Below are 56,569 nucleotides of genomic sequence, written 5' to 3'. Positions count from 1 at the left end.
TCGAACGCGTCGAGGACCTTGGATGGGTCGCGGCGGAATCGGCCCCCGTCCAAAAAAATGCCGACTGCGGAGCGATGGACGCGGCGGAACTCGTCCATGAGGGTGTCGTATCCGCTGCGGTCGGTGATGCGCCAGGTGACCGGTCCCATGTGCAGGTCGACCCAGTGCACGGTGCGGCGCTGGTCCGAGATGTAGCGGCTGCTTGGTACGACGGTGTGTTCGGGACTGCGAAGCCATACGATCGAGATCGCGGGTGCACCGAAATCGGCTCCTGGCTGTCGCGGGTACGGGGCGTGTCCGTCCGCGCCGACGAGTGATGAACGGATGGTGGCGAATCCGGCGATGACTCCGCTGACTGCCTCGGCGCTGCGGAAGGTCATCATGAGGTGGCCGAACGCGACGACCATCTGTGCGTCCTCGGTACCGGCTGCGGTGATGGTGATGCTCGCGGTCTGTGGTCCGGTGACAATCACGGTCGTGTGGGTGACGATCGCCGGCGTCTGGGCTCGCCCTGCTGCAGTGCTCTTACGGGTGGTGGTCTTGCCTTCGGACTTTGCCATGTCGGGCTCCCCTCTCGCACGGGACCGGCTCCCCCGGCCCTGTTCTCTGCCAATTTTTTTCGCCGTCATCTGGCGTGAGGAGAGACAGCAGCGACCGGGACGACGGGTCAACGCCTGGGCCGGACAGTTTTCACCGCAGGGCTTTGAAAAGTGTTCGGAGCCGCGGCCGGAGCCTGCGACGCCAGGGGTTGAATCGGCGTCCCCGGGTGATGCAGACTCACCGGCAGCCAGATGCCCGAAAGAAATTCCTCTTTCAGTGCGACGCGCAGCGGAGTTCGATTCGGCGGACACCGAAGGTGGCCCTATCCCCACGCCTGAGCTGACGGGTCTCTGAATTCCTGCCCTCTCGTGTCACGGCGTCGCGGTGCCGGCGACGGGGTAATCGATCCGGCGAACCGGCCCCCTCCTACTCGCCCGAATGCTCACGTGACTGTGCGGGAGCGACGGAAGGTGAGCACGTTCATGCCGCGGTAGCTCCTGTCATTCGACTGCCACCGCATGATCGTCGGATGCAGACTGCACTTGGGATGTCGACTCTTGCCATTTGCGGTACCTGCGCATTGCCGTCGATGCGACCGAACCGTCGGTCTCCTGCCCGATACGCGCCCATGACCACTCCCTATGCGCATGGCGCAGACGCGCGGTCTCCTCCACCTCTGGAGAGAGAGCTCCGTCGTCCGGATTGTCGAGTTCGATCGGCAACTCGAGCTCATCGTGGTTGTGGGCATCGACAACCGAATGGAACGCATCAGCTTTCGATTCGCGATCCACCTCGGCGCGCAACGGCGGGACTGGCGACGGTGCATCGACCTCGGCCGAGACCGGGACGCTCGTGGTGCGCGGTGCCCGCAGGATGACGGCCAGCACTTCGGTCATCGCCAGCAGGGCAATAGGCGCAATGGTGGCAATACCCGCAGAGACGATGGCCGACAACAGTTTCGCGGTCAGTACGGCGTGGTACGCGTTGCCCGCAATCGATGTTGCGGCCGCTACAACCAGTACCGCAACGACGAAACGCCGACCCCGGATCGTGCGTTCGTCGACATGGTTCGACAACGCAATCGCGGTAACGGTGCTCGACACAATGGCACCGTCGAGCACGACGGGAATCACCCAGGCTTCGCTTGCGCCGAGCCCGGCCATTGCGGCGAGGTCACGCAGGACAGCGAAACTGAGCCAGAACGATGCGCCGGCGATTCCGACGGTCAGGACGACTGCGGTGACGAGTGCCCACTGCAGGACACGAGGATGAATGGGGAGCACGTCGGAGTGCGGGCGATGATGGTTGCTCATCGGATTCTCGGTCCTCTCGCGAGTGGGCCGGTGCGTTGCGGAAATGGCTGCCCGTCGTTGTAGGTGTTGCGCAACACCTCGAGGTACTGCTCGACTGCAGCGTTGACGAGGTCGGATGGACCGCGCGGAGCCCCCGGTGTTGCAGAGAGTGCTTCGGCGGCATTGAGGAGCTCTTCAATGGTGGATTGGTAGAGGTAGTAGGAGCGTTTGCGCTTTGCGTCCACGTCCAGTTGCGCGTCGGCCTGTTGCGCAACAACGTTCATTGGCTGTTGCGTGCCGGTGGGTGGGGCGATCGGGCTAGATTCGACCAGTGCGCTCTTGAGTCGTTCCGGCCTCGGCATCAGCGATCTCCGCCGGTCAGGAGGGTGAGAGTGTCGCGGTAGATGGTGGCGAGGCTGCGGGCTTGGGTGGTTCCCCAGTCGGGCAGGCTGGTTTGCGCTTCCATGGAGTCTTTGATGACAACTCGTTTGGGGATGGTGTCGCCCAGGATGGTGATGTTCGCGGCGATTTCGGTAAGTTGTTCGCGGCCGCTGATGGTGCTGATTTCGTGGAGGTTGATGATCGCGCCGAGCAGTTCGAGGTCGGGGTTGTAGCTGCGTTTGACCTCGGTGAGTGTTCGACGGAGCCGCGCGAGCCCGTTGGCGGAGAAGAGCGCGGATTGGCTGACCACGACGGCGATTCGTGCGGCGACGAGTGCATTGATGGTGAGCAGGTCCAGGCTGGGTGGGCAGTCGATGAGGACAAGGTCGTAGGTCTCGCCGAGGCTGTCGATGGCGTCGCGGAGCCGACGTTCGCGTCCGGCGCCGGCTATGACCAGTTGATCCCGTACGTAGGCGAGGGATTCAGTGCCTGGCACGGTCGGCAGCAGGTCGACGCCGGGCCACAGGGTCGAGACGGCGGCGTGAGCGATGGTCGTCGCCGACCCCTCGGACAGGACGTCGGCCACACCGACGTCGTCGCGTGCGAGCGGGTCCTTCGCCAAGACGGTACTGAGGTTGCCTTGCGGGTCGATGTCGACGACCAGAGTGTGTAGGCCAGCGTGTGCTGCGGCGTGGGCGAGGTGAAAGACGGTAGTGGTCTTACCCACTCCGCCCTTCTGGTTGCAGAACGCGATCACTTCAGTGGGCATGGGAGGTCTCACTTCCATGGGAGGCAATGGGCGAAAGGGGCGTATTAGGAGAATTAGAGGCATGGCGTCCTGTGCGGGTACAGGAACCAATGGACGACATGGCTCTGTTGCGGGTGTGGGGTGAATTAGGTGCGTGAGGTGCTTGGGAAGCGCCGCGGGTATTTCTGGTGTTACGCCTGTTGTGCGTATGGGGTGACAGCGAATTGGGTGCCAGGTGCGTTGCTGGTGATTCGTCCATGTCGCTCCTTACGGGTAATTACGACCTCGAACGAACGCTGACGATGCGTGTCACTCGTCTGAGGTCGGTGGCCGGTGTGTATTTCGGTGTGCTTCAGGTCGACGCCCGCGGTGGCACTGTGCGGGTCTGATCCCGGTTGTCGACGGATGCTTATGATCCGGATGAACACCGTGGGTCGTGTGCTCGGTGCGCGTAGGCGATGGGGGGATGGGCGGGGATTCGGGCAGGTCTCATCGGTAGCCTCCAGTGGTGGTATCTGACTGCAAGACAAGGGGCTTCGCCCTGCTACTCTCGGACCCCCCATGGGTGTCACCCCAATTTCCGCACCCGCGTTGTCCGCTCCACGCCCGGTAGCCCCGCGTCATCTCGGACGCGCGGCTAATCGGTATCGCCACCGGATCGATGATCAGTCAAGCCAGTGGTGCCTCGGGGCCGGTCGTCGAGGATTTAGAACAGGGTGCACAGGCCGGCGGCAGGCTGGTTATACGTCGGGCACTGCCAGAAAACGACGCTGCGAGAGCGCACGACGACGACACGCCGGTACCTGTACCGGATGCCTCACAGCTAGTGATCGTCGAAGTGGCACGTACGCAGATGGATTCACCCGTTGTCGCGGCGAATCCAGAGGCAGCCGTCAGCGTAGTCGGCCGGCGTCGAGATGCTGGCCGATCTACGGTGAGTTGCTGCGAAACACCTTGAAAGGCGTATCAGGACCGATTAGTATCCGATGCAGAAACTCCTTCCAGCAGGGTTGAGGTTTCGACGACGCCCCCGGCCTCGGTGCTAGTAACACCGAGAATCGCCGGGGGCGTTTCGATTTCGTATGGGTCGGGAGTCAAGGGCATGTCAGGCGACGACGGAGCTGGTGCGCGCCGCTTCCTCTAGTCCTTCGATGTATTCGTCGATTGCGGTGTCGGGGATCAGGCGTCGCTTGCCCGCTTTGACGCTGCGAATCTCGCCTGATGCCAACTTGTTGAACAGATTCGAGCGTCCGAGTCCCGTGCGCGCCATCGCTTCCGGAACTGAGTACAGCCGTCGTGACATGGGTTTTTCCTCCCTGAGAGCGTTTGTGTTGTTGCTACTCATTTCAGGCCACTCGAACCTCCAGTCCAAGTAACACCACCACAAGCTAGCAACTGCGCCCCATTGCCACAACCCCATCGATATTTCCGCTAGACTGCGTAATCATGACGCAGTCCTGGGCAGAGGATCTTGTCGCGCGCATCGCGGGCGAGGTCCGGCGGTTACGCGGCAAAGAACATGCAGCTCTCTCTGCTGCGAAACTTTCCGATCGCACATACGACATCGGGTTTGGCATCTCGCGGTCCGTCGTCGCCGACCTCGAGAACGGCCGAAAGAAGAGCCTCGACGTCTCTGAACTGCTCGTTCTCGCAGCGGCACTCGGGGTCTCACCGGTTCAGCTCGTGTACCCGAATCTCCCCAAGGGCAACGTCGAGGTCCTCCCTGGTCTAGATCAGGAGTCGCACGACGCACTGCGCTGGTTCAGCGGTGAAGCAGGGCTGATGAAACCCACCGACGACTGGGTCGACGACGAGAACGGCGAGCCACTCGAAGTGTGGGCACGTCAACAATTCGATCCGAAGAACGACCGGGTCAGCATCGTCCGCGATTGGCTCCAGGCCTTGCAGGCCATGCGCAAGGCTCGCGTCCAGCTGCGAAACGGTCTGTCGAAGAGGGAATCCGCTGAACACATCGAAGCCATGCAGTTCATGTACGAGGAAGCTCGCAAACGCTCCGAGGAACTCTTCCGTCAGATGACAGAGCTCGACATGGCCGTTGGCGAGGAGGCATACGATGCCTAGACAGCAGCTTCCTCCACAGATCCGAAAGGTAAGTATTCGGGACCGCAAGTCTGGGCGGTCCGTTCTTCGGTATGAAGTCACCGTCGACACCGGCACACGGATCGATGTGAAGGTCGACGAGGCCGGCCTTTCCAAGTCGGTGACACGGCGAACGCAAAGTCGCCGTCGCTACGCGACCGAGCAAGAAGCCCGGGCCGCCCTGGCCGCTACGTTGAACTCGGTCAACAACGGTCTCTACGTGCACACGTCTCAACTGACAGTCGCAATGGCGATCGAGTACTGGCTCGAATCCAAACACTCACTGAAACCGTCGTCCTTGCACGGCCACCGAACCAATTTGCAGCCGGTCATCGCGGAACTTGGGCAAATCCCGATTCAGAAGCTGACCAAGCCCGACATCGAGTCGCTCGTTCGTAACCTGCGAGAGGGTGGCTTGCCGTCACCCAGCGGGCGGCCACGTAAGCCTTGGTCTGCCCGCACCGTGAACTACATGCTCAGCCTCGTGACTGCGATCCTCGCCGATCAGATGGCACAGGGGAACGTCATCCGCAACGTCGGCGCGATGGTCGAGCGCCTCTCGGTCGAGACGCCCGAGATGCAGACGCTCACTCGGGCGGAGGTCGACAAGCTTCTGCACCACATCGCGCGCGAGCAGCTACCTCAGGCCTGGCAGCTCGCTATGCATGGCATGCGGCGAGGCGAGATCGCTGGGCTGCGGTGGCAGGACGTCGACCTCGACAAAGGCAAGCTCAAGGTGACTAATACCCGCATTGCCGTCGGGAAGGCCATCGTTGAAGGGCCTCCCAAGACCAAAAAGTCGAGACGTACCTTACCGATCTCGAAACCATTAGAGGCGGTACTCCGGACCGCCAAAGCCCAGCAAGCTCGAGACAGGTTACTGCTCGGTGCGGACTACGACGAGACCCCATATGTGGTGCGCCTCCCCTCCGGTCACGCCGTGCACCCGAATCTACTTACCTTCAGATGGGGGAAGATTCTCGAGAACGCCAAGCTCCGGCACGTGCGACTGCACGATGCGCGCCATACCTGCGCGACACTGATGCATCTCCAGGGTATTCCGATCGCAGTGATCGCAGCCTGGCTCGGACACGCATCTGCTGCCTTCACGCTCAGCGTGTACGCACACTCCCAGGAAGACGCTCTAGCTGAAGCCGCAGGCAGCTTCAGTTGACCTCCGCATCTCGACTCTTCATCCATGCCTAACCCGCGAGCCTCATCGGACGCACAACCGCCTCATCGCTATGCTCCTAGCAACAACAAGGAAGGGGAGTCCAATTCTTACCCAGGCAGCGGTTGGCCACAAAGCCAAGACAGTTGTCTCCCCTGCCACTCTCAGGCGAGTGATGCGAGGCGATCGTCCTCCCACGGTTGATCGTGCGCTGCACTCACTATCTACCGTCGGACTAGTGCAGCCGGGTTCGACACGAGCCGACGCGATCGATTCGGTTCATAGGTATCTGGCGACCACACACAAAGTCGAGCACGTGTACAAGTCTGCGCTCGCGCAAAAGCGCTTCCTAGGTCCACATAGTCCGGCATCTGCATCCATACTGACTGAGTTCTCGATAGGTTCGTCGTGTATAGACACTATTATCGTCAACGGACGAGCGACCGGATACGAGATCAAGACAGAGCTGGACTCGCCAGCCAAGCTAAACAAACAGATAATCGACTATTACAAGGCATTTCGCTATCTTTATGTCGTAGTGGACCACTCAGAAAATCAACGTTACCTGGACATCCTTGGGGACACCAGTGTTGGAATACTGGCACTGACAAAACGCGGCCACCTATCCGAAACCAAGCTCGCAACAGAGAACTGTTATCATCTAGACACTGAGGCTATGATGAAATCTCTGAGAAAAGCAGAATATTCAACCATAGTGTCCAAGTGGCTGGGATACAAGTTGAAGGCCTATCCGGTTGACTACTTTCGAACTCATATGCACATCGCAAGCCAAATGGGCGAGCAAGTATTCCAAAAACTGTATGAAGACACTCTTAGGCAACGAACCTTAAAGCATCCAGCGATTTTTGATAAGATGCCCTGCACTGCACTACGCCACGTATATTTACAATTGAACCCGACTCGAATCGAGTACAAACGAATCGATTCCTGGCTCATGGAGCGGATTGACTAATGTACTTCCCATATCTTCGCGGAAAACAGTTCGAACTACTTGCTATCAAAGAGCTCGCGGAACGTGGCGATCTTGCCGGCGATATCCAGCCTGTGATTGAGCCAGTTAGACCCCTTGACAACGGCGCCCTCGACAGGACCCTGGCGGCTCTGAACAAAGAAGGGGTTCGAACAACCCTGATCATTAACCCCCTTGTCGGTGAATACTCATCTTCGGACGGTGTAGAGAAGATCCTCAAGTTCCTCGAAGATTCCGAGACTGGGGTGAGCATTGCCGCTACCGGTGTACTCGTCGACGCAACTGTCGACTTGAAGAAGATTTTCGCGTTATTGTCAAATCGGCGCGGACCAAAGCTTCCAATTTATCTCTTTCACAAGAGCTACAATCCACAGATTCCTCAATTAGTGGCCACCGGTCTTATTTCGCAAATCTCAGCAAACTTCGCCGAAAACCGCGAACTTCAGCGCTTGTACGATGTGGATTTGTTAAGTCTGCCCGAAATCTACGAAAAATGGAGAGACGTACCATTCATTCGATGGAAAGATCATTTCGTTAAATTGCCCAAAAATCTTGACTATATCAGTCGGCCAGAGCAACTTTTCTCCGCTGATGCAATATATCAGGCCGAAGAAAATTGGCTAGGGCTGTGCGATTATCAAACGGTGGGCCACGATTACAGCGACGGGGGACGACTTCCCTGGGCAGTCGCCATACACCTCACTTACCAGAAATCGGCTGCTGGACCCATCTTTATCTCGCATTTCTGCTCAGACTCTAATGACGACGCTTCGGATACGGCCGGCAAGTTTGGAGAGGCTCTCGCAAAACTTGTTCGATTTGCTAAATCCCAAAATCTTGACAACCCTGCAATCGCTGCTTTCAAGGCGCACCTCGAGAATCGATCATTCCCAGGGCTTGGCAGTGTCAAAAAGATCTCGATTCAAAACCACGTATACGTAATGAAAGATGCGATGAAGCTGCCATGAAAGGATGCCGAAGCTGTTTCAAACCCCACGGGGGACCTATAGCTCTTACGACCGCACGACCCGAGCGTGGAAGTTGTGATTTCTGCAAGCCGGAAGAATGCGACGGATTTGTGTGGGACCTATCCGAATGGGAAGACTCGTTCGCTCAGTTGTTGGATAATTACCAGGTTGACCCAAGAGGCGTTTCAATCGAGGATTGCCTCGTTTCCGACTGGGATTTCTTTCGATTCGAAGACAGAACTACGGTCGCACGCTTTCTTCGAGGTGTAATTCGCGATGGGCACCCACTTTTGGACGGCAGTGTCAAGGTAGGTCACCGACTCGGGTCCAACGCACACACCCTAATCGAAGACTGGGACCGAATAGTGAACCATTTGAGAATGGTAAATAGGTTCTTCCCACCAAACGATACTCCGTACTCCAAACTCAAACCGCTTGGTGAGATTATCGGCCAGAACTGGCGTAAGATCTCAGCTGGCACGACACTTTACCGAGGCAGACCCGTCAAAGAACCACAACCTCTACAGCCCGAAGAAATGGGAATGCCTCCTCACTCGCTAGCAAGGGGCGGCCGCGGAAACCCCGCGGGAATTCCTCACTTGTACCTAGCATTCGACAAAGAGACCTGCGTTGCAGAATGCCGTGCTGGGATGAACGAATACATCTCTATGGCTGGCTTCACCGCCCGTCGTGATTTTCGGACACTCGATCTTGAGACGCTCGAATCGATTAACCCGTTTGTATCAGGAAGTGACGACAGCGTGTCCGGATACCTACACGCGCGTGCAGTATTGCATAGATTGCGCACGGAAATCTCGATACCTGCGCGTTCATCTGATTCAAATTTGGACTATATTTCGACCCAATTTTTGTGCGAGTTTGTCAAAAGCTTGGGGCTGAGCGGTGTCATTTATCCAAGTACATTGCAACCCACTGGCATTAACTTGGTATTGTTTGACGATGAGTTGGTTAACTGCGGCAGCGCCGTCGAGTGTTTCACAGTTACAAGAAATTCAATCCAGATCGAACCGGTGGCTACGCACTCCGTGAAGTAGCAACGGTACCGAATCTAGAGCACACATCGCGTGTGTGCATGAAATTCAGCCGGTAGTTGCTTTGGCGAGGCTCCGAGCGTGTCGACTAATCACGACGCCAGTGCCTTCACTCCGGCGAAGATCAACGGCCGCAGCAAGCACAAGTAGCACCAGTCGGACCTAACGAAATTTTGCTAGCATCGAAGCTTTTTCGAAACGCCAATCGTTCATTGTCGCTACCCGCAATGTACCTATTTGCGAACGCAATAAACTCTTGTTGCTCATGAGCTGTGAGGTTCGAAAACCCGTTCAAAACTGTACCCACTCGTTTACCTGGCCCAGCGTTTGGGGTAGTCACCACACACTCCACAGTCAGTCGGCTTAAGCGATCTGGGTACTATGGTACATCCTGCACACGCTTTTTGACGCCCGAGTAGCGCCGAATGCATCCCGAAGCGCTTCTCTTGTTGAGATATCTGCTGAGAGAGATCACTGTTGCGTTGAGCAGAGTCCTGAACCTCAATCAACCCGTATGCTGCCTCGAACGCCCCCAAGCTTACTGGAGGCGCAGTTGCAAGCCGAGAGTAGCCCTCTGCTAGTTGCCGATTAGTCATCATCGACTGAACGGCATGAGATGATTTTTCGCTCCACCTGGAGATCAGCGACCACAAACTCCACACAAGCTGAAGCAGTCCGAGCGCCGAAGACACGATCAACACAATTGAGAGCGCAGACACTGTGGCACCTATGGCCACTACTCCCCCCACAACAATTGGGATTGCGAACCCCGCGAAGGAAAGTGCCGTCAGGCGACTATTGAGACGGCGTGCCCTCAGTTCGAAGAGCTTGGCAGTGCCGTCCGCCGCGAGCGCACGGTCCCAACACTCTCGTCGTAGGTGGTCGAATCTCTCAGCTGGCGAGTTGGACGTCGTCACTCCCCCATCGTGCCCCATGTGCTCGTCTGTTGGTCTCGTCCGCTTGCTCATTCTCCGGTTCGCGGCGTTGAAGGTTCAACCATGAGGCCTGCGTTCGACACCGCTGTTCGCCGGAATGCACTTGGCGCCGAACCCAGTTATTTTGACTTGTGACAATCTGTGACATCGGAGGACTAGTTCGGACGTCCACCTCGCACACTCACAGCCTCTGACCTGCACCTTCGTTGTGCCCCCAGTCGGACTCGAACCGACACTGTGCGGATTTTAAGTCCGCTGCCTCTGCCAATTGGGCTATAGGGGCGACTGCTGGGACCGCTGGTTCCAGCGGTGACGATCATATCGGTCCACTATTGGGCGGGGATGACCGGTGGCACGAAGTCGAAGGTCATGCCCAGGAGCCACACCAGCAGCAGGACGACTGGGAAGTGGAAGATGAACTGTAGGAACGTGAATCCGATGAGATCGCGTGCCCGCAGGCCCAGTACTGCGAGCAGCGGAAGCATGAAGAACGGGTTGATGAGGTTCGGCAGGGCCTCGGCAACGTTGTAGATCTGGACGGTCCAGCCCAGGTTCATCTGAACGTCGGTAGCCGATTGCATCACGTAGGGGGCTTCGACCAGCCATTTACCTCCACCGGAGGGCACGAACAGCCCGAGGATCACGGTGTAGATCGCGATGACCACAGCAAAGCCGCCGCCGCTGCCGATGTCGGTGAAGAAGTTCGCGAGGTGCTCGGAGATCGTGACGCCTCCCCGTCCCTCGGCCTCGACCAGAATGGCAGCCATCGCCGCGTACAGCGGGAATTGAACGAGTATGCCTGCGGTGGCCGGCACTGCTTTGGACACTGCGTCGAGAAACCTTCTGGGCGTTCCGTGCAGGACGAGACCGAGGATCAGAAAAACCAGAAGATAACCGTTCAGGCTCGACACAACCGACAGCACGGGCAACGTCAGTAGCTGCGACACAAGCCATCCCAGCGTCATTGCACCGATCAGCAACGGAAGGACCCGACTGTACTCGAGCCACTCGCCGGGACGCGACCGCGGAGCAGGCTCGTCGATCGTGTCGTCGAGATCGACGCCCATGCTCTCCGCAGTCTTGATCGCCGCGCCCTTCGGAGCGGACAGATGCGCGATCACGACGGTGATCACCGTGATGATCAAACAGGTCACCAACGACTGCCACGTGAAGATGGTCTTGCCGAAATCGAGAACACCGGTGATCTGCAGCAGCGGTCCGGGCAGGGAACTCGCAGTTGCCTGCAATTGTGCCGCGGACGAGGACATTCCGAGCGCCCACACCGCACCGAGCCCCATGAATGCCGCGGCGCCGAGAGCCCGATAGTCGGCGTGCATGTCCGACCGTCGTGCTATCGCGCGAGCGAGCAGACCGCTGAAGACCAAACTCAATCCCCAGTTCAGAAACGACACCGTACAGGAGAGCAGGGCCACGAAACTCACTGCGCTACTGGGTGAACGAGGCAGTAGCGCCAGCCGGGTGATCAACCGCGCTACCGGAGGCGACGTCGCAACGACGTACCCGGTGAGCACCACCATCGCCATCTGCAGAGTGAACGCCGTCAGATCCCAGAAACCACCGCCGAAGGCGTCGACGACGTTCTGCGGTGACGATCCGTTCGCGAACGCCGCCACCGCGACGACGACAACGCCCACCAAAGCGAAGATGTAGGCGTCGGGGAACCATTTCTCGGTTGCTCGGGCCAATCCTTGCGCGAGCCGTGCCAAGCCCTTCTCGGCGGGTGCCTGCGTCGTCGTCATCGATGATCCTCGTTTCGGCGTAGTCCCCTGCGCGTGCGTGTCGCACGTCACAGAGTTCACCGAATCGGACACCGATGCAAGGAGCATCGCCGCAGGTACTACCTGCGAATCTGCAGAACTACGCCTTCACGGACAGGGCGATGCCGTCGAGAATGTCGTGCTCACTGACCACCAGGGTGCTGACGGCACCGCGACGCTCGAACTCCTCGGCCAAGACGCTGGTCACGATGGCACCGCCACCGATGACGTCGACCCGTCCAGGATGCATGGGCCCCAACGCCGCTCGGTCTGCGCGGGTCATCCCGATCAGACGGTCGCACACGTCGAACAGGTCCCCGAAGGACACCCGCGTCAGATGGACCTTGTCGGCGTCGTACTCCTGCAGACCTGCAGCGATAGCTGCGATGGTGGTCATGGTGCCCGCGACGCCGACCCAACTCGAGGCCTCGCCGATGTTGACGTCCTCGAACGCTTCCTCCAACTTCTCGCGGGCGTATGCGCGTGCCCCGGCGATCTCGTCGGCGGTGGGCGGATCGGAGTGCAGAAAACGCTCGGTCAGACGGACGCACCCGATGTTGGCGGAAAATGCCGCACGCACACCCTTGCGATCACCCAGAACGAGTTCGGTGGACCCCCCACCGAGGTCGACGACCACGAAAGGTGCACCCTTGGCATCGAGTTCGCCGACGGCGCCGGCGAAGGACAGCCGTGCTTCCTCGTCACCGGTGATGACCTCGGCGACCGAACCGGGCACGATGGGATCCAGGATCTCTCGTGTCATCGCGAAGAAGTCGTCGCGGTTCGCTGCGTCGCGGGTGGCGGACGTCGCGACCATGCGCAGCGCCGACGCACCGGCTTCGCGAATGATGCCGGCGTACTCCTCGAGCGCGACGCGGGTGCGTTCGATCGCCTCGGGCGCAAAGGAACCCGTCGCGTCGACTCCCTGGCCGAGGCGCACGACGCGCATCTCGCGGGCAACATCCGTCAGGACACCGTCTTTGATGTCCGCAACGAGCAGGCGGATGGAATTGGTGCCGCAATCGATGGCTGCTACCCGAGTCATGAAGTCTCTCCGCGAAGTTCGGCGATGGTCGGCCAGTCGGCCGGAATTGCGGTGCCGCGCAACGACGTCTCGGCGGCCAACGCCACCGATTCGTCACCGAGCGGGTTGACGCCCGGCCCCTTGGCGAGGGAGTGAGCGATCAACACGTGCAGGCACTTGACTCGGTCCGGCATACCTCCGCCGGTGAAATCGGTTCCGAGAGATTCGATGTCGTTACGCTCGGCCAGATAGGACTCGTGCGCGCGACGGTAGCCGGCGGCAAGCTCCTCGTCCTCGGACAACCGGAGAGTCATCTCGCGCATCACACCCGCGGATTCCTGACGGCTGGCCTCGGCCGTCAACCGTGGATCCGTCAGATAGAACAGCGTGGGGAACGGAGTGCCGTCGGGTAGCTTGGGGGCAGTTTTCACCACACCGGGCCTACCGTCCGGGGATCGATACGCGATGGCGAGAACACCGCGGGGTTCGCGTCCGAGTTGAGCCGCTACGGCGTCGAGATCTTCCTTCGAGACTGCCGAGCTCACCCGACCGGTCCTCCTTCGATGTCCGGGGCAGGCTCGGGCAGAACAGCCCGATCCGGCACCACTTCTTGTTCCTCCACAGGCCCCTGCGGTTGCACCGCGGACTCCCACAGGTCCCGGTACCACGGGCCCTCGGATTGCTTGGTCGTTTCCACGTCGTCCACCGGCGGCCCGACGTCCCCCGGCAACTGCACCGTGTACGGCGTCTCCCCCGGCATGACCCAGCGCAGACGAGTACGAGCCTCCGATGCGATGCGCGTCGGGTCGTTCAATTGCGTTTTCTCGAGCTCCAGGTCCTTGACGTCCTGCTCGAGTCCGGTGCGATCAGCGAGAACTTGCTCGAGCTCGGCGCGCTGCGAGAAGTAGGTCCGCAGCGGCATCGCGAGCGTCAACGCCAACGCACACACGACGACGGCCAAGACCACGGCCTTGGCCGTCGACAGGCCGAGAAACGTGCGCTCACCGCCGGACGAAGCCCGCGCGCCCACGCGTCGGGGAGCTGCTTTGCCGCCGACCACGGCGTCACGCGCCTGATCGGACGGCTCCGGCGCCGGCTGACCGGAGCTGCGTTCGTCTCCCGACGCAGCCCCGGACGTCCGGCCCCGGGATGCAGAGCGACCACGAGGCCGGGGATCACGCCCACCTGGGCTGGTCCCGGATCTTCCCCGTCGTGCCGCCATGCAACCACCCTCGTCGAATCGAACCGAAAACTATCCCTCGTAATTGAACCGGGGGAAAGCCAGCTCACCCGAGTAACGCGCCGCGTCACCCAAGGCTTCTTCGATTCTCAGCAACTGGTTGTACTTGGCGACGCGCTCGGAACGAGCGGGCGCACCCGTCTTGATCTGACCACTGCCGACGGCAACCGCCAGGTCGGCGATGGTGGTGTCCTCGGTCTCGCCGGACCGGTGGCTCATCATCGTCTTGTAACCGTTGCGGTGCGCGAGTTCGACGGCGTCGAGGGTCTCGGTGAGCGTGCCGATCTGGTTGACCTTCACCAGCAGCGCGTTGGCCGCACCCTTGACGATGCCGTCCTCGAGACGCTCGGGGTTGGTGACGAAGAGATCGTCGCCGACGAGCTGCACCTTGTCACCGATGCTCTCGGTGAGGGCAACCCAGCCGTCCCAGTCGTTCTCGTCCAGCGGATCCTCGATGGAGACGAGCGGGTATGCGTCGACGAGTTCGCCGTAGAACGCCGACATTTCCTCAGCGGACTTGGTGGCGCGCTCGAAGGCGTAGCCGGTGCCCGCGGTGTAGAACTCGGTCGCCGCGACATCGAGCGCGAGCGCGACATCCTGGCCGGGCTTGAGGCCGGTCTTGGCGATGGCGTCGAGGATGAGGTCCAGCGCTTCCTTGGTTCCGGCCAGGTCGGGCGCGAAGCCGCCCTCGTCGCCGAGCCCCGTCGACAGGCCCTTGGCCTTCAGAACCGACTTGAGGGAGTGGTAGACCTCGGCGCCCCAGCGGAGGGATTCCTTGAAGGTCGGCGCACCGATGGGCGCAATCATGAACTCCTGCACGTCGACGCCGCTGTCCGCGTGCGCGCCACCGTTGATGATGTTCATCATCGGCACGGGAAGGATGTGGGCGTTCGGGCCGCCGAGGTACCGGAAGAGCTCGAGACCAGCGGACTCCGCAGCTGCCTTCGCCACCGCGAGCGAAACGCCGAGCAGGGAGTTCGCGCCGAGTCGGGCCTTGCTCGGAGTGCCGTCGAGATCGAGAAGAGCCTGGTCGACGGCCCGCTGCTCGATGGCGTCGAGGCCGATGACAGCCGGTGCGATCTCGTCGAGAACAGCGTTGACGGCCTTCTCGACGCCCTTGCCGCCGTAACGCTCGCCGCCGTCACGAAGCTCGACTGCCTCGTGCTCACCGGTGGACGCTCCGGAAGGAACCGCTGCGCGGGTCAGTGTTCCGTCGTCCAGTGCGACCTCGACCTCGACCGTGGGGTTGCCACGGGAGTCGAGAATCTCGCGAGCTCCGACCTGCTCAATGATGGCCACGAATGCTTCTCCTTGTAACGGGGGCGGGCGGGTAAGTGCCGGGTGTCAGACTAGCCGCTCGCCTGTCGTCCCCGCGACGCACAGGAGCGGAGCCTGCGGAGTGACCAGGGAAAGTCAGGAGCGGAGCCTGCGGAGTGACCAGGGAAATTCAGGAGCGGAGCCTGCGGAGTGACCAGGGAAATTCAGGAGCGGAGCCTGCGGAGTGACCAGGGAAAGTCAGGAACGGAGCCTGCGGAGCCTGGGGAGTCACGCAGTGGTGCCGACTGAGTAGGCGGCTGCAGCGTCGCGGACGTCTCGGAGGTAGACCCCGGACTGGTTGTACGCCATGAGTGCCCGCTCCCACCCTTCCGCCGTGCGCAGATCACCTCCGCGCGCGCAGAGATAGCGAGCTGCGGTGAGAGCGGCGTCGTCGAGGTTGTCGGGGTCGGCGATACCGTCGCCGTTGGCGTCGACACCCCACTTCTTCCAGGTCTCGGGAATGAACTGCATCGGGCCCATCGCCCTGTCGTGCACTGGGTCGCCGTCGAGCTGGCCACCGTCGGTGTCGGGAATCTCGGCGACGCCCGGTCCGCCGTCCAATGGGATGCCGCGAATCGCGGGCGACACCAGACCGTCGGGCGCGACGGACGAGCCCTGGTACGTGCCGTGCCGACTCTCGATGTAGCCGATTCCGGCAAGCGTCGTCCAGGCGATACCGCAGCCAGGAGCCGTGTCCGACATGATCGCGGCTGCATGCCCGTATGCCGCCAACGCCGGTACCGAGATGTTCATGGCGTCGGCCTGTGGTTCCGCCCAGTCGAGCAGGAGGTCCGCCGTTCTCCCTTGTGCGTTGAAGTCGATCTCCGGCACCGGCGTTCCCGCTCCGGGAGGAATGCCTTCGGGAATCGCACGCGGCGGCTCCGACGAGCCGCACGCCGCAGCCAGTAGACCCACTGCGACCGCTGCAACGGTGTAGGCCACTCGGTTCATCACAGGTCCATCCTGCACACCAAAAGTAATAGAAACCTAAAGCGCCGAGTATGCGCAGGTCAAAGAGGTTTTGCCGTCTGCTCGAGGGTGTATGTTGCTCTCAACCACATGAGGGTTCCCTACCCTTTCTCGCAAACGCTTCAGGAGCATCGAACGTGTCCGTCATTGCCGCTCCGCCCATCGCCACCCAAATGTTCGGGAGCGGGCTGATAGGCCTCCGCGAAGGCTTGGAGACGGGCATCGTCGTGATGATCCTGGTCGCGTTCCTCGTGAAAGCCGATCGGCGCGACGCGTTGAAGTGGGTCTGGTTGGGAGTCGGACTGGCGGTTGCGATGGTGGCAGCGATCTTCTTCGTCATCCACTACGGAACGTCGACGGTCACGGGCTTGACGGCGGAAATCATCGCCGGAGCCGCCTCGCTGGTCGCCGTCGGCATCGTCACCGCGATGGTGCTCTGGATGCGCACCGCCGCCAAGGACATCTCCGGCGAGCTCCGCTCAGGCATGGAGCGAGCGTTGACCGTCGGACCACTCGCCGTCCTGGCGCTGTCGTTCTTCGCCGTCGGGCGCGAAGGCGTCGAAACTGCGTTGCTGATGGTCGGATACGCGGAGAACACGGGCGGCAGTTCGTGGCCGCTGCTGGGACTTCTGCTGGGGATCGTCGCCGCGGCCGGACTGACGGTTCTGCTGTACTTCGGCGCTATCCGTATCAATTTCGCGGTGTTCTTCAAATACACCGGCATCTTCCTGATCGTCGTCGCGGCAGGCATTCTCGCGTACGGAATCCGTGCACTGCAGATCGGCGGGGTTCTGCCCGGCGGTGGTTCGACGGCCTTCGACATCACCGCGCAGTTCGACGCCTCCAGTTGGTACGGCACCGTCCTCGCCGGCATCTTCAACTTCCGACCCGAACCCACCGTCCTGCAGGTCACCGGATGGGTGCTCTACCTCGCTGTCGTTCTCTACCTCTTCCTTCGGCCGGTTCGTGTACCCGAACCTGCAGTCACCTCATGAAAGGCACTCCCTTGCGCCGTACCACCTACGCGCTGGCCGCACTTGCGGTTCTGCCGCTCGCCCTCGCAGGCTGCACCGAGAAATCGACGTCCGACGGCGGATCCGAGTCCGGTTCCGGCGACATCGCCGTCGCCGCCACCGACACCACGTGCGATGTCGCGACGTCCGAAGGAACGACCGGCAACTCCACGTTCCAGATCACGAACAACGGAACCAAGGTCACCGAGTTCTACGTCTACGGCGAAGGCGACCGTGTGATGGGCGAGGTCGAGAACATCGGGCCGGGCCTGACGCGTCAGCTCATCGTCGCCCTTCCCGACCCAGGCACGTACCAAACTGCCTGCAAGGCAGGCATGGTCGGCGACGGAATCCGCGCGGACTTCGTCGTCTCCGGCGACGCCGTCCGTCAGGCCGACGAGAACGGGCTGCTCGACGAGGCCGCAACCGGCTACAAGCGATACGTCGTCAGCCAGGTCGACGCCCTCCAGGAGACCACGGCATCGTTCGTCGCCGCCGTGAAGTCCGGCGACATCGAGTCCGCGAAGGCCCAGTTCCCCATCACCCGCAGCTACTACGAGCGAATCGAACCGGTTGCCGAAGCGTTCCCCGACGACCTCGACCCGCGCATCGATCTGCGTGAACCGGACGTCGAGCCCGGTGACACCTGGACCGGCTTCCACCGCATCGAAAAGGACCTCTGGGAGCAGGGCCTGCAGCCCGACACGAACCAGATGGCCGATCAGCTTCAGGCCGACATCACAGAACTCGCCGAGAAGGTCAAGGCCGAGGACTTCACCATCGACCCCATTCAGGTCGCAGGCGGCGCCCAGGGATTGCTCGACGAGGTCGCCAAGACCAAGATCAGCGGTGAGGAAGACTTCTTCTCGCACACCGACCTGTGGGACTTCCAGGCGAACGTCGACGGGTCCCAGGCAGCAGTCGCCGCAGTGCGTCCGATCATCGATCAGAACGACGCAGAACTGGGATCGGCCATCGATGCACGCTTCGCCGAGCTCGACGCCGAACTGGCCGAATACCGCCAGGGCGACGGCTTCGTCTTCTACGACACCGTCACCGAACCCCAGCGTCAGGAACTCTCCAACAAGATCGATGCACTGTCCGCCGAGGTAAGTCAGGTACAGGGTGTCGTTGCCGGACAGTAATACCTCTCGCTTCTCTCGGCGGCGCCTGTTCGGCGCCGTCGGGGTGGGCGCGGCCCTCGTCGGGACGGGAGCCGTGGCGGCATGCGCGGAGTCGGACGAGGACCAGCCGTCGGACATCGTGGAATTTCGCGGAGCGCACCAGGCCGGCATCGTCACCCCGGCACAGGACCGCATGCACTTCGTCGCATTCGACATCACCACCGAGTCACGCGACGAATTCGTTGCGCTGCTGCAGAAGTGGACGCTCATGGCGGAGCGGCTCACCCGGGGTGAAGAAACGTTCGATGGTGGCGCCGTCGGCGCGGGAGAGTACCGACCGCCGTCGGACACCGGTGAGGCATTGGGGTTGTCCGCATCGTCGTTGACGCTGACCATCGGGTTCGGGCCCGGACTGTTCACCCGTTTCGGGCTTGCGGATCTTCGGCCTTCGTCCCTGGCCGACTTGCAGCACTTTCCAGCCGACAATCTCGACGAACGACGCTCCGGCGGCGACCTCTGCATCCAGGCCTGCGCCAACGACCCGCAGGTCGCAGTCCACGCCATCCGCAACCTCGCCCGCGTCGGATTCGGCACCGTGTCCGTCAAGTGGTCCCAACTCGGATTCGGGCGCACATCGTCGACGTCGACCAGCCAGGCGACACCACGAAATCTGTTCGGATTCAAAGACGGAACGGCCAATCTCAAAGCCGAGGATCCCGAGTTGCTCGACGATTTCATCTGGGTCGGGAAAGACGACGATCAACCATGGATGGCCGGAGGCTCGTACCTGGTTGCGCGTCGAATCCGCATGCTGATCGAATCCTGGGATCGGACCACGCTGAAGGAGCAGGAACGAGTCATCGGACGCAGCAAGGGAACCGGGGCACCCTTGGGTCTGACAGACGAATTCGACGCTCTCGACCTCGACTCCAAAGGCCCCGAAGGACTGCTGATCGACTCCGACGCCCACGTGCGTCTCGCCTCGAAGGAGAACCTCGACGGCATCCAAATCCTCAGGCGCGGTTACAACTTCACCGACGGCTCCGACGGATTCGGCCACCTGGACGCTGGACTGTTCTTCATCGCTTACTGCCGAGACCCGCTCACTCAATTCGTGCCCATGCAGCTCGCCCTGGCACGCAAAGACCTACTGAACGAATACATCCAACACGTCGGCTCCGCCGTCTTCGCCTGCCCGCCCGGTTTGGGTGAATCGGAGTTCTGGGGGTCTACCCTCTTCGCTTGAATGGTTCATTCATGCGAGCAGACAGCGTGCGTGGCGCATCCAAGCCGCTCGACGAGAACGTCTCCTACCGAAGTGGAACCGATCCGACCTCGGGTGCGTCTAACCTGACGACGTGATTCTGCGAGGGGGAAACGATGCGTAAGGCCTGTCTGACGGCGATCAGCGTCGCACTGCTGGTCGGCTGCTCCACCGACATCACCGGCGACGCCATCGCCGACTCCCCCACCGACCAGACCTTCGACCCCTGCACCATCCCCGACACCACCATCACCGCCGCAGGCCTCGACCCAGCATCAAAAGACTCCATGGCAGACAAGGGCTACACCACCCCAGGTTGGTCCATCTGCGGCTGGGAAGGACCAGCAGGAGATCCGTGGTACTCGATCTCGGTGTATGCGTCTCCAGCCCACACGATCGAAGAAGTTCGTGGAGACAGTCGGTACCTGAACATGCACGATGTCGAAGTCGCTGATCGATCAGCTGTTCGTTACGAGTCAACGGTCGCTCCGCGCGGCGAGATCTGCGACATAGCGTTCGCCACAAATAGCGGATTGATCAAAGTTTCCGCGCTCAAGAACGGCTCCAGCGATACAACCGGCGATCTCTGCGCCATCGTCGTAGACCACACCGAACGATTGTCCTCGGCTATCCCATCCTGAATGCTTCTGAGAGACAAGGAAATTATTACCGCGCGTACCTACTGGCAGAGCCTTGCTGCGGCCGCTGAGTCAGGACAACTGTATCTCGACCAGGACATCGCGAGACAGTGCAACGATACTTGCACCACGTACCTCGAAAAGTTGGACGAACGACGTAAGGAGGCCGTTCGTCTTGCCGACGTGCAGGGCTACGGCGACTTCGAGATGGGCAAGCAGTTCGCGCAAATTCTGTCCGAGAAAGCCGTAGGCGGACAGAACAGCATGGTCGGCGTCATCGACAGCCACATTCAGGTGGTGAAGGAAATGCAGGCGGTATTCCAGAAGTTCTTCAACCACTACACGGACATCGATGCGGATACCGCATCCGACGTCGCGCAGAGGTTCCCCAACTAATCCAACGGACAGTCCGCGCCGCCGTCGGCGATGAAGATTGCGCCGATGCCGGGTCTACACTCCGGAACGGCACCTTCGAAGCGGGGAGACACATGGCACAGCTACTGCGGGTACAGAATTTCACCATCTCAGCCGACGGGGTCGCCGCAGGCGTCGACCAGAGCCTCGAGAACCCGTTCGGTCTCGACCATCTGACGCTGATGAAGTGGTTCTTTGCCACGGCAAGTTTTCCGGGCAACGCCGGTTCCAGTGGTTCCCGAGGCTTGGACGACTACTTCGCCCGCGATTTCTCGAACAACATCGGCGCCGAGATCATGGGTCGAAACAAGTTCGGACCTCAACGCGGGCCTTGGGAGGATCACGAGTGGGAAGGATGGTGGGGTGACGAGCCGCCGTTCCATACTCCGGTGTTCGTGCTCACTCACCACGAGCGCCCCTCGATCGAACTCTCCGACACAACGTTTCACTTCGTCGACAGCTCGCCGGCAGATGTGTTGGACAAAGCGAAGCAGGCAGCCGGCGGCAAGGACGTACGACTCGGCGGCGGAGTCACGACAATCCGCGAGTTCCTCGACGCCGACCTGGTGGACACTCTGCACATCACTGTCGCACCGATCGAGTTCGGGTCGGGGCTGAAACTCTGGGATTCACCGAACGAACTCGACGACCGATTCGAACACGAAGCGGTACCCAGCTCCAGCGGCGTCACCCATCACCTGTTCTGGCGTAAGTAGCCTCATCGCAGACGCACGCCCACGTGCCAAACGCTCACCCTGGTGCTAGCACTGAGCGGTGCGTCCAGCACATAGGTGAGCGTCTGAGCACTCCAGGCGCTCAACATTGACCGAACGTCACATTCGCTCCGGAACCGGCCGACCAGCCGCATCACTTGGAAGTCACATTCATGCGTACCGATAGCTAGCAGGGCCCATTCATGCGACAAGGGGGTGAACCTACCGCCTACCCCAGTTCTCTATCCATTCGATGGCGGTGAGTTTGCCAGGGACTGCGCCGTGGACCTTGGCGGATTTTTCGGCGTCGCGGATACGGTCGGCGAAACGCAAGACGTTGCGCCGCAACAGGTCCTCGGCGCTTTCGCCGCCGTGACTGTGGTCGAGGCCGATGTGTACGACGCGGAGTTCGTCGGGGATCAGCTCGTCGGGCAGTCCGGCTTTGCTCGCGCGTGCCACGACTTTCTGAGCCAGTGCCAGCGCGGGTTGGGAGAGTGCGACGCCGTCCAGGCAGGAACCGCGGGCTTTTTCGGCGGCTTTCTTCTCCTCCCACGCTTTCTCCTGCACGGCGATGTCGATCGGTCCGGTCGATCCGTCGTCGAGATGCGGGGTTCGATGGGTCAGCTTTCGGACGAGGCCCGCTGCTACGTCGTCGACGTCGAACGCATTCTCCGACGCGTCCTGCGCGATCCGAGAATGGAACAGCACCTGCAGCAGGATGTCCCCGAGTTCCTCTTTCAGATCGTCGAGGTTGCCGCTGTGGATGGCGTCGAGGAGCTCGTACGTCTCTTCCAGCAGGTAACCGCTCAGCGACGCGTGTGTCTGCTGAGCTTCCCACCCACCTCGGCCCCGAAGGCGGTCCATCAGAAGTACGGCGGCGATCAGGTCGTCGCCAGGCAGCTTCGGCGACGAGATCACGCGGTCACCGCGCCGAATGCGCTGCTGCACATCCGGGTTCGACGGGTCGGTGCTGACGAGTACCTCGGCGGAGCCGTCGGCGTGCGCGGTACCCGAGAACAGCCACCGGGTGCGCACCGGAACCTCCTCGGTGAACTCGACGACTCCGTTGAGGAACTCCACGGCCTCGGCCGGGACCATCGTCGGGCGAACGGGATCCAGCAGCACTACCGTCATCACACCCCCACAGTCTGCTCCAGCAACACCGACCTGGACGGTTTACCGTCGAGTGACAGTATGAGGTCGGCGATGTACTGGACCAACTCGACGTCCCGCACTCGCGCAGCACCGACGCCGCCTCCCTCCACGCGAGGCAGAGGCGTCTGCACCACACCGGTGGTGGCCCGGTACGCAGCGTTGGGGTAGAGCCGCTTGAGTCGGATCTGCTTGGAATCGGGCAGATCCATGGGTGCGAGCTTGACCTGCGTACCGGCGACATTGACGTCCGTCAGCCCGTATTCCTTCGCGATCAGGCGAAGCTTGGCGACGGACACCAGGCGTCCCACTTCCTCGGGAAGCGGGCCGTAGCGGTCGACGAGCTCGTCCAACACCGCCGTGATCGAGTCGGAGTCCGTTGCTGCGGCCAGCTTTCGGTACGCTTCGAGACGCAAGCGGTCGCTGGTGACGTAGTCCGGCGGAATGTGTGCGTCGACGGGCAAGTCGATGCGCACTTCTTTCGGCGCTTCGTCCGTGGAGATCGGTTTGCCGTCGGCGGCCGCTCGGTACGCCTCCACGGCTTCGCCGACCAACCGCACGTACAGATCGAATCCGACGCCGGCGACGTGGCCGGACTGTTCGGCGCCCAGAACGTTTCCGGCGCCGCGGATTTCGAGGTCCTTCATGGCGACGGCCATACCGGCACCGAGATCGGAGTTCTGCGAGATGGTGGACAGCCTGTCGTAGGCAGTTTCGGTGAGCGGTTTCTCCGCCGGGTACAGGAAGTACGCGTACCCACGCTCGCGGCTACGCCCGACACGGCCTCGAAGTTGGTGCAGCTGCGACAGGCCGAGGGAATCACTGCGCTCGACGATCAACGTGTTGGCGTTGGAGATGTCGAGGCCCGTCTCGATGATGGTGGTGCACACGAGCACGTCGGTCTCGCGTTCCCAGAAGCCCTGCACCGTGCGTTCGAGAGTTTCCTCGTTCATCTGACCGTGCGCGGTGGTCACCCGAGCTTCCGGCACCAGATCTCGAATGCGCTTGGCTGCCTTGTCGATCGAGCTCACGCGGTTGTGCACGAAGAACACCTGACCGTCGCGCAGCAGTTCACGACGAATCGCGGCCGCGACCTGCTTGTCGTTGTACGCGCCGACGTAGGTCAGGACCGGATGGCGCTCCTCGGGAGGCGTGAGGATGGTCGACATCTCACGAATCCCCGCGAGGCTCATCTCAAGCGTACGAGGGATAGGCGTCGCGGACATCGTCAGCACGTCCACGTGGGTGCGGAGCGACTTGATGTGCTCCTTGTGCTCGACGCCGAATCGCTGCTCCTCGTCGACGACGATGAGGCCGAGGTCCTTCCACACGACACCCGTCTGCAACAGGCGGTGCGTGCCGACGACGACGTCGACGGTTCCGTCGGCCAGACCTGCCATGACTTCTTTCGACTCGGCGCCGTGGGTGAAGCGAGAGAGGCCCCTGACTGTCACCGGGAATGCGGCCATTCGAGCGGTGAACGTCTGCAGATGCTGCTGAGCGAGCAGCGTTGTCGGCACGAGCACCGCCACCTGCTTGCCGTCCTGAACTGCTTTGAACGCGGCGCGGACGGCGATTTCCGTCTTGCCGTAGCCGACGTCGCCGAGGATGACGCGGTCCATCGGAACCGCCTTCTCCATGTCGGCCTTGACGTCGGTGATCGCGGTCATCTGGTCCATGGTCTCGGTGAACCCGAACGCGTCTTCCATCTCACGCTGCCACGGGGTGTCCGGACCGAATGCGTGGCCGGGCGCCGCCTGACGCGCCGCGTACAACTGCACGAGCTCGCCGGCGATCTCACGAACCGCCTTGCGTGCCTTGCGTTTGGTGTTGGCCCAATCCGATCCGCCGAGCTTGCTGAGCGACGGCAACTCGCCGCCGACATAGCGCGAGAGCTGATCCAGCGAATCCATCGGCACGAACAATCGGTCGCCGGGCTGACCGCGTTTGCTGGGTGCGTACTCGATGACGAGGTACTCGCGTCGTGCGCCGCCGACGGTGCGCTCGATCATCTCCACGAATCGACCGATGCCGTGCTGATCGTGCACGACGCTGTCGCCGGCAACCAGAGCGAGCGGATCGACCTGATTTCGCCTCTTGGCCGGTAGCTTTCGCCCTTCGGTGGCCGCGACGCGGTTTCCGGTGAGGTCGCTCTCGGTGACGACCACGAGCCGGGCGTCGGGCAGAATCAGTCCTTCGTTCAACGTGCCACACAGCACGCTGACGACGTCCGGCAATGGTTCGGAGCCTGACTCGATATGCGCCGCAGGTACTTCCGCCTCGCCGAGCCTCTCGATGATGCGGTTGGCGGTGCCTGCTCCGGCGACGGCGATGACCGCGCGCCCACCCGTCGAGACGTGTGCGCGGAGCATCGCGAACACGCCGGCGAGCAACTCCTCGGAGCCACGGACCTCGGGGACCGACTCGACGACGAGTGCGACCTCGTCCTCGCTTCCGGACGCGAGAGGGCTGATGGTCCACCAGGGTCGACCCAGAGCCTGCGCGGATTCGCGAATCTGCCTGAGCGAGCGGTACGCCGACGCCCCGAGATCCAGGCTCACTCCGCCGAGACTGTCGGTGTTGACCGTCGACGCATCGAGAGGGGCTGCGCCTCCGACCGACGCGGCCGTCCACGACGCTTCCAGGAACTCCTGGCCGGTCCGCACCAGATCGGTTGCACGCGTGCGGATTCGCTCCGGATCGCACAGAAGGACGTGCGCGCCGTCGGGCAGCACGTCGGCGAGCAACTGGAGCTCACCGGGCTGCAGCAGCGGCAGCAGTGCCTCCATGCCTTCCACGGGAACACCCGCGGACAGCTTGTCCAGCATCTCGACCAGCGCTGCATCCGCCTGGTTGTCCGCAGCGAGGGCGGCCGCGCGATCGCGGACCGTCTCGGTGAGGATCAGCTCACGACACGGCGGCGCGATGACCGACTGAATGTCGACGTCCGGGAGAGACCGCTGGTCCGCAACAGAGAAGGCGCGCAGTTCGGTGACCTCGTCGCCCCAGAACTCGACACGAACGGGGTGATCGGCCGTCGGCGAGAAGATATCGAGAATGCCGCCCCGAACGGCGAATTCACCGCGCTTTCCGACCATGTCGACGCGCGTGTAGGCCAATTCCACGAGGCGGTGGATGAGCCCGTCGAAGTCGATCTCGACGCCGACGCGCAAGCCGATGGGTTCGATCTCCCCCAGCCCCGGCGCCATCGGCTGCACGAGCGAGCGGACGGTGGTGACGATGACCTGAAGCGTCGGGCCGTAGTCCTTGTCGTCCGGCCGGGCCAGACGTCGCAAAACTTCGAGGCGTCGGCCGACGGTGTCCGCGCTCGGCGACAACCGCTCGTGCGGCAGTGTCTCCCACGACGGGAATTGTGCGACGGCGTCGCCGAGAATCTGCTGCAGTTCGGTCGTCAGATCATCGGCCTCGCGGCCGGTAGCGGTGACGACGAGTACCTGCGCTCGTTCGGCGATGGCGGACGCGACGAACGGCCGCGACGAGTTGGGTCCGACGAGGGTGCGTTCAGCGGCTCCGACGGCGTCGCGCACGGCGGCGAGCGTGGAGTCCGACAGTGCGACGCGCGCGAGGCCCGACAGTGCAAGCGAAGAATCGGAAGACAACTGCGGGGCTCCTGAGCGAGATCGGCGCAATGGATATCGCGATCGATCCTACCGCCGACGTCGTGCGTCCTTTACATACGTCCAGCTACGGGCAACTAGTGCCGGATGACGCGCCGGGCCGCGAACTCACGGAAGTACTCGACCTTGCCCGCCGTCACGAGTGACGGAAGGAGGTAGTACCAGAGACGTTCCATCCGTGACGGAAGTTCCTCCGTGTTGCCCGTGGCGACGGCGACCATGTGCACGCCGGTGAGGATCTCGAGGACGAGGGCACCGATGGTCGCGGGATCCGCATCGGCCGCAAGGTCGCCCTGCTTGATCGCCTTGGCCGCCAAAGCGTTGAACGACTCGCTCCAGCCGGACATCACGTTGCCCTGGGTGCCCCGGTAATCACCGATCTGGTGGCTGAGCCGCAGCATCGCCGACACCATCGGGTCACTGACCGACATGTCGACGACGATGTAGGAGATGCCGATGGCCGCTTCCAACGCCGGGATACGTCCGTCGTTGAACTGCTGGCACGCCGCCGTCAGCCGGGCATTGCCCTCGTCGATGACCGCACGCGCCAACTCTTCCTTCGACCCGAAGTGGAAGTAGAGGGCACCCTTGGTGACCTGGGACTGAGAGATGATCTCGCTGAGGCTCGCGTTCGCGTAGCCCAGGCGCAAGAACACATTCGCGGCACCCGACAGCACGGTGTCGCGCGTGATCTCAGCGCGTGCCTGTCTGACCATTGGATCCGCCTTCGCAATACTCGACTGCCACTGCGCAAATTACGAGCGAACGGTACCACTCGGTGGCATTCTTACCTTGGTCAACGTACAGATGGTCCGAACAACATACATGCGTCGCTGTGAAGTAGGTCTCATGGACGCAAACCAAACCCTACCCGCTCTTTCACCGACACGTGGGGAAATACTCGCCTCATTCACCGGCCAATAGGGGCGCGGCCTCCAGATTGGTGAGACCGTTCCAACACAGATTGACGACGTGCGCCGCGACGACCTCTTTCGACGGCTCCCTCACGTCGAGCCACCATTGAGCCGTCATGGACACCATCCCGACCAGCGCCTGCGCGTACAAGGGAGCGAATCCGGCATCGAATCCGCGACGAGTGAAGTCTCCCGCAAGGATGTGCCCGACCTGGCTCACTGCATCGTTCAACAGCGACGAGTACTTGCCGTCGGCCGCAGCGACCGGAGAATCACGGACCAGGATGCGGAACCCGTCGGTTCGCTCCTCCACGTACGTCAGCAATGCAAGAGCAACCCGCTCGACCCTCACCCTCGATCGGTTCTGCGACAACGACGAAGTCACCATGTGCAGCAACGTCGACATCTCACGGTCGACGATGACGGCATAGAGGCCTTCCTTGCCCCCGAAGTGTTCGTAGACGACGGGCTTCGACACAGTCGCCCGGACCGCGATTTCCTCCACCGACGTCGCCTCGTACCCCCGCTCGGCGAACAAGGAGCGACCGATCTCGATCAACTGCTCGCGACGCTGCGTTCCTGTCATCCGGACACGCGGCGCCTTCTCGGGCTCGGACAAGACGTACCTCCCTGCGATCTGTTCTCCTGCCGGTTTCCCCGGCGTCGAAACCGGGCCTCCGGTCTCCCAGCGTCGAAACCCGAGCTTATGGGACGAATGACACCGATCGACGGGAGCGGTTCGACCTCGGGCCACCCCGCATGCGAGACTCGTTGCGCTCGGCGGGAGCTTCGAGGCCAGTAGTCTGTCTTGTGCAGACACCGGCGACCGGAGAAACCGCTGGTGAAATGATCCGCCGTGGTGTAATGGCAGCACCTCTGATTTTGGTTCAGATAGTTCAGGTTCGAGTCCTGGCGGCGGAGCGAGAAACATTGCCCTGAAGATCCAGTTCAGCGATCGTCGCCCGAGGAGCCCCGTTGCCGTTGCATACCGCCGTGGTCGTTCTCGCAGCAGGTGCAGGCACCCGAATGCGATCCAAGACCCCGAAGGTGCTGCATCCGCTGGGTGGGCGAACGATGCTCGCCCACGCGTTGCACGCCGCCGCTGATCTGGGCCCCGATCACCTCGTCACCGTCGTCGGACACGACCGCGAACGTGTCACCGAATCCGTCGTCGAACTGAGCGAGGAACTCGGACGCACCATCGTCACCACGGTGCAGGAACAGCAGTTGGGCACCGGCCACGCCGTGCAGTGCGGGCTCAGCGCGCTACCCGACGATTTCGAGGGAACGATCCTCGTCACCGCGGCCGACGTTCCCCTCCTCGACGGACACACCTTGAAGGCTCTGCTCGACGAGCACCTGAGCGCGCCGCTGCCTGCAGCGGCAACGGTTCTTACGTTCGTGCCCGACGACGCGAACGGGTACGGCCGCATCGTCCGCGCCGACGACGACCAAGTCGCCGAGATCGTCGAACACGCCGACGCCACCCCCGCGCAGGTCCTGATCGACGAGGTCAACTCCGGCGTCTACGCGTTCGACGCGACCGCGTTGCGCGTTGCGCTGGGCAAGCTCAGTACCGCCAACGCGCAGCACGAGCTGTATCTCACCGATGTCGTAAAGATCAGCAAGAGCAGCGGACTCCCCGTCTACGGAACCCAGCTCGCCGACCCCGACCTGGTGATGGGCGTCAACGATCGAGTACAGCTCGCCCACGTCACGGCCGTCCTGAATCGCCACATCGTCGAAAAGCACATGCGCGCGGGAGTCACCGTCGTCGACCCCGCAACCACCTGGATCGACATCGATGTCACCGTCGGCGCCGACGTCCGTCTCGAGCCGGGTGTCCAGCTGCTCGGCAACACCCACGTCGGTGAGGACGCCGTCATCGGACCCGACACGACTCTGCGCGACGTCGTCGTCGGCGAACGCGCGTCCGTCGTACGTACGCAGGCAGACAAATCCACCATCGGGCCCGGCGCAACCGTCGGGCCCTTCGCGTACCTGCGCCCCGGATCCGACATCGGGGACAGCGCCAAGATCGGAACCTTCGTCGAGACCAAGAACTCGACTGTCGGCAACCACTCGAAAGTGCCGCACCTGACGTACGTCGGAGATGCGACCATCGGCGAACACTCCAACATCGGAGCATCGAGCGTGTTCGTCAACTACGACGGCGTCAACAAGAGTCGCACCGTAGTCGGATCCCACGTCCGCACCGGCTCGGACAACATGTTCGTCGCCCCCGTGCGAGTGGGCGACGGCGCGTACACCGGAGCAGGCACCGTGCTCCGCAACGATGTACCACCGGGGACGCTCGCCGTCTCCGCTGGTTCCCAGCGCAACATCGAAGGCTGGGTCGAGAAGAAGCGTCCAGGCACTGCCGCAGCGGACGCTGCAGCACGCGCTCTGGCGGCCGAATCGGCAAACGCGCAAAAATCAAAGGACGGCGAACAGCAGTGACCACCCCGAACTGGATCGACAACCAGAAGAACCTCATGCTCTTCTCGGGTCGAGCACACCCCGAACTCGCACAGCAGGTTGCGAAGGAACTGGGGATCGAGGTAACCCCGCAGACCGCACGCGACTTCGCAAACGGCGAGATCTTCGTTCGCTTCGAGGAGTCGGTCCGAGGATCGGACGCCTTCGTCCTGCAGAGCCACCCCTTCCCTCTCAACACCTGGTTGATGGAACAGCTCATCATGATCGACGCGCTCAAGCGTGGGTCGGCGAAGCGCATCACCGCGATCCTGCCGTTCTACCCGTACGCCCGCCAGGACAAGAAGCACCGCGGACGCGAGCCGATCTCCGCGCGTCTCGTCGCCGACCTGCTCAAGACCGCAGGCGCCGACCGGATCATCACCGTCGACCTCCACACCGACCAGATCCAAGGCTTCTTCGACGGCCCCGTCGACCACATGCACGCACACAGCCAGCTCGCCGAGCACATCCGCGACAAGTACAGCCTCGAACACATCACCGTCGTCTCCCCCGACTCCGGCCGAGTGCGCGTCGCAGAGAAGTGGGCCGACAGCTTCGACGGCGCACCCCTCGCGTTCATCCACAAGACCCGTGATCCATTGGTGCCCAACCAGGTCAAGTCCAACCGCGTCGTCGGTGACGTCGAAGGCCGCACCTGCATCCTGATCGACGACATGATCGACACCGGCGGCACCATCGCCGGCGCCGTCAAGGTCCTCAAGGAAGCCGGAGCAGGCGACGTCGTCATCGCCGCCACCCACGGCGTCCTCTCCGACCCGGCCGCCGAACGCCTCGCCAACTGCGGAGCCAAGGAAGTCGTCGTCACCAACACCCTCCCCATCACCGACGAGAAGCGCTTCGACACCCTCACCGAGCTGTCCATCGCACCTCTCCTCGCCCGCACCATCCGCGAAGTCTTCGAAAACGGATCCGTCACAAGCCTGTTCAACGGCTCTGCCTAGGTCATTCCGCAGGCTCCGGTGGTGCAGGTCCGCCCTTTCGGGAGCGAACGTGGCGTTCAGTCCGTCTAAGGGACCGAACGCCACTTTCGCTCCAGACGGACGATCCACCCAACTGACCGAACACCACGTTCAGTCCGTCTAACGGACCGAACGCCACTTTCGCTCCAAACGGACAGTCCACCCAAGTGACCGAACATCACGTTCGGTTTCTTTACACCCGCTCCGCAGACCCCGGCCCCTTGAAATGAGCTTCGTCACTTCGGTGATGGAAAGCGCAGTTCGGGAGGGAGGGGGTGTGCGGGGCGGGTTGCGTTGTACCCTAAGATGACTCGTCGTGATCGACGCGCAAACCATGGACAGCCCTGCAGCAACTTCTACCGTCCGTATCGCCCGGTGGACTCCGGGCGGGTGCGTGTGGTGCGGAAGCACCGACTCGATCGAAACTTATCGCAACGAACCGCGTTGCGGCCTGTGCCGTGAAAAAGAAGCCGTCATCGACGAGGCGAAGCACTTCATCGGCATGTACGGTCTGCGCCCCCTCGGCGGCACTCTTGCGTCCGATGACGAGGAGGAGCGCGAGTACCGCGTCACTGCTCGTGATGCTCGTGCCGTGCTGAACAGCATTCGTCTCGAGAAGCTGCCGGATCCGGCTGCGGTCCGCAAAGCGTTGCGCCCCAGGGCTGCTGCTGCAGTTGCTGCTCCTCGCCAGGCGCCGAGCAGTGCAAGCTCGTCGTCTGCCTCCTCTGCTGCAGCGAGCAAGCCGGCCGCTCCCAAGAAGCAGCAGGCGGGTGTCAGTGGCATCGACATGATCGAGCTCGAGTCGCGGGTGCAGAAGTTGCTCGCTCAGCTCACCGACGTCGACTCGCAGATCAGCGCGCTCGAGGGACAGGAGAGCCTGCCGGCACGCGCTCGCCGAAAGGATCTCGAGAAGCAGCGCACCACGGTCCTCACCACCCTCGGTGCGCTCGAGAAGGCGCGTCGCCGCATCTGACCCTCGGCGGTACGTACCCTGGACGGGTGTTCAGGACGCTAGCGCGCTATCAGGTCGCCATCGACGTCGGCTTCGCCGTCGTCTTCACGGCCGTGCTGTTTCCGTCCGCCGCCGCAGACAACGGTGTGCTCGCCGTTGTCGTCCTGCTCGGCTACGGCGTCGCGCTGGCACTGCGTCGTCTCTCGCCTCCCCTTGCGCTGGCGATCTCCTGGGTTTTCGCCATCGGTCAGATGGCCGGTGGGCTCGGCACCCAAGGCGCCAACACTGCAATCCTGTTCGTGCTGTTCGCCACTGCTGCATACGGTTCGGACCGCGTTCGCAAGATCGGTCTCGTGTCCACCGTCGTCGGCGGCATCGTCGCCGCTACCTTCCTCACCCTTGTCGGTGACCCGAACGTCTCACCGGACGGCAGCCGCTCCGTCGGCGACTACGCGCAGCAACTGATCATCCTGCTGGTTGCCTCGTGGGCTGTCCTTGGGTTGTCGTGGGCTCTGGGGCGTATCGCGTTGGCGAACCGGATGTCCATCGAGGAGAAGCACCAACGCGCGTTGGCCGAGATCGAGCAGGAACGGGCACTGCAGGATATTGCCGTCGAACACGAGCGCAATCGAATCGCCCGCGACATGCACGACATAGTCGCGCACTCACTCGCCGTCGTCATCGCGCAGGCAGACGGTGCCCGGTACGCACGCAAAGCGGATCCCGAGGCTGTCGACGAGGCTCTCGGCACCATCGCAGGCACCGCTCGCGATGCACTACGAGACGTCCGCGGCGTGCTGGCCCAGCTACGCCACAACACCGACGACGTTCCGGCCACGGAATCGCAGGACCTGTCCACGTTGGTGGACCGGATGCGCGCGGCCGGTCTGCGAATCGACTTCGATTCCGCCGGCGACGCCACCGACCTGGGTGCCGGCGGCCACCTCACCCTGTACCGGATAGCGCAGGAAGCGCTGACCAACGCTCTGCGACACGGGGACTCGTCGCGCCCGGTATCGGTAACCGTCGAGTCCGTACCCACCGGCACGACGCTTACCGTGCGCAACTCCGTGCGAGCAGCATCCGAATCCACAGGCGGGCACGGCCTCATCGGTATGCGCGAACGTGCGTTCCTGTCCGGCGGCACCCTGACGACCAGCCACGATCATGGTGTGTGGACACTCGTCGCGCACATTCCCGGAGCACTCACAGGAATGGAGCCTGCGGAATGAGCCATATAAAAGTGGCGCTGGTCGACGATCAGCAGCTTTTTCGTGCCGGGATCAGGATGCTGATCTCGTCGCAACCCGATCTCGAGTTCGTCGGCGAGGCCGGCGACGGCAAGGCCGGGGTCGAGTTGGCGGCCGAGGTCTCCCCCGACGTCGTGTTGATGGACATTCGGATGCCGGTTCTCGACGGCATTGCGGCGACAGCGGAGATCGTCGCGGCATCGAGCGAACCCCCGAGGATCCTTGTGCTGACGACCTTCGATCTCGACGAGAGTGCGGCGAAGGCGATCAAGGCCGGCGCGAGCGGATTCGTACTCAAGGACGCCGACCCTGAATTCTTGCTCGCGGCGATCCGCACCGTCCACGCAGGCAACTCGGTGATCGCGGCGTCGGCCACGACCGCGTTGCTCGGTCACTTCACCGACACCCCGGCAACTCCGCAGGCGCCCAAGGAGTTCGACCTTCTCACCGCACGCGAACGCGAGCTGTTTCACCTGGCGGCGAGGGGTGCGAGCAACTCCGAGATCGCGGCACAGGAGTTCCTGAGCGAAGCAACCGTCAAGACTCACATCAGCAGAATCTTCACGAAGCTCGGTCTGCGGGATCGGGTCCAGTTGGTCGTGTACGCCTTCGAACACGGTCTGGTGCGCTGAACTCCCCGATGCACCGACCCCAGATCATCCTCTGGATGTACGAAGCAGAGACTGCAGCCTGATTCTTTTCACCCCTGTGGTTCGTAGTTTCTACAGACATGACCACAACACCAGCACCGGTAGCCCGGGTTCACCGGGTCCACAAGAGCTACGGCGACGCAACCAACCAGGTGAACGCGCTCGACGACGTGTCGCTCGACATCCGCTCCGGCGAGTTCACGGCCATCATGGGCCCGTCGGGCTCCGGCAAATCGACCCTCATGCATGTGATGGCGGGCCTCGATTCGGTGACGTCCGGACAAGTCGTACTCGCGAACACCGACATCACCGATCTCGGCGACGATGCCCTCACCGAGCTTCGCCGACGCCAGATCGGCTTCATCTTCCAGGCGTTCAATCTGGTCCCGACGCTGGACGTCAGATCCAATATCCTGCTTCCGTTCGAGCTCGACGGTCATGCGCCGACCGAGATGGAAGCCGCGTGGGTGGAACAACTCATCGCCACCCTGGGCCTGAGCGAACGGACGTCTCATCGCCCCCATCAGCTGTCCGGCGGACAGCAGCAGCGGGTCGCCATCGCACGAGCGCTCGGCTCGCGGCCACACCTGATCTTCGCGGACGAGCCGACGGGAAACCTCGATTCCCGCACCGGCCGTGAGGTTCTCGCGCTCCTCGCGGCCGCAGTTCGCGAGTACGGCCAGTCGATCGTCATGGTCACTCACGACCCGGTGGCCGCCAGCTATGCGGATCGCATCGTGTTCCTGGCGGACGGACGAATCGTCGACGAGCGGGCGCGTTCGACGCCCGAGCAGATCTCCGGTTACATGCTGGCGATGGAGAAGGTCGCGTGAGGGCCGCAACCGCGTCGACACCGCGTCGTGAACACGGTGCGAGCATCCTCGTCACAGCGCTCGCATCGTTCTTCGGTGTAGTGCTGATCCAGGCAACGTCATTCCTGCTCGACATCTTCGGCACCGACGGACAAGGCGCTGTCGCCGTCGCGCTCTACAGCGTCGCAATGGTGTTCGTCCTTCTCGCGCTGTACGTCGCGTCGGTCGTCACCGCGAACACGTTCGGCACGATCGTCGCCGGACGTACGAAGACCATTGCGCTGCTACGACTCCTCGGTGCCTCCGGCCGAGAACTGCGTCGCTCCGTGTCCCGTGAAGGACTGTCCGTCGGACTGTTCGGTTCGGCGGTGGGCTTGGTGGTGGGCGTCGCCGGCAGTCACCTGGCCCGAGCGATCGCCGTCGGTGCAGGCAAGCTACCCGACGTCGCATACACGACGGTGCAGCCACTCGTCGGGCTGCCGGTCGTCATCGTCGTGGGAACCACGTGGGCGGCGTCGTACATCGGTAGCAAACGCGTCCTCGACGTGACGCCTGTTCAGGCGACGGGCGTCGTCGTGACCGCTGCATCCGAGGATTCTCGGCGCCGAGCCGCACGCACCACGTTGTCGATCGTTCTCATCGCCGGTGGTGCAGTGTTGTTGGGACTCGGGGTGCTCGTCGGCGCGGTGACGCCTGCCGGTGTGCTCATTGCCTTCTTCGGCGGCGCAGCGTCGTTCACCGGCATCATGGTCGGCGCACACCGGATCGTGCCGTGGGTGCTGCGCGTAGTCGGCAGGCTCTTCGGCAACACGCCGTCGGCACGCTTGGCCGCAGCGAACGCAACCCGGTACCCGGAGCGTGCCACTCGAACAGCACTGGGTCTGCTGATCGGCGTCACGTTGGTGGTGACGTTCGCCGTCGCGATGTACAGCTACCGAACGATGCTGCGACACGAGTTCAGCGAGGAATCGCTCGATCAGGTGCTGACGGTGACCGTCGGGATCATGACCGGATTGATCGGCTTCTCGGGTGTCATCGCGGCCGTCGGTATGGTCAACAACCTCTCGCTCAGTGTCATGCAGCGCACCCGCGAACTGGGCCTGCTGCGCGCTCTCGGCTTCACCCGCAAGCAGGTCCGCGGAATGATCGTGTCCGAGAGCGCGCAGATGGTGATCGCGTCGATGGGTTTCGGGCTTCTCCTCGGCATCGTCTACGGATGGGCGGCCGCGCAATCGCTGCTCGGTTCCATCGCGCAATCCGGCATCGGCCTGCCGACGCTGCCGTGGGCGATCATCGCCGGAACCGTTCTGTCGGCTGCAGTGCTGGCGCTGGTGGCCTCTCTCATGCCGTCGCGTCGAGCGAACTCCATCTCACCGGTCGTCGCGCTGTCCGAGTGATGTCCGACTGGCGAGGATGAGAGCGAACCTGCTCTCCGGATCGGTCCAGAACTCGTCGACGCGGAACCCCGCGTCGACGAGTTCTGCTTCTATCCCCTTTTCCCTGAACTTGGCCGAGATCTCCGTCCGTAACTCTTCGCCCTCGTCGAAGTGGACGTCGAGATCGAGATCCTCGATTCGAATGTCCTGCGCCGTGCGAGCCCGCAAACGCATCTCGATCCACTCGGCCTCCGCATTCCACAGCGCTACATGCTCGAACTGCTGTGGATCGAAGTTCGCGTTCAGGCGTTCGTTCAGCACCGACAGTACGTTCGCGTTGAACTGCGCCGTCACACCGTCCGCGTCGTCGTACGCCGGGACGACCACACTCTCCTCGACTACCAATCCCACTCCCAGCAGCAGGAATTCACCGGCGATCAGAGCCTGGGCGATGTCGGCGAGAAAGAGCGCACGCTCCTCGGGAATGAGATTGCCCAGAGTGCCGCCCAGGAACGCGATGGTTCGGCTGCCGTCGGCAGGAAGGTTCTGCAGAGTATCGGTGAAATCGCTGACGATCCCCTGGATCTCGAGCCCGGGATGCTCGCGGGCGATCACCTCGATCGCCCCCTCGAGTGCCGTCGGAGACACGTCCTGGGGTACGTACTTGCGCAGCGATCCGTGCTTGATGCCTGCATTCAGCAACAGTCGTGTCTTCTCCGAGGACCCCGAACCCAACTCCACCAGGATCGCGGCGTTCGTCCGCTCGGCGACGTCGTAGGCGTGTGCCTCGATCAGTCCACGCTCGGTGCGAGTCGGGTAGTACTCCGGCAGTTCGGTGATCTGCTCGAACAGTTCGCTGCCACGCGCATCGTAGAACCATTTGGGAGAGATCCATTTGGGCGTCGCCGTCATACCCAACCGCACGTCGGAACGAAGATCGTCGAGCAGCCTTTCGGGTGAGATGTGCACGTCCAGAGCAATGTCAGCCATATGTTTTCCCCTCAATCGAGATCTGTGACGTCGACATGCCCCGGTCGGGCGACGACGAACGTTCGGTCCGCGAGCGACACCCACCGGGGGTCCTCGTCGGTGGGCTCGGATGCCACGGTGACGGAGTCCCCCGTGTCCAGCACGGACAGCGAGTGGTAGACCGCGCTCGCGTACAGCGTGTGGCCGTCGCTCAGCAGGAGATTCAGGCGCGGACCGGGTGACGACAGCTCTACGCGAGCGATCAACACCCGCAACGCCTTCTCCGGATCGTGCTGCCGCAGCAGGTTCCGGAGGATCACCCACAGCGCAGCAGAATCCGTCGGTGCCGGCAGTGCCAGGAGCTCTGTCGGCGGCACCTCGGACGCAAGGTCGGCCAACGCGTCGGGCCACCCGAACACGACCCCGTTGTGACTGAACGCCCACGTCCCGTCCGTGAACGGGGCACATGCACTGCGCTCCACCGGCATCCCGACGGTTGCAGACCGAACGGCTCCGAGCACGGCCGTCGACGACGTCGCACCGAGTACGTCGTCGACCGCCGGGTCCGACCAGATCGGCATCGGGTTGCGATAGCTGCGTGCGCCGTCGGCGTCCCACCACGCCGCGCCGAATCCGTCGGCGTTGATCGTGCCGCCGCCCCGCATGTCCTTCGGCGCCCAGGACTGAACGAACAACGAGTTCTCACCGGCGGTCATGACGTCGGCGACCGACCGTGTCGGCCCCAGATAGCCCAGATGTCTACACATCTCGTGCGCACCGGAAGCCGGCGAAGATCTGCCTCCGGATCGGGTGGTCCCAGTTGCGGAACGTGCCACGGCACGCGACCTGGTCGGTCCCGAAGGATCCGCCGCGCAAGACCTTGTAATCACCGCGCAGAAATACTTCGGAGTACTCGGCGTACGGGAACGGCTCGAAGCCCGGGTAGGGCTCGAAATCCGACGACGTCCACTCCCACACGTCGCCGATCAACTGCTGCACTCCGAGCGGTGACGCTCCGGCCGGATACGCACCGACGTCGGCCGGTTCGAGGTGCCGCTGACCGAGATTGGCGTGCACCTCGGTCGGTTCGGCATCTCCCCACGGGTACTTGCGTACCGTCGCGGTCGCCGGATCGAAGCGGGCCGCCTTCTCCCACTCCGCTTCGGTCGGGAGCCTTTTGCCTGCCCACCGCGCGTACGCCTCGGCTTCGAAGAAACTGACATGTACGACGGGCTGGTCGGGCTTGATCGGTGCCGTCACTCCGAATGCCCGACGCCACCAGCTGCCGTCGGCGTCGCGTTCCCAGAACTGTGGGGCGACGAGCCCCTCGGTGGTTCTGTGTGCCCAGCCGCGTTCGCTCCACAGTTCCGGACGGGAGTATCCGCCGTCGGCGACGAACTCCTCGTACTGACGGTTGGTCACGGGTGCGACATCGAGGGCGAACGTGGCGACGTACGTCGAATGTGCGGGTCGCTCGTTGTCGAGCGCCCAGGGATCGAGCGTGGTGCCCATGGTGAAGACACCACCGTCGACGATCACTTCCCCGGCCGCGGGGGTCTGCGCTGCGGGAGGAGGCGGTGCGTGGAGAACCGCTGGACCGGTACGTAGTTGGTGTGTCGCGAGCATCGTCTCGTCGTGCTGTTGCTCGTGCTGGGCCACCATGCCGAACGCGAAGCCGTCGCGTTCGAGCCTGCGCCCGTCCAGCGGACTGGCAGCGAGGACGTCCCACACCTTGTCGCGGACGGACCCGACGTAGGCCCGTGCCTCGTCCGGCGTCAGCAACGGCAGCGACGGACGGCTGGACCGGGAGTGCTTGAACGCGTCGTACAGTTCGTCGATGTCGGACCGCACCGGTTCGCGCCCGCCGACGTCGCGCACCAGCCAGAGTTCTTCCTGGTTGCCGATGTGCGCGAGGTCCCACACGAGCGGGCTCATCAGAGGCGAATGCTGGGCGGTGAGGTCTGCGTCGTCCACGGCGTCGGTGAGGGCCGAGCTGCGCGCCCGACTTCGGGCGAGTACCCGCTCGACGGTGCTGCGCAGTTCTTCGGTGCTCGTCATGCCGATTCCTTTCCGGTGGAGTGCCGATCGGTCGGTGCCGTTGCACGACGACATCGCTCGGCAAGGTCCAGTAACAGTGCGCGGTGATCGGGCGAGTTCTCGGCGGCCAAGTGCGCCAACGATTCCGCTGCCCTACGGAGACCGGGATCGGCGAGCCCGTCGCGGGCAGCATCGACCCAGCGCCCGGCAGTCTCCGCCGCGATCTGCCCTGCACGCTCGATCACATCGGGGCCGGACAACAAGGCGTCGAACAGCGCGGCGGGAACCACCCACTGGCCGTCCGGCTGCGCGTCGAGGTAGCGGATCTCGAAATGCCCACACGCGCGAACGTGCGGAAACAACGTGGTGAGGTGGTAATCCAGATCCTCGGTAGTCGGTGGTCGACCGACGCGAGCGGCGTCGGCAATCCAGTCCGCGAAGGTCGTCCCCGGTGGGGCCTCCCAGTTCTCGCCCTCGCCCCTGATGCACAACAGCGGGACGTCCAGCGCCCAGGCGGAGTAGTCCGCAATCGGATCGCCTGAACTGGGCACTTCCGTTCTACTGCTGTCCAATTCGAGCCACGTCCGCATACGTTGCGACGCCCAGCTCCCCGCCGGTGCGCCTCGTAGCGTCGGCGAGCACGCGAACGCCGCGACGAGAGCCGGCCCGACAGCTTCGAGCATCGTCCACCGGCGCGCCACATCCTCGCGGTCCCGCCCGGCGTCGACGCTCACCTGGACGGCTGCGGTATTGCACATCATCAACTTGCCGAAAGGGCCGATTGTCGTGAACCTGTCCTCCATCGCGCAGTATCGAGGGAGAACGAGCAGACGTTGGGGTTCGCGATCACGATCGGCAGGAACAGAGACCATACCGATCCGTGCGGCATTCAGCATCGACTCGAGACGACGCGTGTCCGCGTCGACCGATCGCGCGAGCTCCTGCACCGATGGGTACGGCGAACTCGACAGTTCCACCTGGCCACCGGGCTCGACGGTGACGACGCTCCCGCCGGGGAGCGGACGGCCGGGCGAGGTGGACGAGATGTTTCGCGGGGCGTACTCCCCGAGGGCAGCAGCCAGAGAGTCCAATGCGGGCCTCGCCCCATCCGGCGTGTGTGTCAAGAACTCCAACTCGGCACCGATCAGCCGAGGTGGGCCGAGTTTGAAGCACACACGTTCGACGTACGCCGCCGCTGCGGGCCGTGTGCTCAGCTCGCGGGACTTGACCGTGGACGTCATTGCCATCTCCTTGTGTTCGTCCCGACTACCCGAGTTGCACACGCCTACCCGAGGCAATTCGGCCCGAAACCGAGCCTATGTGAAAGCCTTGCGGGAGTGGAGCCTGCGGAACGACTCGGCCGGCTCCGCTTACGACAGTAACCACGACTCCCCAGCAGTGCACCAGGAAGGCGTCGACATGTTCGATCTCGATCGGATCCGCCGGGACACACCGGCTGCGGTGTCCTCGATATTCCTCGACAGCGCAGGGTCGTCACTGCCGCCCGACCCCGTCGTCGACGCCACCGTCGCGCACATCCGCCGCGAGGCAGTCGTCGGTGGCTACCGCGCCGCGAACGAGCGCATGGCCGACCTCGCGGCAGTCAAGACCTCCATTGCCCGGTTGATCGGCGCGACGCCGTCGGGCATTGCTCTGAGCGACAGCGCAACTCGATCGTGGAGCGACTTCTTCTACTCCGTCCCGCTGACACGCGGTGATCGGATACTGCTGTGCCAGGTCGAGTACGCCTCCAACGCGATAGCTGCGTTGCAGCGTGCGACCGCGACGGGCGCCAGTGTCGAGTTCGTACCGAGCGACCCCTCGGGGCAGATCGACCTGGCCGCGCTCGAGAACATGCTCGACGAACGCGTCCGAATTGTCTCACTTGTCCACGCGCCCACCAACGGTGGACTCGTCAACCCCGCACGAGAGGTGTCCGAACTCGCGCACCGAGTCGGCGCGCTCGTCCTGCTCGATGCATGCCAATCCATCGGACAGGTGCGAGTGGACGTCGGCGAACTCGGAGTGGACGCTCTCAGCGCGACGGGCCGAAAGTGGTTGCGGGGGCCCCGCGGAACCGGATTTCTCTATGTCCGACCTGGCCTCGCCGAAACACTGGAACCACCGGCACTGGACCTGCACAGCGCACAGTGGACCGGCGAACGGGAGTACCAACTCGCACCCGACGCCTCGCGGTTCGAGTTCTGGGAGTGCTCCGTCGCAGCCCGACTCGGACTCGGCGTGGCCGTCGACTACCTACTGGACATCGGAATCGACGCAGTCCAGGACGCCGTCAGCGCACGTGCAGAACACCTGCGAGCCGGCCTTCGCACCGTCGCAGGGGTCACCGTGCACGACCTCGGCGACCGCCGCAGCGGCATCGTGTCCTTCACCGTCGACGGCAGGAACCCCACCGACGTGCGCGACGAATTGGCCGCGAAGGGCATCACCGTGACGGTCAGCCATCGACGTTCGACGCTCGTGGACATGAACCTGCGGGGGTTGGACTCGGTGATTCGTGCATCCCCGCACTACTTCGTGACGTTCGATCAGCTGGACGAGTTGGTCGCCTCCATGCACACAGGGCGAGGGCACTGATCGCCGTCCCGGCCACGGCCGTCCAGGTGATGGGGTCGCCGAACATCAGTAGCGCCCACACCATCGTCGTCGCAGGTGTGAGGTAGAGCAGGGCGCTGACACGCGTGGCACCGCTGCGGCGCAGGACGAACATGTAGGTGCCGTATGCGCCGAACGTCGACAGCACGACCAACCACGCGACCGCGCCCCAGAAGCCGATCGTGACGGGCGGCGCTGCGTCGCCCAGGGCCGCGCTCCACGTCATGAACAGTCCTGCCGCGACGCACGCCTGGATCAGCATTGCGAGCGGAATCGGTTCCGTCGTCTGCAGTTTGCGTTCGAGAACGGTGCCGACCGCCAGCGACACCATGCCCGCCAGAGGCAGCAAGTACACGAACCAGGGCGCACCCTCACCGCCGAGGTCACCGGCGACCACGACGACGACTCCACCGAACCCAACGGCCAGAGACGCGAACTTGCCGACGCCGAAGCCCTCACCCAACACACGTACGGCCAGGCCCGCCACGACCAAGGGCTGCATGGCTGCGATGAGTGCGGCCGTGCCGGCCGGAACTCCGAGGCCGACACCCCCGAACACACACGCCAGGTAGAGGAACTGGCTGAAGAAGCCGAGCACGCTCTGTCGGCGAACCCCTGCCCAGGTCGTGCGGAGTCCGCGATACCAGCACCAGGCACCGAGGATGGCGACCGCAACGAGGTATCGCCATCCGAGCAGCGTGTGCGCGGGTGCGTGGGCGGTTCCGTTTTCCGCGCCGATGAATCCGGAACTCCACAGAATCACCAGAGCGATGGCGGCTAGTTTGTCCATACCGACGAGGTAACCATACAGGTCTGTATACTTGCAGTGCACCTGTGATCGGAGGCACACATGACCAAAGCTTTGACGCCTGCGGGCGAGCGGATCCTCACCGTCGCCAGCGCACTGTTCTACGAGCGCGGCATCCGCGCGGTCGGCGTCGACCTCATCGCCGACGAAGCCGGGACGACGAAGAAGACGCTCTACGACCGGTTCGGCTCCAAGGACGGGCTGGTGATGCGCTATCTCGAGCGACGTTTCGAAAGATGGTGCGAGTTCGTCCTCGCCTATCTCGAACCGATCCCCACCGGACCCGATCGCGTTCTGAGCATCTACGACGCACTGGCCGCCTGGATGCGCGACAACCACCGCGGCTGCGGGTTCGTCAACGCCTTCGCCGAGTACGGCGGGACAGACCACCCGGCTCTCGAGGTCATCCGGTCCGAGAAGGACTGGACGCGAGCACTGTTCGTACAGCTCGCGGAGGACGCAGGCCTGCCGGCGCCGGACGAGCTCGGCCTGAAACTGTCCCTGATCCACGAAGGCGCCGTCGTGATGAGCACCGCAGGAGCTCGCGCCGACGCCGTCGACGTCGCCCGATCCATCGCCTCCACCCTTGTGAGTGGAGCCTTGCAGTCCGGTCGCTCCGCAGGCTCCGCTCCTTCCCCCAGGTCTACGTTTCCCCTCACAGGAGAGGGTCGTGTAGAGTCTCCCGGGTTGTCTCGGCGAGGGTAGCTCCGCACAGGAACTACCGTGATCGACGCGGCTCGGCTCCTCGGCCGTGCTCGTTCGTGTCTGCCCCGACGAAGCACTTGCCCACACCGTGATCTCAAGGAGCTGTTCTCTGATGTCGAACGATGTAAACAACCTCAAGGCTGCTGTACGCACCGAGTTCGGCAAGGGCGCTGCACGCCGCGCACGCCGCGACGGCCTGGTCCCCGCCGTTCTGTACGGACACGGCACCGACCCGCAGCACCTCGCACTCGACACCCGCGCATTCGCCGCAGTCCTGCGTAAGGACGGCACCAACGCCGTTCTGACCCTCGACATCGACGGCAAGGAGCAGGTCGCACTGACCAAGTCCGTCGTCGTTCACCCGATCAAGCGCAGCATCGAGCACGCCGACCTCCTCGTCCTGCGCAAGGGCGAGCGCGTCACCGTCGAGATCAACGTCGTCGTCGAGGGTGACGCAGCCCCCGGCACCCTGGTCACCACCGACTCGACCGTCGTCGAGATCGAGGCCGACGCACTGTCCATCCCCGAGTCCGTCGAGGTCTCGGTCGAGGGCGTCGAGGCAGGCACCCAGATCCTCGCAGGCGGCCTGACCCTTCCGGCCGGCGTCACCCTGATCTCCGACCCCGAGCTCCTGCTCGTCAACGTCGTCGAGGCACCGACCGAGGAAGACCTCGAAGCCGAGGGCGAAGAGGCTCCGACCGGCGACGTCGTCGACGAAGAAGAGGCATCCGAGGAAAGCTCCGACGAGAGCTGATCTCAGCCCCGCATCACGACACGCGCCGCTCCCCTCGTCGGGAGCGGCGCGTTCTCGTTTCACCCTTCTCGATGGGAGCATGGTCAACCGTGACTGCAGATACGGCCCTGATCGTCGGCCTGGGTAACCCCGGGGCACAGTACGAAACGACCCGCCACAATGTCGGATTCATGGTCGCCGACGTGCTCGCAGCCCGGATCGGTGCGAAGTTCTCCTCACACAAGAAGTCGAACTCCGACATCGTCCAAGCACGCCTCGCGGACCGTTCGGTGATCGTCGCCAAACCCCGCACCTTCATGAACCTCTCCGGCCAACCCGTCGCAGGCTTGGCACGGTTCTTCTCCACCTCGCCGTCGAACATCGTTGTCGTCCACGACGAACTCGACATCGACTTCGGTGCCATCCGGCTCAAGCTCGGCGGCGGCGAAGGCGGCCACAACGGGCTTCGCTCCATCTCCCAGCACCTGAGCACCAAGGACTACCTGCGTGTGCGCGTCGGCGTCGGGCGTCCGCCCGGCCGCATGGACCCGGCGTCGTACGTCCTCAAACCCTTCTCCTCGGCCGAACGCAAGGACCTCGGCGTCATCGTGGAAGAAGCCGCCGACGCCGCCGAGCTACTCCTGCGCGTCGGCCTCGAAGCAGCGCAGAACCAGGTTCATCCGAGGTAGCTAGCACCGTTTTTGCCGAGCTGGCACGCGTGCTCTCGCACTGGAAGGCGTGCGAAGTCTGCACAAAGGGTGCTGACTCGGTCCCACTCAGCCCAGCAGCCCCGCCGAGTTGGATCGACGGAGTTTGCCGGAGGACGTCTTGGGAATCGATCCTGGACCGAGGACGGCAACGGTTCTGGGCCGCACTCCTACTTCCGAGTGCACGGCGTGGACGACGTCGTGTTCTATCCGCTTCACCTCGTCGGGATTCTGGAAGTCGTTGGTCTCCACGGCAACCGCGAAGCTCTCCCTCTTGTCCCCCGCATCGAGCCTGATCGCGACGGCGTTGCCCGGCCGCACGCCGCGTACCGAGCCCGCTGCCCGTTCGATGTCGGTCGGGTAGATGTTGCGCCCGCCCATGATGATGACGTCCTTGACGCGGCCGCACACGACGACCAGTCCTTCTTCGGTGAAGTAGCCGACGTCACCGGTGTCGAGCCACCCGTCCTCGTCCTGTGTGGCAACAGGTCCGTCGACGGTGATGTATCCCGGTGTGACGGCTTTACCTCGGACCTCGATGATGCCGACGCCGCGTGGAGTGAGGACCTGGCCTTCTTTGTCCACGACGCGGCCTTCGAGGTTCGGCACCATCGTGCCGAGTGTCGCGAGGCGTCGCAGATTGCCCTTGGTCGACGGGACGGCTCGACCCATCGCCTCGAGCAGATCGGCGTCGACGACGTCGAGGACCTGCCCCTGACCCGGGTCGGGGATGGACACGGCCAGTGTGGTTTCGGCCATGCCGTACACGGGCGCGAGCGCGAGCGGATCCAGCTTGTACGGCGCCCCTGCCTCGGCCAGCGCCGCCATCGTGTCCGGGTCGACGGGCTCGGCGCCGTTCCAGGCGTAGCGCAGCGAGCTGAGGTCGAGATCGAGATCGTCCTCGGCTTGCGACAGCCTCCTCGCCAGCAGCGAGTACGCGAAATTGGGTGCTGCGGTGACGGTTCCGCCGTACTTGTGGATCAGCTTGGCCCACAGGAGCGGTGACCGGAGGAAATCCAGCGGCGTGATGCTGACGACCTCGGCACCTACCTGCATCGGCACCGTCAGAAAGCCGACCATGCCCATGTCGTGGAACAGTGGCAGCCAGCTGACCATGACGTCCGAGTCGACGTCGAACTTGATGCGGTCGATCATCGCGTACGCGTTGACGTAGAAGTTCTCGTGTGTGATCCGCACGGCCTTCGGTGATCCGGTGGATCCGGACGTCAACTGCTGCAGTGCGATGTCCGACTCGTCGGTATCGACGGGATCGCAGTCCCGGCCCGCACGCATGTCGTCGATCTTCAGCACGGTGATGCCGCGTTCTTCGAGGATGGGCGCCGCGACGTCGAACGGCGCGCCCAGAATGACAGCCTTCGCATCGATCATCTTCACGACCGTCTCGGTGTCGGTGCCCCACACCCCGAGGTCGGTGCGCGGTGTCGGCTGGTGCAGCATCGTCACCGATCCGCCCCGCATCCACGTCGCCTGACACGCAGGCGCTATGTCGACCGGTTGGCCGGCGAGGACGCCTACCGCATCGCCACGTTCGATGCCTGCGTCGGCGAGTGCGCCCGCCATCGACCGCGCCACCTGGTGAATCTCGCCCCAGGACTGCCTCAGCGCCTGATCCGGCTCACCGGTGACGAGCCCTCGCTTGCTCGTGCGCGCCGTCGAGAACATCTCCTCGGTGAATCTGCTCAAAACTCATCTCCTGTGCCGACGGTCCGACCTGTACCCACGCTATTGAAATTCGCATGCCCGCGGAGCCGTTACCCGAGAAAACGTACGAACGACCACGAGTACCCTGGTACCGGCAACACCGCCCCCGTGAATAGAAGAGGTTCGCTTGAGTACGCCGGATTCGGTCGAGACCAACACTGCGCCCGCCGAGTCGGCCCCCAAGAACGCACACAAGGAACTTCCCGCCGAGGTCTCCAGGCGCCGGACGTTCGCCGTCATCTCCCACCCCGACGCCGGTAAGTCGACGCTCACCGAGGCCCTGGCGCTGCACGCTCGTGTCATTTCCGAGGCAGGCGCGATCCACGGCAAGGCGGGCAGGCGCTCCACCGTCTCCGACTGGATGGAGATGGAGAAGGCGCGCGGTATCTCGGTCAGTTCGACGGCCTTGCAGTTCAACTACCAGGTCGACGCCGCCGTCGACGACACCAACGTCATCAACCTCGTGGACACCCCTGGTCACGCCGACTTCTCCGAGGACACCTACCGCGTCCTGACGGCCGTCGACGCCGCGGTCATGCTCATCGACGCCGCCAAAGGCCTCGAACCGCAGACCCTCAAGCTCTTCCAGGTGTGCCGGCAGTTCGGCATCCCGGTCATCACCGTCATCAACAAGTGGGACCGGCCCGGCCAGTCGCCACTGGAACTTCTCGACGAGATCGAGCAGCGCATCGGTCTGACGCCGACGCCCCTGTACTGGCCCGTCGGTATCGCGGGCGACTTCCGCGGTCTGCTCGACGTCCGCGCAGGCAACTACATTCGGTTCACCCGAACCGCGGGCGGCGCGACCATCGCCCCCGAGGAATTGCTCGACGCCGACGCCGCGGCCGCCCGCGAGGGTGACGAATGGGAGACGGCTCTCGAGGAGAGCGAACTGCTCGTCTCGAGCGGGCAAGCTCACGACCAGGAACTGTTCCTGGCAGGTCAGACCTCGCCGGTGATCTTCGGTTCCGCGATGCTGAACTTCGGAGTCCGCCAGATTCTCGACACGCTCGTCGCTCTCGCGCCCGCACCCGGCCCGCGTGACGACGTCAAGGGCGGTGTCCGAGACGTCACCGATCCCTTCAGCGCCGTCGTCTTCAAGGTCCAGGCGGGAATGGACACCGCGCACCGCGACCGGTTGGCGTTCATGCGCGTCGTGTCCGGCGTGTTCGAACGCGGCATGGTGGTCACCCACGCGCAGACCGGTAAACCGTTCACGACGAAGTACGCGCTGACGGTGTTCGGCCGCGAACGCACCACCGTGGAGAACGCCTACCCCGGTGACGTCGTCGGCTTGGTCAACGCGACCGCGTTGGCACCCGGCCACACCCTCTTCACCGACAAGAAGGTGGAGTTTCCGCCGATCCCGTCCTTCGCGCCCGAGCACTTCGCTGCCCTGCGCGTCGACAGCGCGGACAAGTACAAGAAGTTCCGTCGCGCCGTGGAACAGATGGACTCCGAAGGCGTGGTTCAGGTGTTGCGCAACGACATTCGCGGCGACGCCTCCCCTGTCCTCGCCGCCGTCGGGCCGATGCAGTTCGAGGTGGTCACCGCGCGCATGAAGTCCGAGTTCGGCGTCGACGCGCGGCTCGAACCACTCGGGTACTCCGTCGCACGCCGCACCGACACCGAATCCGCCGTCGAACTCGGTCGCCAGCGCGGCGTCGAGGTCTTCACTCGTACCGACGGCGCGTTGCTGGCTCTGGTCAGCGACAAGTGGCGCCTGCAGTACCTCGAGAAGGAAATGCCCGAATTGACGCTGGAGCCTCTCGTCGCCGCAGGCGAATAGTGCTCCTCGGGCTGCTCGACGCGCAGGTCTCCATCGCGGGACACCCCATCCTGTGGCGCGAGATCGTCGGTAACGGTTTCGGTCTGGCGTCGGCGATCGGGGGGATGCGACGAGTGGTGTGGGCGTGGCCGGTGGGGATCATCGGGAACGCTTTGCTGTTCACCGTGTTCCTCGGCGGCGCCTTCCACACCCCGCAGGCGTTGGATCTCTACGGCCAGGCCGGGCGGCAGTTGCTGTTCATCGCGGTCAGTGTCTACGGCTGGTCGCAGTGGCTGCGCACCTCGCGGGCTCGCAAGACGGCGGTGTTGCCGCGGTGGGCGTCGGCGAAGGAACGCATCGCGATGATCGCGGTGATGGTCGTCGGCACCGCGGCGTTCGCCCAACTGTTCGGCTATCTCGGGTCCTACGGCAAATGGGCCGACGCGTGGATCTTCACCGGATCCTTGCTCGCGACGTTCGGCATGGCACGGGGAATCACCGAATTCTGGCTGATCTGGATAGGCGTCGATGTGGTGGGTGTGCCGCTGTTGTTCCGTGCCGGTTTCTACCCGTCCGCATTTCTGTATCTTGTGTATGCAGCCTTTGTAGCCTGGGGTTTCGTGGTGTGGCTGCGCATTCAGAAGGCGAACGGTACTTCGAAAATCTCCGCCTAAACGGGTGAAGTGTTATTCTTCGGTGGTCCGAACGGACTTCGAGTAGGTTTTCCTCGGAAATCGTAGAGTTTGACGCTTCTGATGTGGGGTTGGATATGACGCAGGGCTCGCTATGACGCAGGGATCCAGCTATCCGCTGGCGGGAATCAAGATCGGCCAGGCGCCGGCTCATCGTTTGAGCACGCCTACTCCCAAGCTGGCCAGTGGCGTCTCGGCGTCCAAGTCGAACTCTCCCTCGGACGCGGCGACAGACAGTGCCGCTGCGGACCCAGCAGCAGCGAAGTCGACCGAGAACTCCGCATCGAAGGCCGAGACGAAGCAAGAACCCGAAAGCACGACGCCGAAGCAGCCCTCCAAGGATTCGAACGAGGTTGAAGTGACTACTAGCGATCAGATCTCCGAGCACGGCCTGCCTACCAATGGCCGTTCCACCCACTCGTCGGGCTCGACGTCCACGGCCGCCGGCCGCGGCGGAGCCCCTGACCGCCGTACCGCCATGGGCGTCGCGTCCGTGCGCATCGCGGGCCGCCTCACCCAGAACGAGCTCGGTAGCCGCACCGGCGACATTCGCACCCCTGACACGTCCGTCGGCCCGGACGAGCTGCTGCAGCTCCTCGGTGAGTACCTGGTGTCCGGCGGTCTGCAGAACCCCGAGATTCACGTCCGGTCCAACGGCCAGACCATCGTTCTCGACCTGCTGAACCCGGCCAAGGGTTACCGCTGACCCGCTAGGTCACTCCCGTTCCACCAGCTTGGACGGGTGTGCTCCGGCCGGAATGTCGGCTGGAGCGCACTCGCGTTCTTCTGCGGTGAACCAGCCGTGATAGTGGAACAGAGTGCCCAGCACCGGGCTCTTGACGTCGATCTGCACCCGGTGTTTCTGTTCGTCCTCGTCCCACCACTCCCGCGCGGAGGTCAGGGCAGACGCCAACTGCGGAATGCTGATTCCCAGTACCCGCGGTGCACCGCTCTCCAGGACGAGGCCACCGGCGGAGTCGACCGAGCACGTCGTCCGGACAATCATGTCCGAGGAGAAGCCGAGGTAGTCCAGTGCGAAGTCCGCGCCGGGCGTACGAGCGGGCGTCACCATCACAGAGTTCATCCCCTGAGGTGATCCGACGAACGCAAACCGTCGTATGAAAGCCATGGTCTCGCGGCCGACGGCGTCGACATACGCATAGTTTTCGATCGTGAACGGTACGTCCACCCCCCGCCCACCGGGAAACAGCCCACGCTTTCCACCGAGCCACAACACCGGCGGCGGGATCAACTTGGAGTGCCGCATCTCCTCCATGACACCGACGCCGAGTTGGCAGCGGTGGTCTCCGGATGCGAGACCGAACCTCCACTGCACCTTAGGATGGAGCTTCTCGAACTCGCTTCCGAGAGCGGTACGCACAACGGATGTCATAGGTCTTTCCTCATCTGAATCGACGTTTCTCGATAGTCCAACGAGGTGTACAACTGCCGAGCGACGGCGTTGCCACCGAAGACGTTGAGCCCCAACGACACAGCACCCTCTGCCCGTGCGGCATCCTCCGCCAGTTTCATCGTCGCCCGACCGAGCCCCCTGCCGCGGAACACCTCGTCGATCTCGATGTCCCACACCCACCAGTGCAGCGGTTCCGCGTCGTTTCGGGGAGCGATCCACAGGTAACCGACGCGCACGTCGTCGTCGAACACGTCGAAGATGCGTTGGGTCGGCGTGGGCACTCCGCCGGGGAAAGTGAGCCGGTAGGAGATCTCCGCATTGGCTTCCGCCTCGGCCTGCGTCTCTCCTGTCGCGACGCGCTCGGCGACGTACCGTTCCCTGGTACCGCCGAGCCATTGCCGGACTCGCTCGGGGTCCATGAGCACCAGCGTCGGGTTCATGCACCCCACCCTATGTGAGTGGGAATGTAGGGCACGGGCAGGAGCGGAGCCCGCGGATTGACCACAGGCACCTCGAAGCCGCTCACGTAGGTCAGTCGAGCTCGGCAGCCAGTTCCATCCAGCGTTCCTCGGCGACGTCCTTGTCCGCCAGGACCTTCTTCAACTCGGTGTCGAGTTCCACGAGCTTGCTCGGATCCGTGGCCGCTTCCGCGAGTTCCGCGTGCAGCGCTATCTCGCGATCCGACAACCGGACCACCAGCTTCTCGAGCTTGCTCAACTCCTTACGCGCTGCCCGCTCCGAGGCTGCGTCGCGGACGGCCTTCTTCGCCGTCCCCCCGGTCGTCAAGGAATCTGGCGTTGCCTCGGCCGCGAGCACCGCACGCCGTCGCAGGTACTCCTCGATTCCACCAGGCAGGTTGGTGAGCTTGCCGTCACCGAACAGCGCCCACGTCGAATCACAGATACGTTCGATCAGGTAGCGGTCGTGACTGATCACCACGAGTGTTCCGGCCCAGCCGTCGAGCAGATCCTCCAGCTGCTGGAGCGTGTCGATGTCCAGGTCGTTGGTCGGCTCGTCGAGCAACAGCACGTTCGGCTCGGCCATGAGCACACGCGTCAGCTGGAGCCTGCGACGCTCACCGCCGGACAGATCACCGACGGGCGTGCGCTGACGGGCGGGGGTGAAGCCCAACCGTTCAGCCAGCTGACCGGCGGAGATCTCCTTGTCGCCGAGGGTGATTCGCTCGGCTACTTCCTTCACGGCGTCGAGCACGCGGAGGTTCTTCGGCAGATCGTCCAATTCCTGCCTCAGCCAACCGATCTCCACGGTCTGACCTTGAATCCTCTTGCCGGTCGCCGGTTCCAGCTCGCCGGCGAGGGTACGCAGCAGCGTGGTCTTGCCGGAACCGTTGACGCCGACGAGCCCGACGCGCTCACCCGGCGCCAGGCGCCACGTGAAATCCTTCACCAGCTCACGGCCGTCGGGAGTTTCGAGGCGAGCGTCCTCGAGTTCGATGACGACACGTCCGAGCCTGCGCTTGGCGAAGGACGCCAACGCCACGGAGTCTCGAGGAGCAGGCACGTCGGCGATGAGGGCTTCGGCGGCTTCGATTCTGTACTTGGGCTTGGACGTTCGAGCCGGAGCACCGCGTCGCAACCAGGCAAGTTCTTTACGTGCGAGGTTTCGACGACGCTCTTCCGACGCATCGGCCTGGCGTGCACGTTCGGCGCGTGCGAAGATCCAGTCGTTGTACCCACCCTCGTACGTCTCGACCTTGCCGCCCACGACCTCCCACGTCTGGTTGGCCACGGTGTCGAGGAACCACCGATCGTGCGTCACGACGACGAGCGCACTGCGTCGCGACACCAGATGCGCCGCAAGCCATTGCACGCCCTCGACGTCGAGGTGGTTGGTCGGCTCGTCCAGCACCAGCAGATCCAGATCCTGGACCAGTGCCGCCGCCAACGCGACTCGGCGACGCTCGCCGCCGGACAGGTTGTCGATGGTGGCGTCGAGACCCGAGCTGCCCGCCGGACCGAGATCCGCGATACCGATGCCGGTCAGGATGTTGCGGACCCGCGAATCACCGGCCCACTCGTGCTCGGCCATGCCGAGCGGATCCAGAACGACCTGTCCGACGGTCGATCCCGGCGGCAGAACCCCACGCTGCGTCACGACGGCCATCCGCAGCCCGCCGACACGGCTGACGCGCCCGGAATCCGGCGGTTCGAGACCTGCGAGCACTTCGAGAGTGGTTGTCTTGCCGCCTCCGTTGAGGCCGACCATACCGATGCGCTCGCCCTCCTGAACACCGAGCGAGACGCCGTCGAGCAGCGGTTTGACGCCGAAGGACTTGGAGACGTTTTCGAGATTGACAAGATTGACCATCAGGGGAAACCAATCGATTCACTAGTGACAACACGAGCGCCGGGAACGGGTCCGCTCGCGACACGCACGGTACGGCAGACGCCTGCACCGGAGAGTTCAGCACCGACCGACACCGCGGTATCGGAGTCGGCGCAGAGAAATGCGCAGGTGGGACCGGACCCGGACACTATCCCGGCCAGGGCACCTGCGGTCAGACCTGCACGCAACGTGCGGCGCAACTGAGGAAGGAGCGACACCGCCGCGGCCTGGAGATCGTTGCCCAGAAGCGGAGCGAGAGCGTGCGCGTCGCCGCTCACCAATGCCTGCATCAACGCATCCGGATCACCCAACCGGGGCGGATCGCCTTTCGCCCTCAGCTCGTCCAGTTCCGCGAAGACGGCGGGAGTCTGCAAGCCGCCTTTGGCCAGCGCCAGCACCCAGTGGAAACTGTTGCGAGACAGCACCGGAAGCAGCTTCTCGCCGCGACCGGTCCCCACCGCTGTTCCGCCGTGCAGAACGAACGGGACATCGCTGCCGAGTTGCGCGGCGAGATCGCTGAGTTCGCTGCGCGAGAGGTCCAACTTCCACAGGGAATCGAGTGCGACGAGGGTCGCTGCAGCATCGGAACTACCACCGGCCATTCCACCCGCGACGGGAATGCCCTTGTCGATGGTGATCTCGACCAGCGGCTCACGCCCCACCTTGTCCGCCAGAAGCACAGCGGCCTTCCACACGAGGTTCCGCTCGTCCGTCGGCACACTCTTCGCGTCGGCGCCCTTGACGATCACCTTCAGCCCCTGCGACGGCACCACCGAGACCTCGTCGGACAGCGAGAGTGCCTGAAAGACGGTCGTCAGTTCGTGGTAACCGTCCTCGCGGAGGTCACCCACGGACAGATGCAGGTTGACCTTGGACGGAGCCCGAACGACAACGGGACTGTGGACAACGGAGAGCACGGTGTTCAAGACTAATCGAGCATCGGTTCGAGGACAGCATCCGTCCGCAATACCTGTCATCATCGGACCCATGCGGGAAACATCTGCGCGGCTGCTCAAGCTGCTGTCACTGCTCCAGACACGTCGTGACTGGGCCGGCGCCGACCTGGCCGACAGGTTGAACGTCACACCGCGCACCGTCCGCCGCGACGTCGACAAACTCCGGGAGATCGGATACCCCGTGAACGCGACGGCCGGGGTGGGCGGCGGTTATCAACTCGGCGCCGGAGCCGAGATGCCTCCACTCCTCCTCGACGACGACGAAGCCCTCGCCGTCGCCTTCGGCCTCCAGTCCGCAGCAGGTGGGTCCGTAGCGGGCATCGGGGAGGCGTCGCTGCGCGCGCTGACCAAGTTGCGCCAGGTGATGCCATCGCGCATACAGCACCGGCTCGATGCACTGAGGATCGACGTCGTCGAACGCCCGGCGATATCCGCGGTGGACGCCACGGTGCTGTCGACCGTCGCCGGGGTCTGCCACAACCACGAACGCCTCAGGTTCGACTACCGACGCCACGACGGCACCGAAGCCCGTCGCGAAGTCGAGCCCTACAGCCTCGTGCGTTCGGGGGCACGCTGGTACCTGCTCGGGTGGGACCTGATGCGCGAAGACTGGCGTTCCTTCCGCGTGGACAGGCTCGAACCCAAGATCCCCACCGGCCCACGATTCACCCCGCGACCACTTCCCGACGGCGGGGCCGCGGCATTCGTCGCCGCCGGAATCGACCGCACCTTCAGCCGAGTGCAGGCACGCATCGAGCTGGCGGCATCCATCGAAACGATCGCACCGATGGTCGACGAGCAGTGGGGCACTCTCGAATCCGGCTCGGAGGACACGTGCACACTCATTCTGTCCGGTGACTCACTCGCCTCCATCGCACGATGGCTCTCGGCCTTCGACACCCCGTTCACCGTCCTCGACCCGCCCGAACTGCGCGACGAATGCCTGAAAGTGGCTCAGCGGCACAGCCTTCTCAGTGAGCGGTATCTGGCGAGTGTGCGCCTGAATGTCGCCCACTAGCTGACAGATCGTATGAATGGGCCAGTCGAGCGATGGAGGGGTGAACCCTCAGGCTCGAGTGCCCGCCAACCTCACGAATGCTGCGGCGTCGATGGTTTCCCCGCGAGCACTGGGGTCGATGTCGGCTTCACGCAGACGCCGCTCCGCCTCGGCCGGCGAACCCGCCCATCCGGCGAGCGCTGCTCTCAACGTCTTTCGGCGCTGCGCGAAGGCTGCGTCGACGACGGCGAAGACACGACGGCGGTGCTCGTCGTCCATCGGCCACGGAGGCTCGGCATACCGATCGATACGAACCAGTCCTGATTCGACCTTGGGCACCGGCCAGAACACCGAACGTCCGACGGAGCCTGCACGTTTGACGGTGCCGAAGAAGTTGGCCTTGACGCTCGGGATTCCGTAGATCTTGCTTCCCGGGTCCGCCGCGAGCCTGTCCGCAACCTCGGCCTGCACCATCACCAGCGCAGTGCGCAGCGTAGGCAACTGCGAGAACAGGTGCAGCAGAACCGGAACCGCGACGTTGTACGGGAGGTTCGCGACCAGAGCAGACGGTTCACCGGGAATGTCCGCAGCAGTGACCCGAAGCGCGTCGAACTCGACGACGGTCAACTGGTCGGCGTGTGACGGCGCTCGTTCGGCTGCCGTCTGCGGCAAGCGGGCAGCGAGCTTGGGATCGATCTCGACCGCGATCACAGCGTCGGCGACATCGAGCAGCGCCAGCGTCAGCGAGCCGAGTCCGGGACCGACCTCGAGCACGGTGTCCGCTCCCCCGACACCCGCCGAGGCGACGATGCGTCGGACGGTGTTGGCATCGTGGACGAAGTTCTGTCCGAGTTGCTTGGTGGGACGGACATCCAGTTCTGCGGCGAGAGACCGTACTTCCGCGGGTCCGAGCAGCGCCGCGGGTTCTCTCACATGTTCGGACACTGTGAAAACTCTACGCACCCGTCACTCGATGGTTCGTCACCGATAGCCGAGTCGCGAGGTGCACGCGGGCCATGCGCCCCAACCCTGGGACTTCTGCGTGACGGACGCGATGGCGATCTGCTCCTCGCGGGTGGCCAGGTCCGCGCGGGGGGCGTACTTCAGTCCGCCCTGGCGCTCCCAGGTGTTCTGGTCGAACTGCACGCCGCCGAAGAAACCGTTGCCGGTGTTGATGGCCCAGTTGCCGGTCGCCTCGCACTGCGCGAGTGCATCCCAGATCGCACCGTTCTCGACGGGCGGGACCTCGGTGCCCGGTTTCGCTCCGACACGCACGACCTTGGGCTGCGCGGGAACCTGGATGTCCTCGTCGACCTTCTCGCGGCCTACTTCCTGGCCGTTGACGGTGTTGATTTCCCAGGTGATGTCGGAGACGCCGGGCGAACCTGGATTCTCGACGACGGTCCTGGACATGTTCATCGTCGGGTCCTCGATGCGCTGCTCCGGAGGCTCGACGTCGGTGGTCTCGGTCTTGGTCTCGGTACGGTCACGGGTGACGACGATCTCGGTGCCGTCCTCGACTTTCTCGTCCGGCGCGGGGGTCACGGTGTCGGCCTGCTCGAGCGGCTTGCCCGCTTCCTCCAGGAACTCACGCACGGTGGGCGCAGCCAGGGTCAGCGGTGCGGCAGGTGCGGCGCCGTCGACCAGGGACACTGCCTTGGGCAGCGCCACGTCCAGTTCGGTGCCTTCGAGCGGAAGACGTTCGCCGCGCGACGCGGACACGTGCACGTCCTCGGCCAGATCCATCTGCTGCAACGCCTCGTCGACGGTCAGAGCCGTCGTCCAGATCTGCTGAGGCTGGCCGTCCACCGTCACGCTGAGCTCACGAGCGCGACGGAGGACGACCGTCTCACCATCCGACAATTCCGAGTCACCCGAGGGTGCTACGAGGTCCTTGTCGCCTGTTTCGTAGCCTGCGGCCTGCAGAGCACCGTTGACGTCTCCCGTCATGGTGCTGAGCGTGATCATTTCGCCATCGACGTCGATCGTCACCGTTTTGTGACGTGCGACCGCGGTGGCGCCCCCGACGATCAGAGTGGCCAGCAGCGCAGCGACCACCAGGTACAACATCGTGGACCTGGAGGAGTTCAGGCGGGCAATACTGGACACAAGCAATTCCTGAGTTCTTCGGGCGGAGCCCGTCGGCTGGATCACGGTACGGTAACGAATTGATGGAGCTACCGCAACTCTGCTCGCCCTCACCGGAGCGAATGTCACATTCGGTC

General features: G+C 63.6%; 54 protein-coding genes, 2 tRNA genes and 1 pseudogene (1 of these 57 running past the window's edge). 28 read left to right on the top strand and 29 right to left on the bottom strand.

What is annotated here, in order from left to right; all coding sequences use genetic code 11:
• From ACFULT_RS07565 to ACFULT_RS07550, 4 genes are all read right to left on the bottom strand, one after another.
• Positions 1-560, bottom strand: the 5' portion of a protein-coding gene (locus ACFULT_RS07565) for a hypothetical protein (RefSeq protein WP_378481057.1). It extends 10 nt beyond the left edge of the window; only the first 560 of its 570 coding nucleotides appear in the window; it begins with the start codon at positions 558-560; its stop codon lies off the left edge, out of view.
• A gap of 480 nt (positions 561-1,040) precedes the next feature.
• Complete coding sequence (locus tag ACFULT_RS07560; protein WP_378481056.1) at positions 1,041-1,853, bottom strand: DUF2637 domain-containing protein; 813 nt, start codon at positions 1,851-1,853, stop codon at positions 1,041-1,043.
• Positions 1,850-2,116, bottom strand: coding sequence for a hypothetical protein (locus ACFULT_RS07555; RefSeq protein WP_378481055.1), 267 nt, complete (start codon positions 2,114-2,116; stop codon positions 1,850-1,852). Before ACFULT_RS07555 ends, ACFULT_RS07560 begins: the two co-directional genes overlap by 4 nt.
• A gap of 77 nt (positions 2,117-2,193) precedes the next feature.
• Positions 2,194-2,982 carry a ParA family protein gene (locus ACFULT_RS07550; protein WP_378481054.1) on the bottom strand — a complete coding sequence of 263 codons (789 nt, stop codon included), beginning with the start codon at positions 2,980-2,982 and terminating at the stop codon, positions 2,194-2,196.
• Between the two features lie 236 nt (positions 2,983-3,218).
• On the opposite strand from ACFULT_RS07550, the gene ACFULT_RS07545 reads away from it, so the two are divergent.
• A complete protein-coding gene (locus tag ACFULT_RS07545) occupies positions 3,219-3,350 on the top strand; it encodes a hypothetical protein (RefSeq protein ID WP_378481053.1) in 132 nt (43 codons plus the stop codon).
• 716 nt (positions 3,351-4,066) lie between these two features.
• On the opposite strand, the gene ACFULT_RS07540 is transcribed toward ACFULT_RS07545, so the two are convergent.
• Entirely contained in the window at positions 4,067-4,264 is a 198-nt protein-coding gene (locus tag ACFULT_RS07540; protein ID WP_094724454.1) for an excisionase family DNA-binding protein, read from the bottom strand.
• Positions 4,265-4,407: 143 nt separating this feature from the next.
• On the opposite strand from ACFULT_RS07540, the gene ACFULT_RS07535 reads away from it, so the two are divergent.
• The 5 genes from ACFULT_RS07535 (at position 4,408) to ACFULT_RS07515 (ending at position 9,246) form a co-directional block, all read left to right on the top strand.
• A complete protein-coding gene (locus ACFULT_RS07535) occupies positions 4,408-5,043 on the top strand; it encodes a helix-turn-helix domain-containing protein (protein WP_378481052.1) in 636 nt (211 codons plus the stop codon).
• Positions 5,036-6,235 carry a tyrosine-type recombinase/integrase gene (locus tag ACFULT_RS07530; RefSeq protein ID WP_378481051.1) on the top strand — a complete coding sequence of 400 codons (1,200 nt, stop codon included), beginning with the start codon at positions 5,036-5,038 and terminating at the stop codon, positions 6,233-6,235. The genes ACFULT_RS07535 and ACFULT_RS07530 overlap by 8 nt, the downstream gene beginning before the upstream one ends.
• A 70-nt stretch (positions 6,236-6,305) precedes the next feature.
• Positions 6,306-7,205, top strand: a complete 900-nt coding sequence (locus tag ACFULT_RS07525; RefSeq protein ID WP_378481050.1) for a sce7726 family protein — start codon at positions 6,306-6,308, stop codon at positions 7,203-7,205.
• Entirely contained in the window at positions 7,205-8,191 is a 987-nt protein-coding gene (locus tag ACFULT_RS07520) for a sce7725 family protein (protein ID WP_378481049.1), read from the top strand. Before ACFULT_RS07525 ends, ACFULT_RS07520 begins: the two co-directional genes overlap by 1 nt.
• Positions 8,188-9,246: an RES family NAD+ phosphorylase gene (locus ACFULT_RS07515; RefSeq protein WP_378481048.1), complete on the top strand. Its 1,059-nt coding sequence runs from the start codon at positions 8,188-8,190 to the stop codon at positions 9,244-9,246. Before ACFULT_RS07520 ends, ACFULT_RS07515 begins: the two co-directional genes overlap by 4 nt.
• A 308-nt stretch (positions 9,247-9,554) precedes the next feature.
• Here ACFULT_RS07515 and ACFULT_RS07510 read toward each other — a convergent pair whose 3' ends face one another.
• From ACFULT_RS07510 to ACFULT_RS07475, 8 genes are all read right to left on the bottom strand, one after another.
• Entirely contained in the window at positions 9,555-10,178 is a 624-nt protein-coding gene (locus ACFULT_RS07510) for a mobilome CxxCx(11)CxxC protein (protein ID WP_378481350.1), read from the bottom strand.
• 209 nt (positions 10,179-10,387) lie between these two features.
• Positions 10,388-10,461, bottom strand: a tRNA-Leu gene (locus ACFULT_RS07505).
• 46 nt (positions 10,462-10,507) lie between these two features.
• The gene (locus ACFULT_RS07500; RefSeq protein WP_378481047.1) at positions 10,508-11,938 is read right to left on the bottom strand and encodes a short-chain fatty acid transporter; all 1,431 of its coding nucleotides are present in this window, start codon (positions 11,936-11,938) and stop codon (positions 10,508-10,510) included.
• Positions 11,939-12,056: 118 nt separating this feature from the next.
• Complete coding sequence (locus ACFULT_RS07495) at positions 12,057-13,001, bottom strand: Ppx/GppA phosphatase family protein (RefSeq protein WP_019664578.1); 945 nt, start codon at positions 12,999-13,001, stop codon at positions 12,057-12,059.
• The gene (locus ACFULT_RS07490; protein WP_033190784.1) at positions 12,998-13,525 is read right to left on the bottom strand and encodes a DUF501 domain-containing protein; all 528 of its coding nucleotides are present in this window, start codon (positions 13,523-13,525) and stop codon (positions 12,998-13,000) included. Before ACFULT_RS07490 ends, ACFULT_RS07495 begins: the two co-directional genes overlap by 4 nt.
• The gene (locus ACFULT_RS07485) at positions 13,522-14,202 is read right to left on the bottom strand and encodes a septum formation initiator family protein (RefSeq protein ID WP_230595799.1); all 681 of its coding nucleotides are present in this window, start codon (positions 14,200-14,202) and stop codon (positions 13,522-13,524) included. The genes ACFULT_RS07490 and ACFULT_RS07485 overlap by 4 nt, the downstream gene beginning before the upstream one ends.
• Positions 14,203-14,232: 30 nt before the next feature.
• Positions 14,233-15,519 carry a phosphopyruvate hydratase gene (gene eno, locus ACFULT_RS07480; RefSeq protein WP_037110694.1) on the bottom strand — a complete coding sequence of 429 codons (1,287 nt, stop codon included), beginning with the start codon at positions 15,517-15,519 and terminating at the stop codon, positions 14,233-14,235.
• 246 nt (positions 15,520-15,765) lie between these two features.
• A complete protein-coding gene (locus ACFULT_RS07475; protein WP_378481046.1) occupies positions 15,766-16,488 on the bottom strand; it encodes a lytic transglycosylase domain-containing protein in 723 nt (240 codons plus the stop codon).
• 155 nt (positions 16,489-16,643) lie between these two features.
• On the opposite strand from ACFULT_RS07475, the gene efeU reads away from it, so the two are divergent.
• From efeU to ACFULT_RS07445, 6 genes are all read left to right on the top strand, one after another.
• A complete protein-coding gene (efeU, locus tag ACFULT_RS07470; RefSeq protein ID WP_037110691.1) occupies positions 16,644-17,501 on the top strand; it encodes an iron uptake transporter permease EfeU in 858 nt (285 codons plus the stop codon).
• Positions 17,498-18,664, top strand: a complete 1,167-nt coding sequence (efeO, locus tag ACFULT_RS07465) for an iron uptake system protein EfeO (RefSeq protein ID WP_037143971.1) — start codon at positions 17,498-17,500, stop codon at positions 18,662-18,664. Before efeU ends, efeO begins: the two co-directional genes overlap by 4 nt.
• Positions 18,645-19,889: an iron uptake transporter deferrochelatase/peroxidase subunit gene (gene efeB / locus ACFULT_RS07460; RefSeq protein ID WP_378481045.1), complete on the top strand. Its 1,245-nt coding sequence runs from the start codon at positions 18,645-18,647 to the stop codon at positions 19,887-19,889. Before efeO ends, efeB begins: the two co-directional genes overlap by 20 nt.
• A 134-nt stretch (positions 19,890-20,023) precedes the next feature.
• Complete coding sequence (locus ACFULT_RS07455) at positions 20,024-20,548, top strand: DUF3558 domain-containing protein (protein WP_378481044.1); 525 nt, start codon at positions 20,024-20,026, stop codon at positions 20,546-20,548.
• Positions 20,549-20,941, top strand: coding sequence for a hypothetical protein (locus ACFULT_RS07450; RefSeq protein WP_378481043.1), 393 nt, complete (start codon positions 20,549-20,551; stop codon positions 20,939-20,941).
• A gap of 92 nt (positions 20,942-21,033) precedes the next feature.
• Positions 21,034-21,675, top strand: coding sequence for a dihydrofolate reductase family protein (locus ACFULT_RS07445; protein WP_094719355.1), 642 nt, complete (start codon positions 21,034-21,036; stop codon positions 21,673-21,675).
• Between the two features lie 219 nt (positions 21,676-21,894).
• Here ACFULT_RS07445 and ACFULT_RS07440 read toward each other — a convergent pair whose 3' ends face one another.
• The 4 genes from ACFULT_RS07440 to ACFULT_RS07425 all read right to left on the bottom strand — a co-directional run bounded on the left by ACFULT_RS07440 (position 21,895) and on the right by ACFULT_RS07425 (position 27,962).
• Positions 21,895-22,806, bottom strand: a complete 912-nt coding sequence (locus tag ACFULT_RS07440; protein ID WP_378481349.1) for a MazG family protein — start codon at positions 22,804-22,806, stop codon at positions 21,895-21,897.
• Positions 22,806-26,444: a transcription-repair coupling factor gene (mfd, locus tag ACFULT_RS07435; RefSeq protein WP_037110681.1), complete on the bottom strand. Its 3,639-nt coding sequence runs from the start codon at positions 26,442-26,444 to the stop codon at positions 22,806-22,808. The genes ACFULT_RS07440 and mfd overlap by 1 nt, the downstream gene beginning before the upstream one ends.
• A gap of 95 nt (positions 26,445-26,539) precedes the next feature.
• The gene (locus ACFULT_RS07430; protein WP_037110680.1) at positions 26,540-27,178 is read right to left on the bottom strand and encodes a ScbR family autoregulator-binding transcription factor; all 639 of its coding nucleotides are present in this window, start codon (positions 27,176-27,178) and stop codon (positions 26,540-26,542) included.
• 190 nt (positions 27,179-27,368) lie between these two features.
• Positions 27,369-27,962, bottom strand: coding sequence for a TetR/AcrR family transcriptional regulator (locus ACFULT_RS07425; RefSeq protein ID WP_170945156.1), 594 nt, complete (start codon positions 27,960-27,962; stop codon positions 27,369-27,371).
• A gap of 264 nt (positions 27,963-28,226) precedes the next feature.
• Here ACFULT_RS07425 and ACFULT_RS07420 point away from each other — a divergent pair.
• From ACFULT_RS07420 to ACFULT_RS07385, 8 genes are all read left to right on the top strand, one after another.
• Positions 28,227-28,297 (top strand) — tRNA-Gln (locus tag ACFULT_RS07420).
• A gap of 54 nt (positions 28,298-28,351) precedes the next feature.
• Positions 28,352-29,836 carry a bifunctional UDP-N-acetylglucosamine diphosphorylase/glucosamine-1-phosphate N-acetyltransferase GlmU gene (glmU, locus tag ACFULT_RS07415; RefSeq protein ID WP_378481042.1) on the top strand — a complete coding sequence of 495 codons (1,485 nt, stop codon included), beginning with the start codon at positions 28,352-28,354 and terminating at the stop codon, positions 29,834-29,836.
• On the top strand, positions 29,833-30,816 hold the full coding sequence (locus ACFULT_RS07410; protein WP_037110677.1) for a ribose-phosphate diphosphokinase: 984 nt from the start codon (positions 29,833-29,835) through the stop codon (positions 30,814-30,816). The genes glmU and ACFULT_RS07410 overlap by 4 nt, the downstream gene beginning before the upstream one ends.
• A gap of 412 nt (positions 30,817-31,228) precedes the next feature.
• Positions 31,229-31,807, top strand: coding sequence for a hypothetical protein (locus ACFULT_RS07405; protein ID WP_037110675.1), 579 nt, complete (start codon positions 31,229-31,231; stop codon positions 31,805-31,807).
• Between the two features lie 26 nt (positions 31,808-31,833).
• A complete protein-coding gene (locus ACFULT_RS07400) occupies positions 31,834-33,018 on the top strand; it encodes a sensor histidine kinase (RefSeq protein WP_378481041.1) in 1,185 nt (394 codons plus the stop codon).
• Positions 33,015-33,668 carry a response regulator gene (locus ACFULT_RS07395; RefSeq protein ID WP_378481040.1) on the top strand — a complete coding sequence of 218 codons (654 nt, stop codon included), beginning with the start codon at positions 33,015-33,017 and terminating at the stop codon, positions 33,666-33,668. The genes ACFULT_RS07400 and ACFULT_RS07395 overlap by 4 nt, the downstream gene beginning before the upstream one ends.
• A gap of 98 nt (positions 33,669-33,766) precedes the next feature.
• Positions 33,767-34,519 (top strand): ABC transporter ATP-binding protein, encoded by a 753-nt coding sequence (locus ACFULT_RS07390; RefSeq protein WP_378481039.1) that lies wholly within the window; start codon positions 33,767-33,769, stop codon positions 34,517-34,519.
• Entirely contained in the window at positions 34,516-35,895 is a 1,380-nt protein-coding gene (locus ACFULT_RS07385; RefSeq protein WP_378481038.1) for an ABC transporter permease, read from the top strand. The genes ACFULT_RS07390 and ACFULT_RS07385 overlap by 4 nt, the downstream gene beginning before the upstream one ends.
• On the opposite strand, the gene egtD is transcribed toward ACFULT_RS07385, so the two are convergent.
• From egtD to egtA, 4 genes are read right to left on the bottom strand one after another with little or no spacing between them, the layout of a single operon-like run.
• Positions 35,869-36,864, bottom strand: coding sequence for an L-histidine N(alpha)-methyltransferase (egtD, locus tag ACFULT_RS07380; protein WP_378481037.1), 996 nt, complete (start codon positions 36,862-36,864; stop codon positions 35,869-35,871). The two genes, ACFULT_RS07385 and egtD, sit on opposite strands and share 27 nt — an antisense overlap.
• Positions 36,865-36,875: 11 nt before the next feature.
• On the bottom strand, positions 36,876-37,610 hold the full coding sequence (gene egtC / locus ACFULT_RS07375) for an ergothioneine biosynthesis protein EgtC (RefSeq protein ID WP_378481036.1): 735 nt from the start codon (positions 37,608-37,610) through the stop codon (positions 36,876-36,878).
• On the bottom strand, positions 37,603-38,901 hold the full coding sequence (gene egtB, locus ACFULT_RS07370; RefSeq protein WP_378481035.1) for an ergothioneine biosynthesis protein EgtB: 1,299 nt from the start codon (positions 38,899-38,901) through the stop codon (positions 37,603-37,605). The genes egtC and egtB overlap by 8 nt, the downstream gene beginning before the upstream one ends.
• A complete protein-coding gene (gene egtA, locus ACFULT_RS07365) occupies positions 38,898-40,121 on the bottom strand; it encodes an ergothioneine biosynthesis glutamate--cysteine ligase EgtA (protein WP_378481034.1) in 1,224 nt (407 codons plus the stop codon). The genes egtB and egtA overlap by 4 nt, the downstream gene beginning before the upstream one ends.
• Before the next feature lie 178 nt (positions 40,122-40,299).
• Here egtA and ACFULT_RS07360 point away from each other — a divergent pair, with 178 nt between their 5' ends.
• On the top strand, positions 40,300-41,478 hold the full coding sequence (locus tag ACFULT_RS07360) for an aminotransferase class V-fold PLP-dependent enzyme (RefSeq protein ID WP_378481033.1): 1,179 nt from the start codon (positions 40,300-40,302) through the stop codon (positions 41,476-41,478).
• 43 nt (positions 41,479-41,521) lie between these two features.
• Here the strand turns inward: ACFULT_RS07360 and ACFULT_RS07355 are convergent.
• Positions 41,522-42,286, bottom strand: a pseudogene (locus ACFULT_RS07355) (DMT family transporter); the annotation flags it as partial.
• Positions 42,287-42,346: 60 nt separating this feature from the next.
• Between ACFULT_RS07355 and ACFULT_RS07350 the strand changes: the two are divergent.
• The 3 genes from ACFULT_RS07350 (at position 42,347) to pth (ending at position 44,431) form a co-directional block, all read left to right on the top strand.
• On the top strand, positions 42,347-43,009 hold the full coding sequence (locus ACFULT_RS07350; RefSeq protein WP_378481032.1) for a TetR/AcrR family transcriptional regulator: 663 nt from the start codon (positions 42,347-42,349) through the stop codon (positions 43,007-43,009).
• Between the two features lie 112 nt (positions 43,010-43,121).
• On the top strand, positions 43,122-43,763 hold the full coding sequence (locus ACFULT_RS07345) for a 50S ribosomal protein L25/general stress protein Ctc (RefSeq protein WP_176459895.1): 642 nt from the start codon (positions 43,122-43,124) through the stop codon (positions 43,761-43,763).
• Positions 43,764-43,852: 89 nt separating this feature from the next.
• Entirely contained in the window at positions 43,853-44,431 is a 579-nt protein-coding gene (gene pth / locus ACFULT_RS07340) for an aminoacyl-tRNA hydrolase (RefSeq protein WP_037110663.1), read from the top strand.
• 87 nt (positions 44,432-44,518) lie between these two features.
• On the opposite strand, the gene ACFULT_RS07335 is transcribed toward pth, so the two are convergent.
• Positions 44,519-46,153: a fatty acyl-AMP ligase gene (locus tag ACFULT_RS07335; protein ID WP_378481031.1), complete on the bottom strand. Its 1,635-nt coding sequence runs from the start codon at positions 46,151-46,153 to the stop codon at positions 44,519-44,521.
• Positions 46,154-46,298: 145 nt separating this feature from the next.
• Between ACFULT_RS07335 and ACFULT_RS07330 the strand changes: the two genes are divergently transcribed.
• The 3 genes from ACFULT_RS07330 to ACFULT_RS07320 all read left to right on the top strand — a co-directional run bounded on the left by ACFULT_RS07330 (position 46,299) and on the right by ACFULT_RS07320 (position 49,337).
• Positions 46,299-47,960 carry a peptide chain release factor 3 gene (locus tag ACFULT_RS07330; protein ID WP_019664546.1) on the top strand — a complete coding sequence of 554 codons (1,662 nt, stop codon included), beginning with the start codon at positions 46,299-46,301 and terminating at the stop codon, positions 47,958-47,960.
• Entirely contained in the window at positions 47,960-48,613 is a 654-nt protein-coding gene (gene pnuC, locus ACFULT_RS07325; RefSeq protein WP_037110660.1) for a nicotinamide riboside transporter PnuC, read from the top strand. Before ACFULT_RS07330 ends, pnuC begins: the two co-directional genes overlap by 1 nt.
• 112 nt (positions 48,614-48,725) lie before the next feature.
• Positions 48,726-49,337, top strand: coding sequence for a hypothetical protein (locus ACFULT_RS07320; RefSeq protein ID WP_037110659.1), 612 nt, complete (start codon positions 48,726-48,728; stop codon positions 49,335-49,337).
• A 9-nt stretch (positions 49,338-49,346) separates the two neighbouring features.
• Here ACFULT_RS07320 and ACFULT_RS07315 read toward each other — a convergent pair whose 3' ends face one another.
• The 4 genes from ACFULT_RS07315 to ACFULT_RS07300 form a co-directional block, all read right to left on the bottom strand.
• Positions 49,347-50,024 carry a DUF4166 domain-containing protein gene (locus tag ACFULT_RS07315; protein WP_378481030.1) on the bottom strand — a complete coding sequence of 226 codons (678 nt, stop codon included), beginning with the start codon at positions 50,022-50,024 and terminating at the stop codon, positions 49,347-49,349.
• Positions 50,021-50,485, bottom strand: a complete 465-nt coding sequence (locus ACFULT_RS07310; RefSeq protein ID WP_037110657.1) for an N-acetyltransferase — start codon at positions 50,483-50,485, stop codon at positions 50,021-50,023. The genes ACFULT_RS07315 and ACFULT_RS07310 overlap by 4 nt, the downstream gene beginning before the upstream one ends.
• Positions 50,486-50,576: 91 nt before the next feature.
• Positions 50,577-52,373, bottom strand: coding sequence for an ABC-F family ATP-binding cassette domain-containing protein (locus ACFULT_RS07305; protein ID WP_037110656.1), 1,797 nt, complete (start codon positions 52,371-52,373; stop codon positions 50,577-50,579).
• Entirely contained in the window at positions 52,373-53,308 is a 936-nt protein-coding gene (locus ACFULT_RS07300; RefSeq protein WP_027498738.1) for a 4-(cytidine 5'-diphospho)-2-C-methyl-D-erythritol kinase, read from the bottom strand. The genes ACFULT_RS07305 and ACFULT_RS07300 overlap by 1 nt, the downstream gene beginning before the upstream one ends.
• Before the next feature lie 70 nt (positions 53,309-53,378).
• Here ACFULT_RS07300 and ACFULT_RS07295 point away from each other — a divergent pair, with 70 nt between their 5' ends.
• Positions 53,379-54,365: a YafY family protein gene (locus ACFULT_RS07295; RefSeq protein ID WP_037110779.1), complete on the top strand. Its 987-nt coding sequence runs from the start codon at positions 53,379-53,381 to the stop codon at positions 54,363-54,365.
• Positions 54,366-54,413: 48 nt separating this feature from the next.
• Here the strand turns inward: ACFULT_RS07295 and rsmA are convergent, their stop codons facing one another.
• Together rsmA and ACFULT_RS07285 are read right to left on the bottom strand one after the other, a co-directional pair.
• Complete coding sequence (gene rsmA / locus ACFULT_RS07290; protein ID WP_094719373.1) at positions 54,414-55,289, bottom strand: 16S rRNA (adenine(1518)-N(6)/adenine(1519)-N(6))-dimethyltransferase RsmA; 876 nt, start codon at positions 55,287-55,289, stop codon at positions 54,414-54,416.
• A 36-nt stretch (positions 55,290-55,325) separates the two neighbouring features.
• Positions 55,326-56,453 (bottom strand): resuscitation-promoting factor, encoded by a 1,128-nt coding sequence (locus tag ACFULT_RS07285; protein WP_037143933.1) that lies wholly within the window; start codon positions 56,451-56,453, stop codon positions 55,326-55,328.
• Positions 56,454-56,569: the final 116 nt, after the last annotated feature.

It is taken from the genome of Rhodococcus sp. NPDC057297 (genome assembly GCF_042667435.1).
In the GTDB taxonomy this organism is placed as follows: domain Bacteria; phylum Actinomycetota; class Actinomycetes; order Mycobacteriales; family Mycobacteriaceae; genus Rhodococcoides.
Note: the sequence above shows the minus strand (reverse complement) of the source record. Positions and strands in the feature narration are given on the sequence as shown.

What these genes read in the sequence shown, in the direction of transcription:
- ACFULT_RS07390 (WP_378481039.1), top strand. Translation starts at nt 33,767, where the DNA reads ATGACCACAACACCAGCACCGGTAGCCCGGGTTCACCGGGTCCACAAG.
- ACFULT_RS07495 (WP_019664578.1), bottom strand. Translation starts at nt 13,001, where the DNA reads ATGACTCGGGTAGCAGCCATCGATTGCGGCACCAATTCCATCCGCCTG.
- ACFULT_RS07345 (WP_176459895.1), top strand. Translation starts at nt 43,122, where the DNA reads ATGTCGAACGATGTAAACAACCTCAAGGCTGCTGTACGCACCGAGTTC.
- ACFULT_RS07295 (WP_037110779.1), top strand. Translation starts at nt 53,379, where the DNA reads ATGCGGGAAACATCTGCGCGGCTGCTCAAGCTGCTGTCACTGCTCCAG.
- ACFULT_RS07520 (WP_378481049.1), top strand. Translation starts at nt 7,205, where the DNA reads ATGTACTTCCCATATCTTCGCGGAAAACAGTTCGAACTACTTGCTATC.
- egtC (WP_378481036.1), bottom strand. Translation starts at nt 37,610, where the DNA reads ATGTGTAGACATCTGGGCTATCTGGGGCCGACACGGTCGGTCGCCGAC.
- ACFULT_RS07535 (WP_378481052.1), top strand. Translation starts at nt 4,408, where the DNA reads ATGACGCAGTCCTGGGCAGAGGATCTTGTCGCGCGCATCGCGGGCGAG.
- ACFULT_RS07515 (WP_378481048.1), top strand. Translation starts at nt 8,188, where the DNA reads ATGAAAGGATGCCGAAGCTGTTTCAAACCCCACGGGGGACCTATAGCT.
- ACFULT_RS07425 (WP_170945156.1), bottom strand. Translation starts at nt 27,962, where the DNA reads ATGACAGGAACGCAGCGTCGCGAGCAGTTGATCGAGATCGGTCGCTCC.
- ACFULT_RS07350 (WP_378481032.1), top strand. Translation starts at nt 42,347, where the DNA reads ATGACCAAAGCTTTGACGCCTGCGGGCGAGCGGATCCTCACCGTCGCC.
- ACFULT_RS07315 (WP_378481030.1), bottom strand. Translation starts at nt 50,024, where the DNA reads ATGACATCCGTTGTGCGTACCGCTCTCGGAAGCGAGTTCGAGAAGCTC.
- ACFULT_RS07305 (WP_037110656.1), bottom strand. Translation starts at nt 52,373, where the DNA reads ATGGTCAATCTTGTCAATCTCGAAAACGTCTCCAAGTCCTTCGGCGTC.
- ACFULT_RS07450 (WP_378481043.1), top strand. Translation starts at nt 20,549, where the DNA reads ATGCTTCTGAGAGACAAGGAAATTATTACCGCGCGTACCTACTGGCAG.
- ACFULT_RS07550 (WP_378481054.1), bottom strand. Translation starts at nt 2,982, where the DNA reads ATGCCCACTGAAGTGATCGCGTTCTGCAACCAGAAGGGCGGAGTGGGT.
- ACFULT_RS07500 (WP_378481047.1), bottom strand. Translation starts at nt 11,938, where the DNA reads ATGACGACGACGCAGGCACCCGCCGAGAAGGGCTTGGCACGGCTCGCG.
- ACFULT_RS07560 (WP_378481056.1), bottom strand. Translation starts at nt 1,853, where the DNA reads ATGAGCAACCATCATCGCCCGCACTCCGACGTGCTCCCCATTCATCCT.
- ACFULT_RS07310 (WP_037110657.1), bottom strand. Translation starts at nt 50,485, where the DNA reads ATGAACCCGACGCTGGTGCTCATGGACCCCGAGCGAGTCCGGCAATGG.
- ACFULT_RS07555 (WP_378481055.1), bottom strand. Translation starts at nt 2,116, where the DNA reads ATGAACGTTGTTGCGCAACAGGCCGACGCGCAACTGGACGTGGACGCA.
- ACFULT_RS07360 (WP_378481033.1), top strand. Translation starts at nt 40,300, where the DNA reads ATGTTCGATCTCGATCGGATCCGCCGGGACACACCGGCTGCGGTGTCC.
- egtD (WP_378481037.1), bottom strand. Translation starts at nt 36,864, where the DNA reads ATGGCTGACATTGCTCTGGACGTGCACATCTCACCCGAAAGGCTGCTC.
- efeO (WP_037143971.1), top strand. Translation starts at nt 17,498, where the DNA reads ATGAAAGGCACTCCCTTGCGCCGTACCACCTACGCGCTGGCCGCACTT.
- ACFULT_RS07530 (WP_378481051.1), top strand. Translation starts at nt 5,036, where the DNA reads ATGCCTAGACAGCAGCTTCCTCCACAGATCCGAAAGGTAAGTATTCGG.
- ACFULT_RS07445 (WP_094719355.1), top strand. Translation starts at nt 21,034, where the DNA reads ATGGCACAGCTACTGCGGGTACAGAATTTCACCATCTCAGCCGACGGG.
- ACFULT_RS07430 (WP_037110680.1), bottom strand. Translation starts at nt 27,178, where the DNA reads ATGGTCAGACAGGCACGCGCTGAGATCACGCGCGACACCGTGCTGTCG.
- egtB (WP_378481035.1), bottom strand. Translation starts at nt 38,901, where the DNA reads ATGACGAGCACCGAAGAACTGCGCAGCACCGTCGAGCGGGTACTCGCC.
- ACFULT_RS07475 (WP_378481046.1), bottom strand. Translation starts at nt 16,488, where the DNA reads ATGAACCGAGTGGCCTACACCGTTGCAGCGGTCGCAGTGGGTCTACTG.
- ACFULT_RS07455 (WP_378481044.1), top strand. Translation starts at nt 20,024, where the DNA reads ATGCGTAAGGCCTGTCTGACGGCGATCAGCGTCGCACTGCTGGTCGGC.
- egtA (WP_378481034.1), bottom strand. Translation starts at nt 40,121, where the DNA reads ATGACGTCCACGGTCAAGTCCCGCGAGCTGAGCACACGGCCCGCAGCG.
- ACFULT_RS07395 (WP_378481040.1), top strand. Translation starts at nt 33,015, where the DNA reads ATGAGCCATATAAAAGTGGCGCTGGTCGACGATCAGCAGCTTTTTCGT.
- ACFULT_RS07510 (WP_378481350.1), bottom strand. Translation starts at nt 10,178, where the DNA reads ATGGGGCACGATGGGGGAGTGACGACGTCCAACTCGCCAGCTGAGAGA.
- ACFULT_RS07540 (WP_094724454.1), bottom strand. Translation starts at nt 4,264, where the DNA reads ATGTCACGACGGCTGTACTCAGTTCCGGAAGCGATGGCGCGCACGGGA.
- ACFULT_RS07485 (WP_230595799.1), bottom strand. Translation starts at nt 14,202, where the DNA reads ATGGCGGCACGACGGGGAAGATCCGGGACCAGCCCAGGTGGGCGTGAT.
- ACFULT_RS07440 (WP_378481349.1), bottom strand. Translation starts at nt 22,806, where the DNA reads ATGACGGTAGTGCTGCTGGATCCCGTTCGCCCGACGATGGTCCCGGCC.
- ACFULT_RS07545 (WP_378481053.1), top strand. Translation starts at nt 3,219, where the DNA reads ATGTCGCTCCTTACGGGTAATTACGACCTCGAACGAACGCTGACGATG.
- ACFULT_RS07525 (WP_378481050.1), top strand. Translation starts at nt 6,306, where the DNA reads ATGCTCCTAGCAACAACAAGGAAGGGGAGTCCAATTCTTACCCAGGCA.
- ACFULT_RS07320 (WP_037110659.1), top strand. Translation starts at nt 48,726, where the DNA reads ATGACGCAGGGATCCAGCTATCCGCTGGCGGGAATCAAGATCGGCCAG.